Source organism: Micromonospora foliorum (genome assembly GCF_022229015.1).
Classification (GTDB): domain Bacteria; phylum Actinomycetota; class Actinomycetes; order Mycobacteriales; family Micromonosporaceae; genus Micromonospora; species Micromonospora foliorum.
This window is the reverse complement of record NZ_JAKKFF010000243.1, coordinates 57140-114810: the sequence shown is the minus strand read 5'-3', so window position 1 is coordinate 114810 and position 57671 is coordinate 57140. Positions and strand designations below refer to the sequence as shown.

General features: G+C 69.7%; 48 protein-coding genes (1 of these 48 cut by a window edge). 22 read left to right on the top strand and 26 right to left on the bottom strand.

Annotation, left to right across the window (positions count from 1 at the left end):
- The 4 genes in view from PSH25_RS18655 to PSH25_RS18640 are tightly spaced (each overlapping or abutting the next) and all read left to right on the top strand, a layout consistent with a single transcriptional unit that may run on beyond the window.
- Positions 1-2025, top strand: the end of a protein-coding gene (locus PSH25_RS18655; protein ID WP_238660302.1) for a type I polyketide synthase. The gene continues 3741 nt to the left of window position 1, outside the view; 2025 of the gene's 5766 nt are visible here — the last part of the coding sequence; the start codon falls outside the window, past its left edge; the stop codon is at positions 2023-2025.
- Entirely contained in the window at positions 2022-2462 is a 441-nt protein-coding gene (locus PSH25_RS18650) for an acyl-CoA thioesterase (RefSeq protein WP_238660301.1), read from the top strand. The genes PSH25_RS18655 and PSH25_RS18650 overlap by 4 nt, the downstream gene beginning before the upstream one ends.
- A complete protein-coding gene (locus PSH25_RS18645; RefSeq protein WP_238660300.1) occupies positions 2459-3010 on the top strand; it encodes a flavin reductase family protein in 552 nt (183 codons plus the stop codon). The genes PSH25_RS18650 and PSH25_RS18645 overlap by 4 nt, the downstream gene beginning before the upstream one ends.
- The gene (locus PSH25_RS18640; protein WP_238660299.1) at positions 3007-4356 is read left to right on the top strand and encodes a cytochrome P450; all 1350 of its coding nucleotides are present in this window, start codon (positions 3007-3009) and stop codon (positions 4354-4356) included. Before PSH25_RS18645 ends, PSH25_RS18640 begins: the two co-directional genes overlap by 4 nt.
- Before the next feature lie 95 nt (positions 4357-4451).
- Here PSH25_RS18640 and PSH25_RS18635 read toward each other — a convergent pair whose 3' ends face one another.
- The 8 genes from PSH25_RS18635 to PSH25_RS18600 form a co-directional block, all read right to left on the bottom strand.
- The gene (locus tag PSH25_RS18635; protein ID WP_238660298.1) at positions 4452-5705 is read right to left on the bottom strand and encodes an iron-containing alcohol dehydrogenase; all 1254 of its coding nucleotides are present in this window, start codon (positions 5703-5705) and stop codon (positions 4452-4454) included.
- Complete coding sequence (locus PSH25_RS18630; protein WP_238660297.1) at positions 5698-5856, bottom strand: hypothetical protein; 159 nt, start codon at positions 5854-5856, stop codon at positions 5698-5700. Before PSH25_RS18630 ends, PSH25_RS18635 begins: the two co-directional genes overlap by 8 nt.
- On the bottom strand, positions 5853-7313 hold the full coding sequence (locus tag PSH25_RS18625; protein ID WP_238660296.1) for an NAD-dependent succinate-semialdehyde dehydrogenase: 1461 nt from the start codon (positions 7311-7313) through the stop codon (positions 5853-5855). Before PSH25_RS18625 ends, PSH25_RS18630 begins: the two co-directional genes overlap by 4 nt.
- A gap of 246 nt (positions 7314-7559) precedes the next feature.
- Positions 7560-8636 (bottom strand): ABC transporter ATP-binding protein, encoded by a 1077-nt coding sequence (locus tag PSH25_RS18620; protein ID WP_238660295.1) that lies wholly within the window; start codon positions 8634-8636, stop codon positions 7560-7562.
- Entirely contained in the window at positions 8636-9703 is a 1068-nt protein-coding gene (locus tag PSH25_RS18615; protein ID WP_238660294.1) for an ABC transporter ATP-binding protein, read from the bottom strand. Before PSH25_RS18615 ends, PSH25_RS18620 begins: the two co-directional genes overlap by 1 nt.
- Positions 9703-10614: a carbohydrate ABC transporter permease gene (locus tag PSH25_RS18610; protein WP_238660293.1), complete on the bottom strand. Its 912-nt coding sequence runs from the start codon at positions 10612-10614 to the stop codon at positions 9703-9705. Before PSH25_RS18610 ends, PSH25_RS18615 begins: the two co-directional genes overlap by 1 nt.
- Positions 10614-11564 carry a carbohydrate ABC transporter permease gene (locus PSH25_RS18605; RefSeq protein WP_238660292.1) on the bottom strand — a complete coding sequence of 317 codons (951 nt, stop codon included), beginning with the start codon at positions 11562-11564 and terminating at the stop codon, positions 10614-10616. Before PSH25_RS18605 ends, PSH25_RS18610 begins: the two co-directional genes overlap by 1 nt.
- The gene (locus tag PSH25_RS18600; protein ID WP_238660291.1) at positions 11561-12946 is read right to left on the bottom strand and encodes an extracellular solute-binding protein; all 1386 of its coding nucleotides are present in this window, start codon (positions 12944-12946) and stop codon (positions 11561-11563) included. The genes PSH25_RS18605 and PSH25_RS18600 overlap by 4 nt, the downstream gene beginning before the upstream one ends.
- Before the next feature lie 437 nt (positions 12947-13383).
- On the opposite strand from PSH25_RS18600, the gene PSH25_RS18595 reads away from it, so the two are divergent.
- The 6 genes from PSH25_RS18595 (at position 13384) to PSH25_RS18570 (ending at position 18338) form a co-directional block, all read left to right on the top strand.
- Complete coding sequence (locus tag PSH25_RS18595) at positions 13384-14127, top strand: GntR family transcriptional regulator (RefSeq protein ID WP_238660290.1); 744 nt, start codon at positions 13384-13386, stop codon at positions 14125-14127.
- Positions 14128-14217: 90 nt separating this feature from the next.
- A complete protein-coding gene (locus PSH25_RS18590; RefSeq protein WP_238660289.1) occupies positions 14218-14787 on the top strand; it encodes a DJ-1/PfpI family protein in 570 nt (189 codons plus the stop codon).
- Positions 14788-14884: 97 nt separating this feature from the next.
- A complete protein-coding gene (locus PSH25_RS18585) occupies positions 14885-15628 on the top strand; it encodes an alpha/beta fold hydrolase (RefSeq protein WP_238660310.1) in 744 nt (247 codons plus the stop codon).
- A gap of 254 nt (positions 15629-15882) precedes the next feature.
- Entirely contained in the window at positions 15883-16656 is a 774-nt protein-coding gene (locus PSH25_RS18580) for a hypothetical protein (RefSeq protein WP_238660288.1), read from the top strand.
- A gap of 228 nt (positions 16657-16884) precedes the next feature.
- Complete coding sequence (locus PSH25_RS18575; RefSeq protein WP_238660287.1) at positions 16885-18114, top strand: cytochrome P450; 1230 nt, start codon at positions 16885-16887, stop codon at positions 18112-18114.
- Complete coding sequence (locus PSH25_RS18570) at positions 18111-18338, top strand: ferredoxin (protein ID WP_238660286.1); 228 nt, start codon at positions 18111-18113, stop codon at positions 18336-18338. The genes PSH25_RS18575 and PSH25_RS18570 overlap by 4 nt, the downstream gene beginning before the upstream one ends.
- 67 nt (positions 18339-18405) lie before the next feature.
- On the opposite strand, the gene PSH25_RS18565 is transcribed toward PSH25_RS18570, so the two are convergent.
- The 9 genes from PSH25_RS18565 to PSH25_RS18525 all read right to left on the bottom strand — a co-directional run bounded on the left by PSH25_RS18565 (position 18406) and on the right by PSH25_RS18525 (position 28754).
- Positions 18406-18753, bottom strand: a complete 348-nt coding sequence (locus tag PSH25_RS18565) for a YnfA family protein (protein WP_238660285.1) — start codon at positions 18751-18753, stop codon at positions 18406-18408.
- A 133-nt stretch (positions 18754-18886) separates the two neighbouring features.
- The gene (locus PSH25_RS18560) at positions 18887-20323 is read right to left on the bottom strand and encodes a rhamnulokinase (RefSeq protein WP_238660284.1); all 1437 of its coding nucleotides are present in this window, start codon (positions 20321-20323) and stop codon (positions 18887-18889) included.
- The gene (locus PSH25_RS18555) at positions 20323-22356 is read right to left on the bottom strand and encodes a bifunctional aldolase/short-chain dehydrogenase (RefSeq protein ID WP_238660283.1); all 2034 of its coding nucleotides are present in this window, start codon (positions 22354-22356) and stop codon (positions 20323-20325) included. The genes PSH25_RS18560 and PSH25_RS18555 overlap by 1 nt, the downstream gene beginning before the upstream one ends.
- Before the next feature lie 36 nt (positions 22357-22392).
- Positions 22393-23574 carry an L-rhamnose isomerase gene (gene rhaI / locus PSH25_RS18550; protein ID WP_238660282.1) on the bottom strand — a complete coding sequence of 394 codons (1182 nt, stop codon included), beginning with the start codon at positions 23572-23574 and terminating at the stop codon, positions 22393-22395.
- Positions 23571-23948, bottom strand: coding sequence for an L-rhamnose mutarotase (locus PSH25_RS18545; RefSeq protein ID WP_238660281.1), 378 nt, complete (start codon positions 23946-23948; stop codon positions 23571-23573). The genes rhaI and PSH25_RS18545 overlap by 4 nt, the downstream gene beginning before the upstream one ends.
- Positions 23949-24009: 61 nt before the next feature.
- Positions 24010-25092, bottom strand: coding sequence for a rhamnose ABC transporter substrate-binding protein (gene rhaS, locus PSH25_RS18540; RefSeq protein WP_238660280.1), 1083 nt, complete (start codon positions 25090-25092; stop codon positions 24010-24012).
- A 38-nt stretch (positions 25093-25130) separates the two neighbouring features.
- Entirely contained in the window at positions 25131-26186 is a 1056-nt protein-coding gene (locus tag PSH25_RS18535; protein WP_238660279.1) for an ABC transporter permease, read from the bottom strand.
- Complete coding sequence (locus PSH25_RS18530; RefSeq protein ID WP_238660278.1) at positions 26176-27237, bottom strand: ABC transporter permease; 1062 nt, start codon at positions 27235-27237, stop codon at positions 26176-26178. Before PSH25_RS18530 ends, PSH25_RS18535 begins: the two co-directional genes overlap by 11 nt.
- Positions 27234-28754, bottom strand: a complete 1521-nt coding sequence (locus tag PSH25_RS18525) for a sugar ABC transporter ATP-binding protein (RefSeq protein WP_238660277.1) — start codon at positions 28752-28754, stop codon at positions 27234-27236. The genes PSH25_RS18530 and PSH25_RS18525 overlap by 4 nt, the downstream gene beginning before the upstream one ends.
- 221 nt (positions 28755-28975) lie before the next feature.
- On the opposite strand from PSH25_RS18525, the gene PSH25_RS18520 reads away from it, so the two are divergent.
- On the top strand, positions 28976-30007 hold the full coding sequence (locus PSH25_RS18520) for a LacI family DNA-binding transcriptional regulator (RefSeq protein WP_238660276.1): 1032 nt from the start codon (positions 28976-28978) through the stop codon (positions 30005-30007).
- A 69-nt stretch (positions 30008-30076) separates the two neighbouring features.
- On the opposite strand, the gene PSH25_RS18515 is transcribed toward PSH25_RS18520, so the two are convergent.
- The 3 genes from PSH25_RS18515 to PSH25_RS18505 form a co-directional block, all read right to left on the bottom strand.
- Positions 30077-33742: a family 78 glycoside hydrolase catalytic domain gene (locus tag PSH25_RS18515; protein ID WP_238660275.1), complete on the bottom strand. Its 3666-nt coding sequence runs from the start codon at positions 33740-33742 to the stop codon at positions 30077-30079.
- Positions 33743-34086: 344 nt separating this feature from the next.
- Entirely contained in the window at positions 34087-35130 is a 1044-nt protein-coding gene (locus PSH25_RS18510; protein ID WP_238660309.1) for an NAD(P)-dependent alcohol dehydrogenase, read from the bottom strand.
- Between the two features lie 197 nt (positions 35131-35327).
- The gene (locus PSH25_RS18505; protein WP_238660274.1) at positions 35328-36590 is read right to left on the bottom strand and encodes a glycoside hydrolase domain-containing protein; all 1263 of its coding nucleotides are present in this window, start codon (positions 36588-36590) and stop codon (positions 35328-35330) included.
- Positions 36591-36815: 225 nt separating this feature from the next.
- Here PSH25_RS18505 and PSH25_RS18500 point away from each other — a divergent pair, with 225 nt between their 5' ends.
- Entirely contained in the window at positions 36816-37310 is a 495-nt protein-coding gene (locus PSH25_RS18500; RefSeq protein ID WP_238660273.1) for an LURP-one-related family protein, read from the top strand.
- 11 nt (positions 37311-37321) lie between these two features.
- Here the strand turns inward: PSH25_RS18500 and PSH25_RS18495 are convergent, their stop codons facing one another.
- Positions 37322-38674 (bottom strand): FAD-binding oxidoreductase, encoded by a 1353-nt coding sequence (locus tag PSH25_RS18495; RefSeq protein WP_238660272.1) that lies wholly within the window; start codon positions 38672-38674, stop codon positions 37322-37324.
- Positions 38675-38720: 46 nt separating this feature from the next.
- Here PSH25_RS18495 and pdxR point away from each other — a divergent pair, with 46 nt between their 5' ends.
- From pdxR to PSH25_RS18480, 3 genes are all read left to right on the top strand, one after another.
- Positions 38721-40148: a MocR-like pyridoxine biosynthesis transcription factor PdxR gene (gene pdxR, locus PSH25_RS18490; protein ID WP_238660271.1), complete on the top strand. Its 1428-nt coding sequence runs from the start codon at positions 38721-38723 to the stop codon at positions 40146-40148.
- A 111-nt stretch (positions 40149-40259) separates the two neighbouring features.
- Complete coding sequence (locus PSH25_RS18485) at positions 40260-41066, top strand: alpha/beta fold hydrolase (RefSeq protein ID WP_238660270.1); 807 nt, start codon at positions 40260-40262, stop codon at positions 41064-41066.
- Positions 41067-41149: 83 nt separating this feature from the next.
- Positions 41150-42316, top strand: a complete 1167-nt coding sequence (locus PSH25_RS18480) for a PP2C family protein-serine/threonine phosphatase (protein WP_238660269.1) — start codon at positions 41150-41152, stop codon at positions 42314-42316.
- Between the two features lie 72 nt (positions 42317-42388).
- On the opposite strand, the gene PSH25_RS18475 is transcribed toward PSH25_RS18480, so the two are convergent.
- On the bottom strand, positions 42389-43543 hold the full coding sequence (locus PSH25_RS18475; RefSeq protein ID WP_238660268.1) for a serpin family protein: 1155 nt from the start codon (positions 43541-43543) through the stop codon (positions 42389-42391).
- A 316-nt stretch (positions 43544-43859) separates the two neighbouring features.
- Here PSH25_RS18475 and PSH25_RS18470 point away from each other — a divergent pair, with 316 nt between their 5' ends.
- Both PSH25_RS18470 and PSH25_RS18465 read left to right on the top strand, forming a co-directional pair.
- On the top strand, positions 43860-44252 hold the full coding sequence (locus PSH25_RS18470; RefSeq protein ID WP_238660267.1) for a nuclear transport factor 2 family protein: 393 nt from the start codon (positions 43860-43862) through the stop codon (positions 44250-44252).
- Between the two features lie 341 nt (positions 44253-44593).
- Positions 44594-45460 (top strand): alpha/beta fold hydrolase, encoded by an 867-nt coding sequence (locus PSH25_RS18465; RefSeq protein WP_238660266.1) that lies wholly within the window; start codon positions 44594-44596, stop codon positions 45458-45460.
- A gap of 143 nt (positions 45461-45603) precedes the next feature.
- Here PSH25_RS18465 and PSH25_RS18460 read toward each other — a convergent pair whose 3' ends face one another.
- Positions 45604-46458, bottom strand: a complete 855-nt coding sequence (locus tag PSH25_RS18460; RefSeq protein ID WP_238660265.1) for an alpha/beta fold hydrolase — start codon at positions 46456-46458, stop codon at positions 45604-45606.
- An 11-nt stretch (positions 46459-46469) separates the two neighbouring features.
- Positions 46470-47423, bottom strand: a complete 954-nt coding sequence (locus PSH25_RS18455) for an alpha/beta fold hydrolase (RefSeq protein WP_308193690.1) — start codon at positions 47421-47423, stop codon at positions 46470-46472.
- A gap of 89 nt (positions 47424-47512) precedes the next feature.
- On the opposite strand from PSH25_RS18455, the gene PSH25_RS18450 reads away from it, so the two are divergent.
- The 5 genes from PSH25_RS18450 (at position 47513) to PSH25_RS18430 (ending at position 56112) form a co-directional block, all read left to right on the top strand.
- Positions 47513-50386, top strand: a complete 2874-nt coding sequence (locus tag PSH25_RS18450; RefSeq protein WP_238660264.1) for an AfsR/SARP family transcriptional regulator — start codon at positions 47513-47515, stop codon at positions 50384-50386.
- A 53-nt stretch (positions 50387-50439) separates the two neighbouring features.
- Complete coding sequence (locus PSH25_RS18445; RefSeq protein WP_238660263.1) at positions 50440-50943, top strand: response regulator transcription factor; 504 nt, start codon at positions 50440-50442, stop codon at positions 50941-50943.
- A 16-nt stretch (positions 50944-50959) separates the two neighbouring features.
- A complete protein-coding gene (locus PSH25_RS18440; RefSeq protein WP_238660262.1) occupies positions 50960-52207 on the top strand; it encodes an FAD-dependent oxidoreductase in 1248 nt (415 codons plus the stop codon).
- A gap of 8 nt (positions 52208-52215) precedes the next feature.
- Positions 52216-52704 carry a MarR family winged helix-turn-helix transcriptional regulator gene (locus tag PSH25_RS18435; RefSeq protein WP_238660261.1) on the top strand — a complete coding sequence of 163 codons (489 nt, stop codon included), beginning with the start codon at positions 52216-52218 and terminating at the stop codon, positions 52702-52704.
- A gap of 222 nt (positions 52705-52926) precedes the next feature.
- The gene (locus PSH25_RS18430) at positions 52927-56112 is read left to right on the top strand and encodes a penicillin acylase family protein (protein WP_238660260.1); all 3186 of its coding nucleotides are present in this window, start codon (positions 52927-52929) and stop codon (positions 56110-56112) included.
- A 62-nt stretch (positions 56113-56174) separates the two neighbouring features.
- On the opposite strand, the gene PSH25_RS18425 is transcribed toward PSH25_RS18430, so the two are convergent.
- Positions 56175-56831, bottom strand: coding sequence for a TetR/AcrR family transcriptional regulator (locus PSH25_RS18425; RefSeq protein WP_238660259.1), 657 nt, complete (start codon positions 56829-56831; stop codon positions 56175-56177).
- Positions 56832-56989: 158 nt separating this feature from the next.
- Positions 56990-57496 carry a peptide-methionine (S)-S-oxide reductase MsrA gene (gene msrA / locus PSH25_RS18420; RefSeq protein WP_238660258.1) on the bottom strand — a complete coding sequence of 169 codons (507 nt, stop codon included), beginning with the start codon at positions 57494-57496 and terminating at the stop codon, positions 56990-56992.
- Positions 57497-57671 lie beyond the last annotated feature (175 nt).

Here is a 57671-nt window from a genome sequence, read left to right as displayed (position 1 = left end):
CGCCTGCACTACGCCCGCGCCGACGTCACCGACCCGGCGCAGGTCAGGACCGCGGTCGACGGCGTACGCCAGAAGCTGGGCCCGGTGACGGCGGTCCTGCACGGTGCCGGCCGCAACGAGCCGGCGACGCTTGCCAACCTGGACGCGGCGGCCTTCCGGGCGACGTTCGCCCCGAAGATCGACGGGCTGCGCGCCGTCCTCGACGCCGTCGAGCCGGGCGCGCTGCGGATGCTCGTCACCTTTGGCAGCATCATCGGCCGGGCGGGCCTGCGCGGTGAGGCGCACTACGCGACCGCCAACGACTGGCTGGCCGAAATCACCGCGGACTTCGCGGCGGCGTACCCCGAATGCCGGACGCTCTGCCTGGAGTGGTCGGTCTGGTCCGGCGTCGGCATGGGCGAGCGGCTCTCGGTCGTGGAGGGTCTGCAGCGGGACGGGATCGTCCCGATCTCGCCCGACGAGGGCGTACGCCTGATGCGTCGCCTGATCGCCGACCCCGACGCCCCGCCGGTGGTGGTGATCAGTGGCCGCACCGAGGGCATCGACACCGTGCGTCGGGAGACGCCGACGCTGCCGCTGCTGCGGTTCGTCGGCACGCCGCTGGTGCACTACCACGGTGTGGAACTGGTGACCGAGGTCGAACTCAACGCCGGCACCGACCTGTATCTCGCCGACCACCTGCTCGACGGCAACCTGCTGTTTCCGGCCGTGTTCGGCATGGAGGCCATGGCGCAGACCGCCACCGCGCTCACCGGGCGAGCTGAGGTGCCGGCGATGGAGGACGTCGAGTTCCTCCGGCCGATCGTGGTACCTGTCGACGGCAGCGCCACGATCCGCATCGCGGCCGTGGTAACCGGCGACGGAGACGTCGACGTCGCCATCCGGGCCGCCGACACCGGCTTCGCGGTCGACCACTTCCGCGCGCGACTGCGCTTCGGCGACCGCGGAGAGCTCGACGGCCCACCGGACGAGACCGGCGCCGGCCTTCCGCTGGTGCCCCTCGACCCGGCCACGGACCTGTACGGGGGCATCCTCTTCCAGGGACAGCGGTTCCAGCGGCTCCGCGGCTACCACCGGGCGGCGGCACGGCACGTCGACGTGGACGTGTCAGCGGTCGCGACCGACGATTGGTTCGCCAGCTTCCTCGGCGGCGACCTGCTGCTCGGTGACCCCGGAATGCGGGACGCGCTCATGCACGGTCTGCAGGTCTGCGTACCGCACGCGACGCTCCTGCCGGCCGGCATCGAACGCGTACACGCCGCTGGCCCGGTCCTCGCCGACAAGGGCGAGGCCCGGTTCACGGCGACCGAGCGCAGCCGCGACGGCGACACCTACCTCTACGACATCGCGGTCCGCACGCCGGGCGGCGAGGTGGTGGAACGGTGGGAGGGCCTGCGCCTGCAGGCGGTGCGCAAGGGCGACGGGCGCGGCCCCTGGGCGGTGCCGCTGCTCGGCCCCTACCTCGAACGGTCGCTCGACGACCTGCTCGGTGCCCGGGTCGCGGTGGCGGTCGAGCCACACGGCTCGGACGACCCGCCCCGACGCGCCATGACCGGCCTCGCGGCCGGACGGGTGTTCGGCCGCCCGGTCGAGGTGCGCTACCGGCCCGACGGCCGGCCGGAGGTCGACGACGACCAGGTGGTCTCGGCGGCACACGGCGCCGGCGTGACCGTCTGCGTCGGCGGTCGGGGAGTGCTGAGCTGCGACATCGAGGCGGTCTCCGAGCGCGACGCGGAGACCTGGTCGACGTTGCTCGGCCCGCACGACGGCCTGGTCGGCCAGCTCACGAAGGACACCGACGAGGACGTCGACACCGCGAGCACCCGGGTCTGGACGGCGATCGAGTGCCTCCGCAAGGTGGGACTGCCGGTGCAGACGCCGATCACGCTCAGCGCGGTCGGGCCGCACGGCTGGCTCACCCTGGCCTCCGGCACCCTGCGGATCGCCGTTCTCGTGACCCGGCTGCGCGACCACGCCGACCCGGTCGTCGTCGCGGTGCTCACCGACGGGTGGTCGCTTCGATGAGCAAGTACTTCGAGTACCCGCACACGGTCGGCTTCGAGGAAACCAACCTCGTGGGCAACGTCTACTACGTCAACTACCTGCGCTGGCAGGGGCGGTGCCGGGAGATGTTCCTCAAGCAGCGGGCACCGGACGTGCTGGCCGACCTGCAGGACGACCTCAAGCTCTTCACCCTCAAGGTCGACTGCGAGTTCTACGCCGAGATCACGGCGTTCGACGAAGTCTCGATCCGGATGCGGCTCGTGGAACTGGCGCAGACCCAGATCGAGTTCGGCTTCGACTACGTGCGGCTCGACCCGGACGGCGGCGAGACGCTCGTCGCCCGAGGCCGGCAACGGGTCGCGTGCATGCGCGGCCCCAACACCCGGACACTGCCCGCGCGGGTGCCGGAGGCGTTGGCTCGCGCACTCGAGCCCTACGCGAACGGGGAGGCGAGATGAGCGGCGAACTGCTCAGTCCGAGCGAGGTGGCCGGATCAAAGCTGCTGCGGCGGGCGTTCGGGACCTTCGCGACAGGCGTCACCGTCGTGACGGTCGGCGGCGCCACACCACACGGCATGACGGCCAACTCGTTCGCGTCGGTCTCGCTGGACCCGCCGCTCGTGCTGGTCTGTGTCAGCCGCGACGCGATCATGCATCAGATCCTCACCGAGGCCGGCACCCTGGGCATCTCGGTGCTCGGGCAGCGGCAGGAAAAGGTGGCACGCCACTTCGCCGATCGGTGGCGGCCACTGGGGTTGGCGCAGTTCGGCTCGGTCGAGTGGACGCCGGGCAGCGTCACCGGCGCCCCGCTGATCGACGACGCGGTGGCTCACTTCGAGTGCCGGGTCTGGCGGACGTACGACGGCGGTGATCACACGATCTTCCTGAGCAGCGTGGTGTCGCTGCGGTGGGAGAGCACCGGTGACGTGTTGGTCTTCGTCAACGGGCAGTTCCGCGGCATGACCGAGCCGGCGCCGGTGCCCGAGCCGAGCGAGGCGGCGACATGACGCTTACCGCGTCGCGGCGGCGGCCGCCCGGACCACCGTTCTGGGCGGCGCCGAAGCTGCTGTGGAAGCTCGGCCGGGACCGGCTCGGGCTGATGTCGTCGGCAGCCGACGCCTTCGGTGACGCGGCCCGCATCGCGATCGGCCCGAAGGTTCTCTTCTTCTTCAACCACCCCAACCACGCCAAGCATGTGCTCGCCGACAACCCGGACAACTACCACAAGGGCGTCGGGCTGGCCCAGGCCAAACGGGCCCTCGGCGACGGGCTGCTCACCAGCGAGGGCGATCTGTGGCGCAAGCAGCGACGGGTCATCCAGCCGGTGTTCCAGCCCAAACGGATCGCCCGGCAGGCCGACGTGGTGGCCGAGGAGGCCGGTCGGTTCGTGGACCGGTTGCGTGGCCACATCGGGCGGGGTCCGGTCGACATCGCGGGCGCCGCCACCGGGCTCACCCTCGGTGTGCTCGGCCGTACCCTGCTCGACGCGGATCTCGGCGGGCTCGGCGACGTCGGCGGGTCCTTCGAGGCGATGCAGGACCAGGCGATGTTCGAGATGGTCACGATGAGCGCGGTGCCGATGTGGGTGCCGCTGCCGCACCAGGTGCGGTTCCGCCGCGCCCGTCGTCACCTGCAGACGGTTGTCAACGAGTTGGTCGATGCGCGTGGCGGCCGGCTCGACGGCGACGACGCCCTGAGCCGGCTGATCCAGTCGACGAACGCCGAGCCCGACGCCGCGGTCGGGCAGCGGCGGTTGCGCGATGAGTTGGTCACCCTCTGCCTGGCCGGTCACGAGACGACGGCCAGCACCCTGAGCTGGACGTTCCACCTGCTCGACGAGAACCCGGCCGTCTGGGAGCGGCTGCGGGCGGAGGCGCTGTCGGTGCTCGGGGAGCGACAGCCCACGTTCGACGACCTGCACCGCCTGCGTTACACGACGACGGTGATCGAGGAGGCGATGCGTCTGTACCCGCCGGTGTGGATGCTTTCCCGCATTCCGCAGAAGGCGGACACCATCGGCGGGTACGACGTGCCGGCCGGGGTCGACGTGCTGATCTGCCCGTACACCCTGCACCGCAACCCGGAGTTCTGGCCGGAGCCCGAACGGTTCCGCCCGGAGCGGTTCGACAAGGACGGCACGGCCTCGCGACCCCGGTACGCCTACATCCCGTTCGGCGCCGGCCCGCGGTTCTGCGTCGGCAACAACCTGGGGATGATGGAGGCGGCGTTCGTGGTCGCGATGGTCGCGAGGGAACTGCGGCTGGCCAAGGTGCCCGGATACCGGGTGGTGCCCGAGCCGATGCTGTCGCTGCGGGTTCGCGGCGGGTTGCCGATGACCGTGCACGAGGCATAGCGGGATCGGATCGGCCTGCGGCTCCGCGAGGGCGTCACTTCACCGTGGTGGTGGCCCTCGCGGAGCCGCACGAACAGACCCGGGCGCCGTCCACGTCAGGTGAAAGGCCGGTCACCATCTCTGCTCGGAGTCAGCAGGTGTCGGGTCCGGTCCCCGGTCCAGGCCGCTTCGAGGATCGCGGTCAGGCTGGCGGTGTCGGTCGGGCCTGGATGGTTCTGGATCAAGCGGGTGACGCCACTGGCCATCTGCGCGAAGCGCGGGAGGTCGGCGCGTGCCACGCCGATGTCCGCCAAGGTGGGAGGGATGCCGATGTCGGCAAGGAGCCCGTCGAGCCAGGTGAGGAACGTATCTGCGGCCTCGGCCTCCGAGGCGTCGGCCACGTCGAGCCCGCACACCCCGGCGAGGATGGCCAACCGGTCGCCGATGGCATCCCTGGCCGCGTCCAGCGCGTAGGGCAGTAGCAGCCCGACGCCCAGGCCGTGCGGCGTGTGCGTGGCTGCGCCGATGGGGTACTGGAGAGCGTGCGGGGCCGCGTTGCCCGCGTGGGAAAAGGCGAGCCCGGCGAGCATGGACCCATAGGACATGTCCGCGCGCGCGTCCGTGTCGCCTCCATCCCTGACCGCACGACGCAAGCTGCGGGCGATCCGCTCCGCGGCCCGGAGCGCGTAGTGGTCGGTGACCGGGTTGCGGCCGAGGAACACCTGCTCCACCGGGTCGCGCGGTCCGTGGGCCCGGGGTCGCGCGGTGTAGCTCTCCACCGCGTGACAGAACGCGTCGATGCCGGAGTGGGCGGTGACTGTCGCAGGGCAGGTGTAGGTGAGTTCGGGGTCGACGATGGCGAAGTCGGGCACGATGTGGACGCTGGAAACCCCCACCTTCAGCTCGCGGTCCGGGTCGGTCAGCACCGAGACGGGTGTGAGCTCGGAGCCGGTGCCTGACGTCGTCGGGACCGCGACGAGAGGAATCGTCGGCCCCGGCACCTTCGACTCGCCGTAGAAGTCGCGCGGCGTCCCACCGTGGCGCCGGATGACGCCGACGATTTTGGCGAGGTCGATCACCGTGCCACCCCCGATGGCGAGGATCACGTTGGCGTCCACCGCGGCGGCGACCGAGACGGCGAGGGCGACATCGGTGAGTGGCACGTCTGGAGTCGCGTCGGAAAACACCTCGACGACCTGGACCTTCTCCCGCACGGCGGCCACGATCTCGGCCACGCCCGGCTGCCGTAGAAGAACCTGGTCGGTCACGATGAGGACTCGCGAGCCACTCTCGGCCACCACTCGGGGGATGTTCTGCGCGACCCCTTCGCCCGCTATCAGCTGGCGTGGCCCGCGGACGGTCTCAAGCATGTCGGTGCCTCTCCGGAACGTCGGCGGCGATGTGCTGGGCGGACGTCCAGGTCACCTGCGAGACCGGGACGGCGTCGGCGAGGTTGGCCGCCCGGGTGGCGCGGGCGCGCGTGCCGGGCGCCCGGACTCGATCGAGCAGCAGGCCGGTCACGGTAGGTCGATCGCCACGTAGGTGAGGTCGAGGTACTCGAGGATGCCCTCGTGCGACCCCTCCCTGCCGATCCCGGACTGCTTCACCCCTCCGAACGGAGCTGACGGGTCCGATATCAGGCCCCGGTTGATGCCGAGCATCCCCGTATCCAGCCCCTCGGTGAACCGGAGCGCCCGCTGGAGGTCACGGGTGAAGACGTATCCGGCCAGGCCGTGCTCGGTGTCGTTGGCCTTCGCCATCACCTCGTCGTCGGACGTGAACGAGATGATCGGCGCCACCGGGCCGAAGATCTCCTCCTGCAGCATCCGCGCGTCCTCGGGCACGTCGACGAGGACCGTGGGCGGGTAGAAGTGGCCCGGCCCATCCGGACGCTCGCCGCCCACCACGACCCGGGCACCGCGATCGACCGCGTCGGTGACGAGCTCGTCGATCTTGGTGACCGAGGCCTCGTCGATCAACGCCCCGACGTTTACGCCGTCGTCGAGACCATGGCCCACCGACAGCGCGCCCATCCGCTCGGCGAAGCGCGCCGTGAACTCCTCGCGCACCGGCTCCTCGACGTAGATCCGGTTGGCCGCGATGCAGGACTCCCCGATGTTGCGCATCTTGGCCACCATGACACCGTCGAGCGCGACGTCCAGGTCAGCGTCGGCACACACGATCAAGGCCGCGTTGCCGCCCAGTTCCATGGACGTACGCAGCACGTTGTCCGCAGCCTGTCGCAGCAGCACGCGCCCGACCTCGGTCGACCCGGTGAACGACAGCTTGCGGGTCCGACCGTCGGCCAGCAGCGCGGAGACCACCTCGCCGGAACGCTTGGTGGTCACCACGTTGACGACGCCCGGGGGAACGCCGACCTCCTCCATGATGCGGGCCAGGAACAGCATGGTGAGTGGCGTCTGGCCTGCTGGCTTGGTGATCGTCGTGCAGCCCGCAGCCAGCGCAGGAGCGATCTTGCGGGCACCCATGGCCAACGGGAAGTTCCAGGGCGTCACGAAGACGCACGGTCCGACCGGCTTCGGCACGGTGAGGATGCGGTATCCACCTGCGGGAGCAATGCTGTAGCGCCCCTCGACGCGCACCGCCTCCTCGGCGAACCAACGGAAGAACTCGGCGCCGTAGGCCACCTCTCCCCGAGCCTCGGCGAGCGGCTTGCCCATCTCGAGCGTTATCAGCCGGGCGATCTCCTCGGCTCGCTCGGTCAGTGCCCGGTACGTCGCGGTCAACAACTCCGACCGTCTCCGCGGCGGGGTGCCCGCCCACTGCGCCATTGCCGTGCTCGCGGCGTCCAGAGCGGCGAGCCCGTCAACGACGCCGGCGTCCGCCACCTCGGCGATGGTCTTGCCGGTGGCCGGGTCCTCGACGGTGAAGGTGGCTCCGCTTGCGGCGTCGCGCCAGGCGTCGCCGATCCGGAGCCGCCGGTGCTCGGGGGCCAGGACGTTCATCGGGTCACTCATCGCGTCGCCTCCTGTGATCTTCTTGGTGATGTCCGGCGTGCCTCAGCGATCGCGCTGTGCGCGTGGACGGACGGGTCACCCGCCCTCGTCGGGGGCGAGGTCGCCGAGCGGTGGCCCTTACCCGCGCCACCGATGGCCTCTCCGGCCACGGCCGCCTCAGCGTCGTCAGGCCGTGCGCGCCGGTGACGGTTCGCCGAGGCTCGATTGCCACGTGCGGGCGCATGGTGCCGTCGCCGCCCGGCCCGGTTACCGCCCAGCCTCGGACAGGGACAGCCCGGTGCCCGCATCGAACAGGTGGGCACGGTCCAGGTCGACCGTGACAAGCAGCCGCTCGCCCGGCGTACCGGTGACGGTGGGTCGTGCCTTGACCTTGAGAATCTGCGTGCCCACTCGGACGTCGACCACCGTTCGGTCACCGAGCGGCTCAAGCCCGTAGAGCTCACCCGACAACGACGCGCTCCCACGCTGCTCGACGGAGAGATCCTCCGCGCGCAGGCCCAGCAGCAGCGCACGACCGTCCTCGGCCGTGGTCCAGCGGGGCCGTGGCAGTGTCCAGCCTTCCGCACCGACCAGACGATCCCCCTCGGCGTGGCAGGCGAGCAGGCTGATCGGGGGGCTCCCGACGAATCCCGCGACCCACTGGTTGGCGGGACGCTCGTACACCTCGGTCGGCGTTCCGACCTGTTGCACCTTCCCCTCCTTGAGGACCGCGACCTGGTCGGCCATGGACAGGGCCTCGACCTGGTCGTTGGTCACGTAGACGAAGGTTGCTCCGAGGCTCCGGTGGATGCGGGTGAGCTCGGTGCGCATCTCGACGCGGAGCTTGAGGTCGAGGTTCGTCAGCGGCTCGTCCATGAGAAACGCGCGCGGGCGACGGACCAGCGCCCGGGCCAGGGCGACACGCTGCATCTCACCGCCCGACAACTGCGCGGGACGGCGCTGCAGCAGACGTTCGATGTGCAGCAGGCTCGACATCTGCTCGACGGCGGCGGCAATCTCGCTCGAAGAACAGCGGCGTGCCCGCAGCGGCGAAGCGATGTTCTCGTACACGGTGTGTCGCGGGTAGAGGGCGTAGCTCTGGAAGACCATGGCCAGGTCGCGTGCGGCCGGGGTGTCACCGGTCGCGTCCCTGCCGTCCAGGTGCACCGACCCGGCGTCAAGCTTCTCCAGGCCGGCGATCGCGCGCAGGGTCGTCGTCTTGCCTGCCCCGGAGGGCCCGAGCACGACGAAGAACGAGCCGTCCGGCACGTCCAGCGTCACCCCGTCCAGGGCCTGGACCTTGCCGAAGGACTTGCACAGCCCCTGCACCGCCACGGTTCCCATCAGGCCACCAGCTCTTCCGTACGCACGTCGTAGACCGCCGGGGTCCCGCCGGTGTGCCGTAGCCCGACCGTCGCGTCAGCGGCGAATCGGACGGTCGGTGGCATCCGGACCCGTACGTCGCGCTGGCCGTTGTGGTCGACCACGTAGATGATTTCGTCGCCCAGCCACTCCGCCGAGACCACGCGGGCCGGGACCGACCGTTCCGCGCCTGGTGCGGTGACTTCCAGCGCCTCCGGCCGGACGCCTGCCACCAGGCGACGGTCACGCGGCAGGCCTGACGGTGGCGTGAGGACCAGTCCGCCCTGACCGCGCAGCTTCCCGTCGGCCACCTCCACCTCGATGAGGTTCATCGGCGGGGAGCCGATGAAGGCGGCGCAGAAGAGACTCGCCGGACGGTCGTAGACCTCCAGCGGCGTGCCGATCTGCTCGACGCGGCCCTTGTTGAGGATGGCGATTCGGTGACCGAGCGACATCGCCTCGACCTGGTCGTGGGTGACGTAGACCATCGTCGCCCCCAGTTCCCCCTGCAGGTGCTTGATCTCCGTGCGCATGTCCGCCCTCAGCTCCGCGTCCAGATTGGTGAGAGGTTCGTCCATGAGGAAGGCGCGCGGTCGTCGCACCAGGGCGCGAGCGAGCGCGACGCGCTGCTGCTCCCCGCCGGACAGCTGGCGCGGTCGCCGGTCCAGGAGCGGACCAAGCCGCATCAGCCGGGCGGCCTCGTCGACCCGCTTGTGCACCTCCGGCTTGGGCAGTCCCTCGGCCCGCAGTGGGAACGCCAGGTTGTCGCGGGTTCGCAGGTGTGGGTAGAGAGCGTAGAACTGGAACACCATGGCGATGTCGCGCTCGGCGGGCGGCAGGTCGTTGACAAGCGTGCCGCCGATGTGGATGTCGCCCGTGGTCTGTCTCTCCAGGCCGGCGATGGCCCGCAGCGTGGTCGTCTTGCCGCAACCCGAAGGGCCGAGCATCACGAACAGCTCGCCGTCGCCGATGGACAGGTCCACGTGATCAACCGCGACCGTCCCGTCCGGGTAGCGCTTGTGCAGGGCGGTCACCTCGATGCCGGCCATCAGCGTCGCACCGCCCCGAGCGTCACACCGGCGATGAGGTGTTTGCGCACCAGGTACGCGAAGACGAGCACCGGTAGGGCGAACACCACGGACGCGGCGGCCACGAGACCCCAGTCTGTGGTGGTGCCGCCGATGAGGCCGGCGATGGCGGGTGGGGCCGTCCGCACGCTGTCGCTGGAGGTGAGGAAGGTGGCGAACACGAACTCGTTCCACGAGAAGATGAGTGCGAAGACCGCCGTCGCGGCGATGCCGGGCACGAGCAGGGGCAGGGTGAATCGCCGGAACGCCTGCAGACGGGTGTAGCCGTCGAGCATGGCGGCATCCTCGTACTCCGCGGGCACCTCGTCGACGAACCCCTTCATCATCCAGATCGTGAACGGGACGTTGAACGCGGTGTAGATGAGGATCAGGCCGAGTTTGTTGTCGATGAGTCCGACCTGGCGGTACATGAGGAAGATCGGGACCACGACCACCACGGGCGGCATGAAGCGGGTGGACAGGATGAAGAACAGTTGGTCCTTCTTGGCCTTCACGGCGAAGCGTGAGTAGGCCCAGGCCGCCGGGACCCCCAGCACGGTGGCCAGCACCGTGGAAGCTCCGGCGACCACGACGGAGTTGAGGAACGAGACGGACAGGGCTGAGCGACCGCCGTCGGGGGCGACGAACACGTCCTTGTAATGGTCCAGAGTGACCTTGAAGTCGAAGAACTTGGCCGGGATGGCGTAGACGTCCCGGTTTTCCTTGATGGACGTCTCGATCATCCACAGCACCGGAAAGAGCATCACGACGGCCAGCACGGTCAGTAGCGCGACCTCCAGCACGGAGCGGCCCCGGCCGCCAAGGCGGCGCGCGGGTGGCGTGTGGTCCCGGGCAGGACCTGTGGACACGGCCTCGTCGACGGAGACGGCCATCAGCCCTCCTTGAGCTTGTTCAGGTAGCGCAGGTAGAGCTGCGTGAGGACGATGACGACGAGGACCATGAGGATCCCGTACGCCGAGGCGGTTCCGGTGTTGAAGCCCAGGAACGCGACCTTGTAGATGTGGAACGACAACGTCTCGGTGGAGACACCCGGACCCCCGTTGGTGAGGATGTAGACGAGGTCGAACAGCCGGAACGCCTCGATGGCCCGGAACAGCACGGCAATGAGAAGCAGCGGCCATACCAGCGGAAGAGTGATGGTGCGGAACCGGAACCACTCCGACGCCCGGTCGATCGAGGCCGCCTCGTAGAGGTACTTGGGAACCGCGGTGAGGCCCGCAAGCGCGATGAGCATGATGAACGGCGTCCATTGCCAGGTGTCGACCACGATCAGGGACAGCAGTGCTGTCCGCTGCCGGGTGAGCCACTCCACCTGCCCCAGGCCGAGCGAGCCGAGCATGCTGTTGACCACGCCGAACTGCGCGTCGAGCATGAATCGCCAGAACAGCCCGACCACGACCGGCGACAGCATCATCGGAACCAGGAACAGAGTGGTCAGCACTCCTCGCCCGTGCGTGCGCCGTGAGATCAGGTAGGCGATGCCGAATCCGAGCACGGTCTGCAGGCCGACCGCGCCGACCACGTAGATCAATGTCGTCAAGGCCCTCGTGTGGACCTGCGCCGACGTCAGGATGGCGGTGTAGTTCCCGAACCCGATGAAATTGGCGGGCCCCCCGCGGGTGGCCGAGTAGTCGGTGAAGGACAGGTACAACGCCCACAGCAACGGGAACACCGACATGGCCAGCAACAGCAGCATCGCGGGGGAGATGAAGGCGACGGCGAGCCCGCGGTCGCCCAGCCGGCGGGACCGACCCGGTGCAGGTGGCGTCGCGGACGCCACCTGCCCGGGGTGGTCGGTCGTCAGGGGGACAGGGTCACTCACAGTCCGCCGCCGCCCTTGCGGCCGCTGGAGTCGAGCACGCCCTGCTGCTCCTTGGCGATGTCGTCGAGCGCGTCCTTCGGCTTCTTCGCGCCGTTGAGAGCCGCGTTCACGTTGGTGTTCTCGATGTTGACGAGGCGCGCGTACTCGGGCACGTTCCACATGTCCCGCATCCGCGGAACCGAGTCGGTGTACACCTGGTTGAACGGCCCGGCATTGAGGAACTCGGGCGACTCCAGGGCATCCGTACGCGATGGCACGCCCCCGGCCGCGGCCCACTTCTTCTGGATGTCAGCGCGCTCGAACCACTTCATGAAGTTCAGGGCTTCCGTCTGGTTCGCCGTGGCGGAGTAGGCCGACACGTGCATCCCCATACCGCCGAGCGGGACCAGGTTCGTCTTCTGGCTCGGCAGGGTGGCAAAACCCAGCTTGTCGAGAATCTGCTCCCGCGTGGTGCCGAGCGTCGACTGCTTCGGATCGAGCAGGCCGCCGCTAGCGGCGATCCAGTTGAACGCGATGCATGCCTTGCCCTGGGCGACCGCCGCGTTCACCTCGTCGATGAACCAGTTGCCCGAGCCCTTGGCGGTCAGCGGCTTCATCTTGTTGACCAGGACGTCCATCGCCTCCTGGCCCGCGGCGTCGTTGATGACGCCATCGATCTTGCGCGTCTTGGAGTCCCAGAGGTTGCCGCCGTAGACGCCGTTGACCGTGTTGTAGGTGACGGCCGCCGCATCGGAGCCGTTGGCCTGGTGGAAAGCCAGCCCGCTGACGCCAGGGTTGTCCGCCTGGCACTTCTCGGCGGCTGAGATCATCTGGTCCCAGGTCTGCGGCGGCTTGTCGCCGATCAGGTCCTTGCGGTAGATCATCGTCCAGGTGTCGCCGAGCAGCGGCAGTCCGTACAGGCTGGCGTTCTCGTCGCGCTTGCCGGTCTCCGCCTGGGGGAACTGGCCGTAGGCCGCCAGGAGGTACGGGTTGTAGGCCGCGACGTCGATGTTGTTCTTGACGAAGTCGGTGAGATCGAGGATGTTGCCGTTCGTCACGGCCTCGCCGATGTGTTGCGAGTCCAGGATCGCGATGTCGAAGTCGGTCTTGCGCGCGGCGAACTGGGTGAACATCGCGTCGTGCCAGTTCGCGTTCGGCACGGTGTTGACCTTGATGGTCGCGTTCGACCGCTCCTTCTTGTACTCCGCGTTCGCGAAGGCTTCCAGTGCCTTGGCGGGCGGCCAGTCGAACCAGATGAAGCTGAGGGTCAGCGGGTCCTTGGTGAGCTCCGGGATGGTCGCCGGCGCCTTGGGGGCGCTCGCCTTCGCGTCGTCGTCCTTGCCATCGCCGCAAGCCGTTACGGTCGTGGCCACCAGCAGCATGGCCGCCGTCGCCAGCCGCACCTTTCGACCGGAAGCCGACACTCGTCCTATTCGCCGTGGATGCCGCATCTCTTGCCTGCTTTCTGAGGAGGGACTTCTAGAGCCTCGCTATGTGCCTCGCCGAGCAGTTGCTGGGTTGTTCAGGCGTGTTGCCGAGCTGTCGTGGGGGCCGCCCCACGGGCCGGCGTCACGAGTACGTCGCGATGTACTGGGTCTTCATGCCGTCGAGAAGGCCTTCGGTCCAGCTGCGGCCCGGTGGCGAACCGAGCGGGACGTCGAGCATGCTCGTGGGGGCTCCTAGTGATCGAAGTAGGGCGGTGGCGGGCGGTTCCGCGTCGGCGCAGATGGCGGGCGTCCGTCACTTTTCCTATACGATCGCGTGGGGGCGTCAGCATGTCGCAGCGTTGTGACTGGTGTCAATAGGTTCCCGAAGACGCAGGAGAGGACCTCACGTCACGATGGACGACGAAGCGATGACCGCGCGGGGCCGTAGGGCCGTGACGGGCGCGATGCCGCCGGGAAGATCTGGCGGCCGGCTTGCCGACGAGGTGTACGACACCCTGCTCGGACAGCTGATGTCGCTGCGGATCGAGCCTGGCTCCCGCGTCACGATCGACGTCCTGGCGCGCGAGCTGGGGGTCTCGCAGACGCCGATCCGAGACGCTCTGAACCGCATGGAGGCCGAGGGCCTGGTCGTGCGTGTGCCCCATGCTGGCTACCGCATTCCCCCCCAGATCACCCGGCACCGATTCGAGGACATGCTCGAGGCCCGCCTGCTCCTCGAACCGGCGGCGGCGCGCAGATCCGCCGAACGCGCATCCTCGGAGCAGGTGGCCGGCCTGCGACGAATGCTTGAGGAGATGGCGGAGTTGGAGGGGGGCAACGGGCCCATGGCCTATGGCGCCTTCGGGCTACGCGACGCCGCCTTCCACGACCTCGTCGCCCTGAGTGCGGAGAACCAGGTCATCCGTGAAGCGCTGGCTCGCCTGCACAGCCACGTGCACCTCTTCCGGCTGCACCACGACACCCAGGTCACGCACCTGGCCATGGCCGAGCACGAGGAAGTTGTGGCCGCGATCGCCGCGCGTGACCCCGACGCCGCCGCCTACGCGATGCGTCGGCACATCCTGCGGTCCGGCGAGCGTTTCCGGCGATTGTTCGACGAGGTCGAGGGCGCGGACGGAATGGCGGTAGAGGCTTGACGGGCGGACTGGGCCGAGGAATGCTGACCCCGATCGATCAGATCGGATTGGATCCACCTCACCCGCCCCCACCGATGCGAGGAGAAGCAGGTGCCCAGAGCGCTGCTCCTGACCGGCGACGCCGCCGAGGAGCTCGACACCATGTATCCCTACTATCGCGTGCAGGAGGGCGGCTGGGACGTTGACGTCTCGTCACGGACGATGCGTGACGTGCAACTGGTCATCCACGAGTTCGACCCGAACTCCGACGCCTACGTGGAGAAGAACGGCCGGAAGCTGCCGGTCGACGTGCCCTGGGCCGAGGTCGACGTCGAGCGCTATGACGCCCTCATCATCCCCGGGGGACGTGCCCCCGAGTGGATCCGGGTCGACGCCGACGTCAGGCGCATCACCGAGCACTTCTTCGCGCGCAACCTCCCCATCGCGCTGGTCTGCCACGGCGCGCAGGTGCCAGCGGTGTACGGGCTGCTGAAGGGTCGAAAGACGGCGTGCTTCCCGCCCATCACCGGTGACATGGAGAACGCGGGCGCGACGGTCATCGACGCTCCCGACGTCGTGGACGGCAATCTCGTCTCCTGTCGGGGGTGGCCCGACATGCCGCAATTCGGCAGGGCGATGATGGAGCTCTTCGCGAAGTCCGTCAGCCCCGCATCGGCGTGAGCACACCTGGCCTGCCACGGTGACGGCACATCGGACCGTCACGGTCGACGGCTCCCCAGTCCACGTCCTGGAGAGCGGCACCGGGCCCGCGGTGCTGATGCTGCACGGCTCCGGACCCGGCACGACCGGGTCCGGCGCCTGGGCAACGACGGCGCAGGCGCTGGGCACCTCCTGGCACCTGGTGGCTCCTGACCAGGCGGGGTTCGGCCGTACACCTGTCCCGGCGGGCTCCAGGGGTGGGCTCCGGCTGTGGACAGAGCAGGCCGCGGGCCTGATGGATGCACTCGGTGTGGAGCACTACGCCGTGGTGGGTCACTCCATGGGCGGTGCCGTGGCCCTGGCGTTGGCAGCCGCGCGCCCCCAGCAGGTCACCCATGTCGTGGCCGTCTCGACGATGGGTGCCCCCGGGGCGCCGCTGTCCGCCGAGCTCGACGCGGTCTGGGCCGCTCCCGCCGGCCCGCTCGGGGCACGAGACATGCTGAGTCGCCTCGTCCTCGACCAGGCGCTGGTGACCGATTCGGCCGTCGACGCCCGTGCGGCTGCGATGCGAGCGGGGGCGGCCGCATTCGCGTCGTTGTTCCCTCCACCCAGGGCACGATGGGTCGACGAGCTCACCCTCTCGGCGCAAACGCTGGCAGCGGTCCGCGCGCCCGTGCTGCTCGTTCACGGCGCCGAGGACCGAATCACCCCGCTCGGGACGGCAGCCCAGCCCCTGCTCGAACACCTGGCCGATGTCCGTCTGCACGTGCTCGGCCGATGCGGGCACGTGCCGGCGATCGAGCACCCGCACGAGTTCAGGCAACTGCTGTCGTGCTTCCTCCGCCACGACCGAGGTCACTGATTGCTGCAGCAGGTCCGCAGCCCGTGCTCAAGCAGATCAGCATGCGGCAGACATGATCCGCGCCGAAGGAATATAGTGATGTGCATCGATTCAACCCGAGCTGATGCCGTCGTGCCGTAACAGCTCGGATCGCCGCAGCGCGGAGGCAACCGCGTCGCAGCGGTGCGAGCGGTAGCACCTCAGCGTCGGATGGCCGAAAAGTTCCTGCTGGCCCCGCCCGTGTGGTGGGGAACCAGCCGTCTTGGAGGATGACGATGCGCAGTCTTCTCGCGGTGTTCAGCGCCGCCCTGATCCTCGGCGCCGCAGCCGGCACCATTCCGGCCGGCGCATCGGGGGCCTCCCCGCCCTCGTGCCCCCGCGGCCTGCTCTTCTGCGAGGACTTCGAGCGACTGCCCCCCGGGGGGCTCAGCACGTTGAACTGGGGCGTCGACACCCGCCACGGCACGCTCACCGTCGAACGTGCCCGTCGTGGCAACCAGGTGCTGCACGTCCACACGGTTGACAACGGACGCGCCTTCCTGCGCGTCGACGACTTCGCCGCGCCGGGCAACCGCTTCTACGGCCGGATGCGTCTGCGCGTCGATGCCTTCCCCACGGCCCCGGACTGGGCGCACTTCACGCTGGTGGAAGCGACCGGCACCGGCAGCGCGGAGGTCGTCCGTCCGGTCGGTGGCCAGTACGCGCCCACGGTCCCCGGAACCTTCTGGGGGGTCGGCGCCGACGGCGGTCCGACCGGCGACTGGACCAACTGGCGGGAGTCCGCCCCGGTCGCTGAGGACACCTGGCAGTGCTTCGAGTGGAAGATCGACGCGGCGGACAACCGCCTCGCGGTCTGGATCGACGGCGTGGCGAACCCGGAGCTGACAGCCTCCACGAGCGACCACGGTGGCAACGATGTTCCCTTCGTCCTGCCGACTGTCGACACGGTGAAGATCGGCTGGCAGCTTTACCAGGGCGGCACGACACCGGGCGAGTTTGACCTCTGGATTGACGACATCGCCCTGTCGAGTGAGCGGCTCGGCTGCTGACGGTCGTCGAGGACGAGGCCCCGCGGGCGGTTTGCCACAAGACGCTGTCGCGTACGGACGCGGACCAGCCTCCATGGCGATCATCGACGTCTCTCGCTACGATCCGATTTCGAAAGATTACTGAGCGTCAATGTGTGCTGTCCGCAAGCCCTGGACGCTGGCAACCCGGCGCCGCTACGAACGTGGTGCCGGCCTGAGGATCACGCCGTCTCGACGAAGGGAATCCGGATGACGGAGAGCGCGCCGACCACCGAGAGCCGAACCGTTCCGCCCGCGCGGCCGTACCCGTTCAGTGTGCCCGACCGCCTCGTCGTCGATCCGACCTATGGCGAGCTGCGCGAGAACGAGCCGATGACCCGGGTGAAGCTCCCCTACGGCGAGGAGGCGTGGCTCGCCACCCGGTACGAGGATGTCCGTACCGTCCTCGGCGACGTGCGGTTCGGTCGCGCTCCCGCCGTCGAGCGCGACGAGCCCAGGCTCACCCCGCGCCAGCAGTACAGCGGCATGCTGACCATGGACCCGCCCGATCACACCCGGCTGCGCCGGCTGGTGGCGAAGGCGTTCACGGCACGTCGGGTAGAGGCGCTGCGACCCCGAACCCAGGAGATCGCCGACGCACTGGTCGACAACATGGTCCGGGTCGGTCCTCCGGCCGACCTGGTGGAGCACGTCGCCACGCCGCTGCCGATCCAGGTGATCTGCGAGCTGCTCGGAGTCCCGTACGCCGACCGCGACCGCTTCCACATCTGGTCCGAGGCGATCGTCTCGACCACCTCCCTGCCCTTGGAAACGATCCAGGAGTACCTGAACAATCTCTGGGGCTACATGGGTGACCTGGTCGCCGAGCGCCGCCGCGAGCCGGGGATCGACGACCTGCTCGGCGCGTTGGTGCGGGCCCGCGACGAGAATCAGGACCGGCTCAGCGAGACCGAGCTGGTGGAGCTGGCCGGAGGGCTGCTCGCGGCCGGCCACGAGACCACCGTGACCCAGATCCCCAACTTCGTCTACGTCCTGCTGCACAACCCGGACCAGCTCGCTCGGCTGCGGGCCGACCCGTCGCTGGTGCCGGCCGCGGTCGAGGAACTGTTGCGGTACGTGCCGCTCGGCGTCGGCTCCTCCTTCGCCCGGTACGCCAAGGAGGACGTCGAGGTCGGCGGGGTGCTGGTCCGGGCCGGTGAGCCGGTTGTCGGCTCACTGTCGTCGGCGAATCGGGACGGTACCGTCTTCGCCGACCCGGACCGGCTGGATTTCGACCGCGAGCAGAACCCGCACCTGGGCTTCGGGCACGGCGTACACCACTGCGTCGGCGCGCAGCTGGCCCGCATGGAGTTGCAGGTCGCCGTCGCCACCCTGGTGACTCGCCTGCCCGGATTGCGGCTCGCCGTACCGGAAGCCGAGCTGAAGTGGAAGCGGGGCATGTTGGTGCGGGGCCTGCTCGGCATGCCGGTGGCCTGGTGAGCACCGCCTGGCGGATTGGGGTGGACTCGCGCCGCTGCATCGGCACGAGCATCTGCGCCGGTACCGCGCCCGAGCACTTCCACCTGGTCGGCGGACTGTCCGCGCCGCTGGCCGACGTCGTCGCCCCGGCCGAGGTCATCCTCGACGCCGCCGACTCGTGCCCGGTGGAGGCGATCACGGTCCACGACGCCACCGACGACCGGCTTATCGCGCCGCAGGAGTGACCCGACACCGAGCCCCGCCGTCTGCGCCCACGAGCCGGGCATCGATCGACCACGCGCCGACGCTCTGTCACCCACCGCCGCCCACGGACCGGGGCGCGTACATGATCAGAGCGACACCGATCAGGCAGATGCCCGCACCGATGACGTCCCACCGGTCGGGCCGGAACTTGTCGACGATCACGCCCCAGGCGAGGGATCCGGCGACGAACACGCCGCCGTAGGCGGCGAGGATGCGCCCAAAGTTCGGGTCGGGCTGGAAGGTGGCGACGAATCCGTACGCGCCGAGGGCGATGACGCCGGCGGCGATCCACCACAGGCCGCGATGTTCCCGCCAGCCCTGCCAGACCAGCCACGCCCCGCCGATCTCGAACAGGGCGGCGACGACGAACAGCAGGATGGAGCGGACGACGGTCATCGGTGGACCGTACCGGGCTGCCGGTGGTCCGCGTTCATGCTGGTGATCCGGCCGAGCATCGGCAGCCGCTTGTGCCGGGGCAGCCGTACGTGCGTCGGGCAACCTCCTCGGCCTGGGCTGCCCATTCGCATGGTCAGTCGTCCCATCCGAGGCGCCGGGCAGCCGCCCGCCACGCCGTCGCGTCGCCGCGTGGCTCGTACCGCACGATTTGTTGGGTCTGCCGCAGCACGGACCGCAGCGACGCCAGGTCACCGCCGATCACGCCGACGGCGCGGGCCTGCACCAGGGCGTTGCCCAGGGCGGTGGCCTCGACCGGCCCGGCCAGCACCGGCAGTTCGCAGGCGTCGGCGGTGAGCTGGCAGAGCAGGTCGTTGCGGGCGCCGCCGCCGACGACGTGCACGGCGTCGACGTGCCGGCCCGAGAGTCGTTGCGCCTGCTGGACGGCGCGCCGGTGCGCCAGGGCGAGGCTGTCCAGGATGCACCGGACCGTGGCCGCCGGGTTGTCCGGCACCGGCTCGCCGGTGCGCCGGCAGGCCTCCGCGATGCGGGCGGGCATGTCGCCGGGTGGCAGGAAGGTGGGATCGTCCGGGTCCACCACGCAGCGGAAGGCCGGCTCCTCGGCCGCCTGCCGGAGCAGGGCGGGCAGGTCCGTGGTGCCCCAGGTGCGCAGTGACTCCTGCAGTGGCCAGAGGCCCATCACGTTACGCAGGTAGCGGGTTGTGCCGTCGACGCCGGATTCGTTGCTGAAGTTGGCCCGCCGGCTCGGCTCGCTGAGCACCGGGGCGTCCAGCTCGACGCCGACCAGGGACCAGGTGCCGCAGGAGATGTAGGCGAAGTGTTCTCCCACCGCCGGCACGCCCACCACGGCCGAGGCGGTGTCGTGCGATCCCACCGCCACCACGTCGGGCGTTCCGGGTAGGTCGAGCGCGGGCAGGACCGGGCCGATCCGGGTGCCCGGCTCCCGCAGCGGCGCGAACAGCTCGCTGCGGATCCCCGCGTCGGCCATCAGGTCGGTCGCCCAGGCGCGGCGACGCAGGTCGTAGAGCTGGGTGGTGGAGGCGTTGGTGACCTCGGCGCCGACCTCGCCGGTGAGCCAGTACGCGATGAGGTCCGGCATCAGCAGCAGCGTGTGCGCGGCCTCCAGTTGGGGCGTACCGGCGGCGGCGGCGAGCTGGTAGAGGGTGTTGAACGGCAGGTGTTGCAGCCCGGTCGTGGCATAGAGCCGCTCCGGTCCGAGCTGCTTCGCCACCCGGTCGCTGACACCCTCGGTGCGCCCGTCGCGGTAGTGCACGGGGTTGCCGAGCAGAGCCCCGGTGGCGTCGAGCAGCCCGTAGTCCACCGCCCAGGTGTCGATGCCGATCCCGGCGACCGGGCCAGCGGCGCGCAATCCGTCCAGGACGCCCTGGTAGAGCGCCAGGACGTCCCAGTGCAGGGTGCCCGCCACCCGTACGGGTTCGTTGCGGAACCGGTGCGCCTCGGTGAGTTCCAGCGTCCCCGGCCCGACGCACGCGAGCATGACCCGGCCGCTGGACGCGCCCACGTCCACCGCGGCCAGTCGCACGGCGGTCATCAGCGGAGGAAGGCCGCGGCCACACCGGCGTCCACCGGGACGTGCAGTCCCGTGGTGTGCGACAGCTCGCCGCCGGTGAGCACGAAGACCGCGTTGGCGACGTGCTCGGGCAACACCTCGCGCTTGAGCAGGGTGCGCTGGGCGTAGAACTCGCCCAGCTTCTCCTCCGGGACTCCGTAGACGGCGGCCCGTTGGGCACCCCAGCCTCCGGCGAAGATCCCGGAGCCGCGGACCACCCCGTCCGGGTTGACACCGTTGACCCGGATGCCGTGCCCGCCGAGTTCGGCGGCGAGCAGCCGGACCTGGTGGGCCTGGTCGGCCTTCGCCGCGCCGTACGCCACGTTGTTCGGGCCGGCGAACAGGGAGTTCTTGCTGGAGATGTAGACGATGTCGCCGCCCATTCCCTGCGCCAGCAGCACCCGTGCGGCCTCCCGGGAGACGAGGAAGGAGCCCTTGGCCATCACGTCGTGCTGGATGTCCCAGTCCGCCTCGGTCGTCTCCAGCAACGACTTGGACAGCGACAGCCCGGCGTTGTTGACGATCAGGTCCACCCCGCCGAAGGCCAGCACCGCCTCGCGCAGGGCGGCGGCCACGGCGTCACCGTCGCTGACGTCGGCCGCCACGGCGACCACCACGTCGGCGCCGCCGATCTCGGCGGCGACGGCGGCGGCCGCCTGCGCGTCCCGGTCGGCGACCACGACACACGCGCCCTCCGCGGCGAGCCGGTGGGCGATCGCCCGCCCGATCCCGGAGCCACCTCCGGTGACGAACGCGACCCGGGTGGCGAGGGCCCTCGGCTTCGCCATCCGCTGAAGCTTCGCCTCCTCCAAAGCCCAGTACTCGATCCGGAACTTCTCGGCCTCGTCGATCGGCGCGTAGCGCGACACGGCCTCCGCGCCGCGCATCACGTTGATGGCGTTGACGTAGAACTCGCCGGCAACGCGGGCGGTCTGCTTGTTGGCGCCGAAGCTGAACATGCCCACACCGGGCACCAGGACCACGGCCGGGTCGGCGCCGCGCATCGGCGGGCTGTCCGGGGCGGCATGCCGCTCGTAGTAGGCGCGGTAGTCGTCGCGGTAGGCGGCGTGCAGCTCCCGAAGTCGGGCGATCACGTCCTCGACCGGCGCGGCGGGCGGCAGGTCGAGCACCATCGGACGGACCTTCGTACGCAGGAAGTGGTCCGGGCAGGAGGTGCCGAGGGCGGCGAGCGAGGGGTGCTTCTCCCGCGCCACGAAGTCGAGGACCACGTCGCTGTCGGTGAAGTGGCCGACCTGCGGCCGGTCGGTCGACGCCAGACCCCGCAGCACCGGGAACAACGCCGCCGCACGCCGCCGTCGCTCATCGGTCGGCAGCGGCTCGTAGCCGGCGATGACCGGCCCGAAGGGCTCGGCCCGGCCCCGCTCGTCGAGGTACGCCTGCGCGGACCGGATGACCTCCAGCGAGTTGCGCTCGCACTCGTCACTGGTCACGCCCCACGCGGTGATGCCGTGCCCACCGAGGATCACGCCGATCGCCTGCGGGTTGGCCCGCGCCACCGCGGCGATGTCCAAGCCGAGCTGGAAGCCGGGCCGCCGCCAGGGAACCCACAACACCCGGTCGCCGAAGATCTCCTTGGTCAGCTCCGGTCCGTCGGCGGCTGCGGCGATCGCGATACCGGCATCGGGGTGCAGGTGGTCGACGTGCGCCGCCTCCACGAGGCCGTGCATGGCGGTGTCGATGGACGGCGCCGCGCCGCCCCGGCCGTGCAGGCAGTAGTCGAACGCGGCGACCATCTCGTCCTCCCGCTCGATGCCGGGATAGACGTCGACGAGGGCGCGGAGCCGGTCCAACCGCAGAGCGGCCAACCCGGACGGGGTGAGGGTGCCGAGGTCACCGCCGGAGCCCTTCACCCAGAGCAGCTCGACCGGGCCACCGGTGACCGGGTCGGCGGCCGCACCCTTGGCGGAGGTGTTGCCCCCGGCGTAGTTCGTGGTGGTCGGGTCGGCACCGAGCCGGTTGCTGCGCGCGATCAGCGCCTGAACCTCGGATTGCATGTCCTCACGTCCCCAGTCTGCGGTTCTCAGTGGTGGTCAGGCGCCCCAGCCGGCCTGCTGGCCGCCGGCGCGTTCGGCGCGGATCGTGTCGAAGTAACCGGAGCGGGCGTACGCGGCCATCGGGTCCGGATCCACGCCCAGGTCCGTACGAAGCTCGGCGAGCAGCGGTCGGACGTCGGTGTTGTACGCGTCCATCAGCACGGCGTTGGCGGCGAGCACGTCACCGGCGCGCTGCGCGGCGGCCAGCGCGTCCGCGTCGACGAGCAGCGCCTTCGCGGTCGCCTCCTGCACGTTGAGCACCGAACGGATGATGGCCGGGATCTTCGCCTCGATGTTGTGGCACTGGTCGAGCATGAACGCGATGCCGGCCTCCGGTGCCAACGCGTCGCCCCGGACGATCTCGTACATGATCCGGAACAGCTGGAACGGGTCCGCCGAGCCGACCATCAGGTCGTCGTCGGCGTAGAAGCGCGAGTTGAAGTCGAACGCGCCGAGCTTCCCGACGCGCAGCAGGAACGCCACGATGAACTCGATGTTGGTGCCCGGGGCGTGGTGCCCGGTGTCGATGACCACCTGGGCCTTCGGGCCCAGCTCCAGGCAGTGCGCGTACGCGGTGCCCCAGTCCGGCACGTCGGTGGTGTAGAAGGCCGGCTCGAACAGCTTGTACTCCAGCAGCAGCCGTTGGTCGTCGCCGAGCCGGTCGTAGGTTTCGCGCAGCGCCGCCGCGAGCCGGTCCTGCCGGGCCCGGATGTCGTCCTGGCCGGGGTAGTTGGTGCCGTCGGAGAACCAGAGCTTCAGGTCGCGGGAGCCGGTGCGGTCCATGATGTTGACACACTCGAGCAGGTGGTCGACGGCCTTGCGGCGCACCCCCGGATCCGGGTTGGTGACACTGCCGAGCTTGTAGTCGTTGTCCTGGAAGACGTTGGCGTTGATCGCGCCCAGACCGACGCCCTGATCCCTGGCGAACGCGGCCAGATCGGCGTAGTCGTCGACCCGGTCCCAGGGGATGTGCAGCGCCACCGTCGGTGCGACGCCGGTGAGCCGGTGCACGACCGCCGCGTCGGCGATCTTCTCGTACGGGTTACGTGGCACCCCTTCCTGAGGGAAGACCTTGAAGCGGGTGCCGGAGTTGGCGTACGCCCAGGATGGCGTCTCGATGCGCTGGGACCGCAGGGCCAGCTTGACCCGTTCGAGGGTCCGCGCGTCGGGCTGCGTCATGATTTGTCTCCCGTCTCTACGGCGGACCGCGCCGCAGAATCTGCGGCAAGCTGCGCCTCAAGGTTGAAGACCTCGTCCAGTGGCCGGATGGCGCGGTCGGGTGCGCCCTGGTCGAGGTCGACGAAGTACGACGCCATCTCCGCCTGCCAGCGGGCGTTGACGTCGCTGGCCTGCATGGCGGCTTGGGCGGCGGCGAAGTCGTCGGTGACCAGACAGCCCACGAGCAGGCCGTCCTCGCGGAGGAAGAGGGAGTAGTCCCGCCAGCCGCTCTCGGCCAGCGCGGCGAGCATCTCCGGCCAGACCTGCTCGTGGCGGGTGCGGTATTCGGTGAGACGTTCGGGGTCTACCTGGAGGGTGAAGCAGACGCGGGGCACGGTTCTCCCGTCGGCTCCCCGGTCGGTGCACGACGTGTGCCGGCACCGACCGGGAGGGCGATCAGAACTGGAACTGGTCGATGTTGTTCTTGTCGAACACGGTGGGTGGGCCGAGGATGACCACCCCGTCCTTGCCGACGGTGAACTCGCCGAGCTTGCCGGCCTTGAACTTGTCGCCCTCGGCGCCGGTGATCTGGCCGGAGGCCAGTGCCGCGCCGGCGTACGCCGCCAGGTAACCGAGGTCGGCCGGGCTCCACAGGGCGAACGCGTCGACGGTGCCGTCCTTGACGTACTGGCGCATCTGGTTCGGCGTGCCCAGGCCGGTCAGCTTGACCTTGCCCTTGTACTGCGACCCGCTGAGGTACCGCCCGGCCGCCGCGACACCGACAGTGGTGGGGGAGATGATGCCCTTGAGGTTCGGGTACGACTGCAGCAGACCCTGGGTCTCCTGGAAGGACTTCTGGTCGTCGTCGTTGCCGTACGCCACGGTGACCAGCTTGATCTTGCTGTACTCGGGCTTCGTCAGCTCGGTCTTCATCAACGCGATCCAGGCGTTCTGGTTGGTCGCGTTGGCGGTGGCGGACAGGATGGCGATCTCGCCCTCGCCGCCGATCTGCTGCGAGATGAGCTTGACCTGGTTCTCGGCGATGCCCTCGGCGGTCACCTGGTTGACGAAGATCTGGCGGCACTCCGGCTTGGTGTCGGAGTCGAAGGTGACGATCTTCGCGCCGGCCGCCTTCGCCTGGTTGAGCGCCCCGCAGATGGCGTTCGGGTCGTTGGCCGAGGTGACGATCACGTCCATACCCTGCTGGGACAGGGTGTTGATGTAGCTGACCTGGGAGGAGGCGCTGGCCTCGGAGGGGCCGACCTCCTTGAACTCACCCTTGAACTCGGTGACCGCGTCCTTGCCGCCGTTGTCCGAGACGGTGAAGTAGGGGTTGTTCAGAGCCTTCGGCAGAAAGGCGATCTTCAGCCCCGCCTTGATGGCGGCGTCCGGATTCGCGGCGCCGCTCGCCTGGTTGCCGGCGCCGGGGTCGTCGGTGGAGTTGTCCCGGGTGGTGCCGCCACAGGCGGCGTTGAGCAGCAGTGCGGCGAGGGCGAGGCTGGTCGCCCCGACCCGGAGACCTCTGCGGTATGCGGACATCGTCATCCTTCCGGGGGTGGTGGGTGTGCGGGGGAGCGTCACGAAGCGACGGCGTGCCGCTGTCGTCGACGGTGCAGCCGGGCGCGGACGTCCGCGACGGCGTTGGGCAGGACGACGGATGCGATGAGCAGGCTGCCGGTGACGATGGTCAGCGCGTTGGCGTCGACGTCGGCGAGTTGCAGCGCGTTGCGCAGGACGCCGAGGAGCAGCACGCCGGCCACCACACCGAGCAGCGCACCCCGGCCGCCGAAGATCGACACACCGCCGAGCAGCACGGCGGTCACCACGGTCAACTCCAGCCCGGTGGCGTTGTCGCCGCGGGCGCTGGCGTACCGCAGCGTCCAGAAGATGCCGACCAGCCCGCACACCGCGCCGGAGACCACGAACAACCAGAACTTCGTCCGGGCCACCGACACGCCGGTGAACGTGGCGGCCTGGTCGTTGTTTCCCATGGCGTAGAGCGCCCGACCGGCGGCGGTGGCGTGCAGCACGACCCCGAAGACCACGGCGAGCAGCAGCAGCGGAACCACCACGACCGGGATCGACGTGCCGGGGATGGCGCGCACCACGGCGGCGGTCCAGTCGGCCGGGAAGTCCGCGACCGCCTGGTCGCCGAGCACCACGAAGGACATCCCCCGGTAGAGGGCGAGCGTGCCGATGGTCACCGCCAGCGACGGCAGACCGAAGCCGGTGACGAAGAGACCGTTCACCGCGCCGAGCACGGCGCCCAGCAGCACCACGAGGACGCAGATCAGCTCCAGGGACAGTCCGCTGGAGAGCCAGAGCTGCCCCATCAGCGTGCTGCACAGCCCGACCATGCTGGCCACCGAGAGGTCGATCTCACCGGTGATCACGATCAGGGTCATCGGCAGCGCGATGAGCGCCAGCGGCATCAGGTCGAGCAGCAGGAACTGGGCGTTGCGGCCGCTGGCGAAATTCTCCACGGTCAGGCTGGCGACCAGCACGACCACCACGAGGGCGGCGACGATCACCGCGTCCCAGGAGCCGACCAGCCCGCGCAGGCCGGCGAGGCGGCCCGCGCCGGGCTCGGCCTCGGCGGTGGTCGGTGCGGCGTACAGGCTGTCATGCGCCATGCGCGCTTCTCCCTCGGAGCCGGGCCGCCACCCGCAGGGCCAGGAGCCGGTCCAGCCCGATGGCGGCGAGGATGAGTGCGCCGACCACGGCCTGTTGCCAGAACGGGTCGATGCGCAGGACGGCGAGCGAGCTGCCGATCGTGGTCAGCAGCACGGCACCGAGCGCCGCGCCGTAGGCGCTGCCGCTGCCGCCGAAGATCGCCACCCCGCCGACCACGGCGGCAGCGACGACCTGGAGTTCCAGGCCGGTCCCGGCGGCCGCGTCGAGGGTGCCGAACCGGGCCGCGTACAGCACGCCGGCGAGCCCGGCGAGGGCGCCGCTGGCGACGAAGACGGCGAACACCCGCCGGCCCACCGGGATGCCGGAGAGTCGGGCGGCGGCCGGTTCGGAGCCGATCGCGTACAGCTCCCGGCCGCTGCGGTAGGAGCGCAGGTAGAAACCGACGACGGCGACGACGACCAGCGCGACGACGAACAGCACGGGTACGCCGAGCACCGTCTGGTTGCCCAGCCGCAGGAACGACGGAGGCATGTCGGCGGCGTTGATCTGCCGACCGGACGCCCAGTAGTAGTCGACGCCGCGGAACGCGTAGAGGGTGCCGAGTGTGATGACCAGGGCAGGCACCCGGGCCACCGCGATCAGGGCGCCGTTGACCGCCCCGCACAGCGCGCCCAGTGCGACACCCACGACGAGCGCCACGGGCCACGGCGTACCGGGCGCGGAGAGGAACAGCGAGCCGGTGGCGAAGGCGACCAGACCCAGGATCGAGCCGACGGAGAGGTCCACGTTGCGGGTGACGATGACCAGGGTCTGGCCGACCGCCAGGATCACCAGGATCGCGCAGCCCAGCAGCAGGTCCTTGATGCTCTGGCCGCTCAGGAACCGATCGTTGCGCAGGGTGGTCACCAGGACCAGCAGGCCGAGCGCGATCAACAGGCTCAGCTCGCGTACGGCGAGCAGCCGTTCGGTGCGGCTGCGGCGCTGCCGTCCGGGGTCGGTCGGGGCGTTGCCGGCGGTCCGTTCGGGTGCGCCGGCGTCGGTGAGGCTCATGCGGTCGCTCCTTGACCGGTGGCGGCGAACATGATGGAGGTCTCGTCCGCCTCGGCCCGGGGCAGCTCGCGGACGAGTCGCCCCTCGTGCATGACGAGAACCCGGTCGGCCATGCCGAGCACCTCGGGCAGCTCGCTGCTGATCATGAGGATGGCCAGGCCCTCGCCGGCCAGCTCGGAGAGCAGTCGGTGCACCTCGGACTTGGTGCCGACGTCGATGCCACGGGTGGGTTCGTCGATGATCAGGACCCGTGGTTCGGTGGCCAGCCACTTCGCGAGCACGACCTTCTGCTGGTTGCCGCCGGAGAGGGTCGCCACGGGTGCGCCGAGCCGGGAGGCCTTCACCTGCAACCGCCGCGTCCAGTGGCGGGCCTCGGCGCGCTCCGCGCCGCCGAGCAGGAGGCCCAACCGGCTCAGCGCCCGGCGGCGGGCCAGTGTGGCGTTGCGCTCCACCGACAGCTCCATGACCAGGCCCTGCTGCCGTCGGTCCTCGGGGACCAGCGCCATGCCGGCCGCGATCGCCCGGCCCGGCTTCCCCGCCGGGACGGCGCGACCGGCCACCAGCACCGCCCCGGTGTCGTAGCGGTCGACACCGAAGATGGCGCGGGCGACCTCGCTGCGCCCGGCGCCGACCAGCCCGGCGAGTGCGACGATCTCCCCGCCCCGGAGGGAGAACGACACGTCGGTGAAGACGCCGGCCCGGGTCAGCCCACGGACCTCGAGCAGGGTGTCCCGCAGCTCGGCGTCCTGCTTCGGGTAGAGCGAGGAGACGTCCCGGCCGACCATGCGCCGCACCACCTCGTCGACGGTCAGGTCGGCGGCGTCGTCGCTGGAGACCCAGGCGCCGTCGCGCAGCACGGTGACGCGGTGGCACAGGTCGAACACCTCGTTGAACCGGTGCGAGATGAACAGCACGGCCGCACCACCCAGGCAGAGCGACCGGGCGACCGCGAAGAGCCGTTCGACCTCCACTCCGGAGAGCGCGGCGGTGGGCTCGTCCATGACCAGGACGCGGGCGTCGAACGAGATCGCCTTGGCGATCTCGACGAGCTGCTGGTCGGCGATGGAGAGGCCGCGCGCGGGGCGGGTCGGGTCGATGCGCACACCCAGCCGCTGGAACAGCTTCTCGGCGTCGCGGTTCATCGCGGCGGTGTCGATGCGACGCAGACCGCGCAGCGGTTGCCGACCCATGAAGATGTTCTCCGCCACGGAGAGGTCCGGAAAGAGTGTCGGCTCCTGGTAGATGACCGCGATGCCGGCGGCCCGGGCGTCGGCGGGACCGCGCAGCCGCAGCGGTTGCCCGTCCAGGCTCATCGAGCCGGAGTCCGGTGCGTGTGCGCCGGCCAGAACCTTCACCAGAGTGGACTTGCCCGCCCCGTTCTCGCCGACCAGAGCGTGGGCCTCACCGGAGTGCAGCGCCAGGTGCACCCCGCGCAGCGCGGCGACGGCCCCGAAGGACTTCGTCACGCCGTCGAGGACCAGCAGCGGAGCCTGCGCGCCCGGTGCGTCGGCGGTCATCCGAGCCCTCCTGAATCGTTTCATGCGTCGTTGCATGGACGGTAGGGGTAGCCCTTCGAGAGCGTCAAGAGTTTCGATGCTATTTCTTGCTGTTGCTGACGGGGCTCCGGACCAGCTCGCGGCGCTGTTGCTGCGCTGCCTGAAACGATTTAGGCGCTATACACTGCCGAGCGACCCGGTCGACACGGGTCACGACCACGGTACGGAGCATCTGGGGAGTCATGGCGACGGCGAACATCAAGGAGGTCGCCCGGCATGCCGGCGTTTCCCTCGGCACCGTGAGCAACGTGCTCAACCGACCCGACACGGTCGCTCCCGCCACCCGGCAGCGGGTGCTCGACGCCATCACCACCCTCGGCTACGTCCGCAACGACTCCGCCCGTCAACTGCGCGCCGGGCGCAGCCGCACCGTCGCCATCGTCGTCCTGGACGTGGCCAACCCGTTCTTCACCGACGTGGTCCGAGGGGCCGAGCAGGTGATCGAGGCGGCTGGCGCCATGCTCGTCGTCTGCAACAGCGGCGAGGACGGCGCCCGGGAGCGCCGCCACCTGGAGCTGTTGGAGGAACAGAGGGTCCGTGGTGTGCTCATCACCCCGGTCGACCACGGCCCGCAGCCCGTTCTGGACAAGCTCATCGAGCGCGGCATCCCGGTGGTACTGGTGGACCGGGGAACGGGCCGGGCGAACCGTTGCTCGGTGGCGGTCGACGACGTGCTCGGCGGCCGACTCGCCATGGACCACCTGCTGGACCAGGGCCACCACCGCATCGCCTACCTCGGTGGCCCGCTCACCATCGCCCAGGTTGCCGACCGGCACGCCGGGGCCGCCGCGGCTGTGCAGGACCGCGGCAGCACCGCTGACCTGCGGGTGGCGGTGACCACCAACCTGACCGTCGCCGCGGGCCGACACGCCGCCGAGGAGCTGCTCGCGTTGCCGGTCCGCAAGCGCCCGACTGCCGTGTTCTGCGCCAACGACCTGATCGCGCTCGGTGTCCTTCAGGAGCTGACGGCGCGCGGGGTGCGGGTGCCGAGCGACGTGGCCATCGTCGGCTACGACGACATCGAGTTCGCCGGCGCCGCGGCGGTGCCACTGTCGTCGGTGCGCCAGCCGCGCGACCAGCTCGGCCGCGCCGCAGCCGAGCTGCTGCTCGAAGAGGCCGAGTCCGGTGACACCCACCGGCACCGGCACGTGGTGTTCCAGCCCGAGTTGGTCGTACGCCGATCCAGCGACCAACCCCGGCGTACCCGGCGCTGACCGGCCCTTCTTCGACGACGAAGGAGCCGGGCGGATGCCCGCCCGGCTCCTCCGCGACGCCCAGCCTGGTCAGGCCGCCGGAACGGGCATCGCCCAGACGTCGGCGATCGACGGGTCGTAGCCGGTGCCGGTGTCCTGGTAGCGCACCCGCACCACGCCGTCCCGCGTCGCATCCGGCAGGTCGACGACGAACTGGTAGCTGACCGTGCCGGGCCCACCCGCGGTGCGCTGCCACGAGCGGGTGTGCGCCACCACCCCGTCCACGAGCACCTGGTAGTCCTTGAGCTGCGGCCCGTCGTACGTCTCCACCGAGCGCAGCACGAACGGTTCACCCGCCCGGACCGCGAGGTCGAACTCGAACCAACCGCCGGGACGGGTGACGTCCGTGTACCGGCGGGTCAACCCAGCCTCCGTGCTGGTGTTCGAGTAGGTGGAGGCCGTCAGGCGGTGCGCCTGCTCGGACGCCGCGACGCCGAGGTCGACGTGGTCGTACGCGCCCGTCGGTGGGACGACCGCGAAGGAGTAGGAACCGGACCCGATCTCGTAGACGGCCACCGCGCCGTCCATCCGGACGAAGCGCACCCCGGCAGCCTGCTCCGCCGGCCGGCCGCCCTCGGTGACCGCCTCACGCCCGGGCGCCGGGAAGCGCACCGTCGCCGTGGTGTTGGGCGGCAGGGTGACCCGCAGCCGCACGTCGCCGCGCGCGTCGAGGTCCCAGTCACTGCCGATCGTCCCGTACGCCGAGCGGTACGACGCCTTGGCCGAGGTGAGGTTGCCGCCCGGCTGGGGGGCGAACGTGACGTGCGCGTACCCGGGGTTGGCGGCGTCGGGCTGGATGCCGGCGACCGTCCGGTACATCCAGTCGCCCACCGCGCCGTACGCGTAGTGGTTGAAGGAGTTCATCCCCACGTCGCCGAAGCTGCCGTCGGGTCTGATCGAGTCCCAGCGCTCCCAGATCGTGGTCGCGCCCTTGCCGATCTCGTAACCCCACGACGGGTAGGTGTCGTTGAGCAACAGCCGGTAGGCGACATCCAGGTGCCCGGTGGCGGTCAGCGCCGGAAGCAGGTCCGGGGTGCCGAGGAAGCCGGTGGAGAGGTGCCAGTCGTGCCGTTGCACATTGGCGACCAGTCGGTCGGCGGCCCTGGCCCGCAGCGGGTCGGTCAGCAGGCCCATGCCGATGGCCAGCACGTACCCGGTCTGGCTGTCGCCCTGCACGGTGCCGTCGGCCGCGACGTAGGTGTTGACGAACGCCTGGGCGATGGCCCTGGACAGCGCCGCGTAGCGGGTCGCGTCGGCGTCGCGCCCGATGGCGGCGGCCAACTCTCCCAGCAGCCGGATGCTGTACGCGTAGTAGGCGGTGCCGACCACCCCGGCCGGCGTCGGGTCCTCCAGGTTGAGCCAGTCGAGGTACGGGCCGGCGTTGGTCCGCAGGTTGCCCGAGCTGGTGCTCTCCAACCAGGACGCGTAGCGCACCATCGACGCGTAGTGCTCCTCGACGACCCGGGTGTCGCCGTAGCGCTGCCACAGCGCGTACGGAACGGTGATCCCGGCGTCGGCCCAGCCGGTCGCGCCGTCCCCGCAGCAGGCGCGCGGCGCGACGTCGGGGTACGCGCCGTTGGCCGACTGCGCGTCGCGCAGGTCCTGCAACCACTTGCTGAGGAACGTCAGGCTGTCCATGTTGAACGTCGCGGTGTTGGCGAAGACGTTGATGTCACCGGTCCAGCCCAGCCGCTCGTCGCGCGCCGGCGTGTCGGTCGGGATGGAGAGGAAGTTGCCGCGCTGCCCCCAGGTGATGTTGCGGTGCAGTTGGTTCACCATGGCGTTGGAGGTCTGGAACTCACCGGTGAGGTCGCCGTCGGTGTGCATCACCAGCCCGGTGACCGAGGACAGGTCCGGGGTGCCCGGATATCCGGTCAGCTCGACGTAGCGGAAGCCGTGGAAGGTGAACGTCGGCTGGTAGACCTCGGCCCCGCCACCCCGCAGCGTGTACTGGTCGGTGGCCCGCGCCGTGCGCAGATTGGCGGTGTAGGCGGTGCCGTTCGGGTTGAGCACCTCGGCGTGCCGGATGCGTACCGTCGTGCCGGCCGGGCCGTTGAGCTTCAGCCGCACCCTGCCGACCATGTTCTGGCCGAGGTCGAAGATCCAGGTGCCGGGGGTGGGCTGGGTCAGCGTCCGGGCCGGCAGCTCCTGGGTGACCCGCACTGGCGGGTCGACCTGGGCGACGATCGTGTCGGTGGCGTCGACGTCGTCGACGGTGGCCGGCTTCCAGCCGGCGTCGTTGAACCCGGGTCGGTCCCAGCCCGCCGGCAGCCGCCGCGCGTCGTAGGTCTCACCGTGGATCAGGTCGCTCTGCAGAAACGGCCCGGCCGTGACGCGCCACGAGCCGTCGGTGCCGATCGTCGCGCTACGCCCGTCGGTGTAGTCGATGACCAGTTGGGCGCTCAGATGCGGCCGGGAGCCGTAGTTGTCGGTGCCGAACCAGGCGATGCTGCCCGCGTACCACCCGTCGCCGAGCAGGGCACCGAGGGCGTTGTCGCCCGTCTGGAGCTGGCGGGTCACGTCGTACGTCTGGTACTGCACCCGCTTGTGGTAGTCGGTCCAGCCGGGTGCCAACTCGTGGTCGCCGACCCGCTGACCGTTGAGTGAGAGCTGGTAGACCCCGAGCGCGGTGGCGTAGATCCGGGCCCGTGCGACCGTACCGTCGACGCGGAAGCCCTTGCGCAGCAGCGGGTTCGCGTCCAGCGCGGTGAGCATGGCCTCGGTGTCGCCGCCGACCCGCAGGCCGGCCGCGGTGGCCGTGCCCGCCCCGAACGGGTTCACCCCGTCGGTGAGCGGGGCCGCGAAGAGCGTCTGGCCGCCGCTGGTCACCGAGAAGTTGGAGAAGACGCCGGACTCCAACCCGTTGGTACGCAGGCCGACCGAGCCGGCCTGGTGCGCGGTGCTGGTGGTGACGTCGACCTGGGTGCCGTCAACCCAGGTCGTGATGGTGTTTCCGGCCGCGGTGATGCGCAGGGTGTGCGGCGTGGTCAGCCTGTCGGCCGGGACGACTCCGCCGAGCGGCACCTCCTTGAGCACCGTCCAGGCGCCGTTGACCCGGGCGTGCGGGCGCAGTTTCGCGCTGCCGCCGGTGATGGAGAACTGCCACATGTACGCGTTCGCCGCACCCCGGGCACGGAGGTAGATCCCGGCCGCGTCGCGTTCCAGTCGTACCGTCGTCTGCACGGTGTAGTCGGTCCAGGACTCGGTCGCCGACGGCATGCCGATCCAGTCGGCCTGCCAGCCCGCGCCACCGTGTACGCCGGTCTCCCAGGACGCGGGCGCGCTCCAGCCGGAGGCGTTGCCGGCGGTGTCCCAGACCTGGACCTGCCAGGCGTACCGGGTGCGGGGTCGCAGTTGTGGGCCGGCGTACGCGACGAGGGTGCTCTGCCGCGACCGGACCCGGCCGCTGTCCCAGACGTCGGGGGCGGTGAGGCGCTCCGCGCTGGTGGCGACGCGCATCTGGTACGACTGCTGGAGCACGCCCCGGGCGGTGGCGTCGATCCGCCAGCCGAGTCGGGGCTGTGCCACGTCCAGGCCGATCGGTTCGGTGGCGCGTTCGGTGGTCAGGTCGGTCGCGGTCAGCGTGGCGGCGGCCGGCGCTGCGGCGGCCGGGCCGGGCACCACCAACGGCGTCAGGCCGAGCAGCAGCACGAGAAGCGCGGAGGGTGCGGCGCGACGCCGCGTGATGCGCATCATTCCAGGTCCTCATCCTTCTGGGCGGCGGTCTCCCGGCACGACGCAGGCGGTGGACGGCCCGGACCGGGAGGGGACGGTGGGCTGGATGAATCGTTTCAGAACTTGTTTCAGGAAGGCTACGCGCTTGTGTTGGTCAAGTGAAGACGTTCACGACGATGAATGTGTAACGGGTTCGGCGCACGTCCACGAGACTCGCGAGGACGTTCGCCGACCTGCTGCCGCGGCTGACGTCGAGAAGGAGAAGCCGCAGGCCTTCACCGCGCACCGTTAGCGGGCGGATCACCCCAGCCGGGGTGTGCGCCAAGGACCGCCGTTCGGCGGACCCTGGCGCACACCAGAGAAGATCAGCGCAGGGTGTCGATGTCGATGACGAACCGGTACCGCACGTCTGAGGCGAGCACCCGCTCGTACGCGTCGTTGACCGCCTCGGCGCCGATGACCTCGACCTCGGGAGCGATGCCGCGCTCGGCGCAGAAGTCCAACATCTCCTGCGTCTCGGCGATGCTGCCGATGCTGGAGCCGGCGAACGAACGTCGGTTGCCGAACAACGCGAAGACGGGCACCGGCAGCGGCTCCGGCGGGGCACCCACGCTGACAAGCGTGCCATCCAGACGCAGCAGACCGAGGTAGCTGGCCATGTCGATCGGTGCGCTGACCGTATTGATGATCAGATCAAAGCTGTTCTTGAGCGCCTCGAACGTCGCCGGGTCCTTGGTGGCGTAGTAGTGCTCGGCTCCGAAGCGCAGGCCGTCGTCCTTCTTGCCCAGCGTCTGTGACAGCACGGTCACCTCGGCGCCCATCGCCGCCGCGATCTTGACGGCCATGTGGCCCAGACCACCCAGGCCCACCACGGCGACCTTCTTGCCGGGACCGGCGTTCCAGTGCGCCAACGGGGAGTACGTGGTGATGCCCGCGCACAGCATCGGGGCCGCCGCCTCGTACGGGATGCTTTCCGGCACCCGCAGCACGAAGTCCTCGTTCACGACGACGTGGGTCGAGTATCCGCCCTGGGTCACGGTGCCGTCCCGGTCGACGCCCGCGTACGTCTGGGTGTTGCCCTTGAGACAGTACTGCTCGTTTCCGGTGCGGCAGTTCTCGCACTCACGACACGAGTTGACCATGCAGCCAACACCTGCACGGTCGCCGACGGCGTGGCGGGTGACGTCGGCTCCGACCTCGGTGATCCGGCCGACGATCTCGTGGCCAACGGTGAGCGGGTAGGGAACGCTGCCCCAGTCGCCGCGCACGGTGTGGATGTCGGAGTGGCAGATGCCGGCGTAGCGGATCTCGATGAGAACATCGTGCGGGCCCAGGTCCCGCCGCTCGATCGTGGTGCGCACGAGCGGTTCGGTGGCAGAAGGCGCGGCGATAGCGTTGACGGTGAAGATGATGTCCTCCGGTGACGTGATGCTGACCTACCTGCACCTCACCACAGGCGTGGCGGCGCTGCCAGCGGCGGCCCTCCACTCGCGGCGTGCGGGGCCGGCGCCCGGCCTGACGCAGAGGTACGGGACCCATCCCGACGGCCGCGTCAGTCAAGTGACGAGCCAACCGGAATCTAGGGGCCACCGACCAGTGAGCGAGCTCAGACCCGGGTGATCCGCACCGCGTCGGCGACGACGAATCCGGTGCCACTGGTCCAGCGGCTCACACCGACCTTGTTGCCCGTGCCCGCCGCCAGGGTGAATACGCCGATCGAAACCCACCGACCGCCGTTGACCCGCTGGTTGACGGACACGGATCTGTTTCCCGTGGTGGTCGCCACGAGATAGGGCGTCTGGTTGTTGTAGCCGGCGTCGGCGGGGTACCACACCGAGATCTCGTAGCTTCCGGTCGTTGGGATGGTCGACCGGTACCAGGCGACGTCACTGGACGTCACCGGACTGGCGAACCGGTAGTCGGTACCGAACCGTTGGGCCGAGTAGGCCGATGTGCCCCAGGCGCTGCTCGCCGTGAACCCTCCCGAGGTGCTGTTGTCGATGGTCGCGGCCCACTGCTGCGGCGGGGCCTGGGTGACTGTCACGTCGAGGTAGTTGCGGTCGATGTTCATCGTCACGCCACCCCACGTCTCGGTGACGTTGCCGGCGTACTGGTGCAGGCGCTGGTGGTTCGCGTAGTGACCGTCGGCGCAGTAACTTCCGGCGTCCGTGTCAGCCACGCCGTTCCACCAGGCGATCCAGATCTGGTCGAGTCGCGTGTAGCTCGGGTTGTCGTACGCGTCGCAGACGTCCCTGATGCCCGAGGTGCCGCTGGAGTACATGCCGGCGAGGTACCCGCGTACGTGCAGTTGCTCGGTCCAGCCGGACAGGAACGACAGCACGGCCGATCGGCACGACGTGTCAGACGGGTACTGCTCGATGTCGTTGTAGATGGTGCTCGCATTGCCGATGCCCAGTGCCTGGGCCGCGGTCGCGGCACTGTTCGCCGCAGCGACGCCTTGTGACCGGGCGGTTGTGGGATCGGCGGACATTCTTGGCGCGCGGGTACCGCACGGTGCCTGGTATCCCAGCTCGATGGGGAGTAGGCGCCATCCGTTACTCATCTGGTTGGCAACCCAGGTCGCGGTGAGATTGGGCTGGGCGCAGGAGCGGCTGTCCCCGCTGATGTAGATGCCGATCGCGCCGTAGGGCGAGCTGGCGCGCCACGCGTCCATCGCGGCCTGTGACGGGGCGGTGCAGGTGTCGAATCCTCGGCCGGTGAAGGTGCCGGGTTGCGGGCCGGCGGCCGACAGCGTCACAGCGGTCGGCGCTTGCGCGCGCGTCGCGGCCACCGCAATCGGGGCGGTCGGCGCTACGAGTCCTGCGGCAACGGTGAGACCCGCCAACCATCCGGCAATGGTTTTCGTCATCGCCACCTCCTGGAGAAGGAAACCTAGCTGAGGAGCGGACAGCACGAAAGATTTCTACCACGAATCGATGGGTCGCAATACCACCGGTCGACGATGCGGTGTGTCGGGTCTCGTGCTTCGGCGTGCGCCGCTACAGCCGTGTCCTTTCTGCGGAGCGGACCGATGAGGGCGGCGGCCGTGCCCCGCCGGCCGGCACTTCCGTGTGCGGTGGGGGAGAATCGGACCATGTTTGTCATCAGGGAGCGGTTCTTCTCGATCGGCGACGACTTCGACGTGCTCGACGAGCACGGCACCAAGGTCTTCCACGTCGACGGCAAGGTGCTCAGCGTCCGCAACAAGGTCGTCATCGAGGACGCCTCCGGCCAGGAGGTCGCCACGCTGCACCGGCACCTGGTGGCGTTGCGTCCCACGTACGAGATCCGGATCGGCGGGGAGAAGGCCGCAGAGGTCCGCAAGAATCTGCTCACGCCGTTCCGCGACAAGTTCACCATCGACGTGCCGGGGCCCGACGACCTGGAGATGAAGGGTGACCTGCTCGACCACGAGTACGTGATCGAACGCAACGGCACCGAGGTGGCCGCGGTCTCCAAGCGGTGGCTGACGATCCGGGACACCTACGCGGTCCAGGTCGCTGCCGGCGTCGACCCGCTGCTCATCATCGGCAGCGTCCTCGCACTCGACCTGGCCATGAACCGCGACAAGAAGAAGGACGAGGACTGACCCCGACTGCGCTACCGGCTGTGGGGCCGGATGTTGTGGTTGAGGTGGAACACGTTGTGCGGGTCCCAGATCGTCTTGAGTGCGGTGAGCCGGGTGAGCTTGGCGGCCGGGTACGCGCGGCGTACCCCGCGTTGCCCCTCGTCGGCGGCGAGCGAGTTGACGTAGACGCCGTCGGCGTACGGGTTGAGCGCGGCTCCGGCACTGCGAGCCGCTGCCATTCGAATGTCGTCATCGGATGGCTCGGTCCAGCGGGAGCCGGCGCTGAACTCGAACGCGGTGCCGCGGTGGCTGAACGCCGCGTCGGCATCCGCGACGTCGCCGATGGCGCCGCCGTGCGCCTGCAGGCCGACGCCGGCCAGGTGGGCGCCGGTGTGCAGGTCCGACGCGCCGCGCAGTAGGAACGCCTCGATCGCGGCGGTGGGGAACTGCCGCAGGTAGTGCGCACTGGAGTACCGGCGGTAAGCGTGGCCGCCGACGGTGTCGTCGCGTTGCTGCAGTTCCAGGTATGACGGGGTGGTGACCCGCTCGGCAACCGGGCGCCCGAGCGCGCGCATCGCCGGCAGCAACCGGTGACCCTGTGCCGGGTCGCCGACCCATACGAAGCCGACGGTGGCGATCGGGCCCGTGGCCGTGCTGTGGACATCGGCGGTGAAGGTCGCCTGCCGCGGCGCGACGGCGTTGAGGTCCCGCCAGCCGTCGAGCACCGGTACGGCGTCCTCGGCGCGGAAGTCGAACTCGGCGACCAGGGTCTGCGTTCCGGTGTGGTGCAGGTGGAACTCGAAGTCGGTGACGATGCCGAAGTTGCCGCCCCCGCCGCGCAGGCCCCAGTAGAGGTCGGGGTTCTCGGTTCGGCTCGCGGTCACCACCTGCCCGTTCGCGGTGACCATCGTGTAAGAGATGACGTTGTCGCAGGCCAACCCGTGTTGGCGGGCGAGCCAGCCCATGCCGCCGCCGAGGGTCAGGCCGCCGACCCCGGTGTGCGAGACGTTACCCGCGGTCGTGGCGAGGCCGTATGGCTGCGACGCCCGGTCGAGTGCGCCGAGCAGCGCGCCGCCCTGGACTCGGGCGCGTCGCCGGATCGGGTCGACCCGAACGCCGTTCAACGGGGTCAGGTCGATCATCAGGCCGTCCGCGGGGACGGCGAGGCCGGCCACGTTGTGCCCGCCGCAGCGCACCCCGATCTCCAGGTCGAGTTCGTGGGCCAGGCGCACCGCGGCCACCACGTCGTTGATGCTTGCGGCCTGCACGATCATCCGCGGGCGCCGGTCAATCATGGCGTTCCAGACGGCGCGGGCCGCGTCGTAACCCGGACTGCCGGGGGTGAGGAGGCGGCCGTCGAAGCGGGGACTGGTCGTTGTCGTCATAGTTCGAGCCTGACGGAAATCGGTACACCCGGTAAGGTCCGATTCCATGGGCCGAATCAGGACCAATTCGAGCACTGCCGAGGACCTGCTCATCCATGTCGACCGGTCCGCCGCCGAGCCGCTGCACCGGCAGATTGCCGCCTCGATCCGGGGCAGCATCCGGGCCGGCCGGTTACGGCTCGGGACGTCCCTGCCGCCCACCCGCACCATCGCAGCCGATCTGAAAGTCTCCCGCGGCGTCGTGGTCGAGGCCTACCAGCAACTCGTCGCCGAGGGCTACCTCACCAGTCGGGCGGGCGGCTACACCCGGGTCGCGGTCGAGCCGGTTGCGCCGTCGGCGGGTCGGCGCGGCGGGGATCCGCCGGCGGCCCGCATCGACTTCGGCTACGGCCGCACCGACGTGTCGTCATTCCCCCGGGCCGCCTGGCTGCGTTCGGTGCGAACGGTCCTCACCACCACGCCGAACGAACGCTTCGCCTACCTCGACGGACGTGGCGTACCCGAACTGCACGTAGCCCTGATCGACTACCTCAGCCGGGTCCGCGGCACATCGGCCCGCCCGGAGAACGTCGTGATCTGCAGTGGCTACGGTCAAGGCGTCGCGCTGATACTCCAGGTGCTCGCGGCGCGCGGCGCCCGCAGGGTGGCCGTCGAGGACCCATCCGCGGACGACGACGCCCGCCTCGTCGCGGCCGCCCTCGGCCTGGACGTGATCGGCGTCCCGGTCGGGCCGAACGGCCTTCTCGTCGACAAGCTCCAAGAGACCGACGCGGACGCCGTCGTGCTGACGCCCTCGCACCAGTGGCCCACCGGCGGCGTCCTGTCGGCCACCGCGCGGGCCCGGGTCATCGGCTGGGCGCAGCGTCGCGGCGCGGTGGTGATCGAGGACGACTACGACGCGGAGTACCGCTACGACCGCTCGCCCGTCGGCGCCATGCAGGGGCTGGCACCCGACACCGTCGTCTACTGCGGCACAGCGAGCAAGACCCTGGCACCAGGGCTGCGCCTCGGGTGGCTGCTTGCGCCGCCGCACCTGGTCGACGACATCACGGCAGCCAAGGTACGGGCCGACCGTGGCTCTCCCGTCATCGACCAACTGACCTTCGCCGACTTCCTGACCCGCGGCGAATTCGACAGGCACCTACGGCGCATGCGTCCGGTCTACCGCCGCCGCCGGGACGCACTCCTGGCCGCGCTGCGCGCACGGCTGCCCGAACTGGAACCGGTCGGCGTCGCGGCGGGCCAACACGTCGTAACCTGGCTCCCGCCGGACCTCGACGAGGCCGCGGTCGTGGCTGCCGCAGCCCGGCGCGGACTGGTCGTGCAAGGCGTCTCCCGGTACCGGCTGAGCCCCGCCGGACCCGGCGGGCTGATCTTCGGCTACGCCACCCTCACCGAACGCTCCCTCTCCGAGGGGGTGCAGGCCCTTGCCGACGCGGTCACGGAGGTCCGCGCAGATCTGCTGCGGACATGAACACCCCAACGGTGCAGGACATAACGGTAATACAGGTGTCCGTGCCACCGGACGATCGCCCAGGTGGGCTGACGGTTGGTCCCCGAGGTGCGGGTGGTGAAGGATAGGCGAATGCGTGTGTGGGACCGCAACAACGTGATGCTGGCCGGTCGTGAGGATGGCCCTACTGTTGTGCTCGCGCACGGCTTTGGTTGTGATCAGCACATGTGGCGCCACGTGGTCAGCGAAATCGGACAGTGGGCCCAGGTGGTGCTATTTGATCACGTCGGATCCGGCAAGGCTGATCCGGCGGCCTGGGACGCTGACCGGTACGCCTCCCTGGACGGCTACGCCGATGACGTGCTGAGCATTTGCCGCGACCTGGACCTCCAGCAGCCGATCTTCGTCGGGCATTCGGTCAGTTCGAGTATCGGGGTCCTTGCGGCGAACCGCGAACCGGATCGCTTCTCCGCGCTGGTCCTGGTCACGCCGTCACCGTGTTACATCGACGACGGAGACTACCGGGGCGGTTTCACTCGCGAGGACATCGACGACCTGCTCGAGTCACTCGACAGCAACTACCTTGGCTGGTCGTCGAGCATGGCACCCCTGATCATGGGCAATCCCGAGCGGCCGGAGCTGGGCGATGAGCTGACGGCGAGTTTCTGCCGGACGGATCCCGCGATGGCGCAGGTGTTCGCGCGTACCACGTTCCTGTCCGACAACCGTGCGGACCTCGCCGCGGTGAGCGTTCCGACCCTGGTCCTGCAATGTGCTCAGGACGCCATCGCGCCGCCCGAAGTCGGCGCGTTCGTACACGCGCAGATCGCCGGAAGTCAGCTCGTCACACTGGATGCGACCGGGCACTGCCCGCAGCTGAGCGCGCCGGAAGCGACGGCCGCAGCGATCACGTCGTTTGTCAGGGCCGCCTACCGATGACCGCCACTGGGGGGCGTGATCCGCACGGCCCAGGTCCCGGCGATGACGGAAGCGCCCGACCGAGCGCGGCCGGGTTCCCTGCCTTGCTGGAAGACGACCTCGAAGACCTGTACGAGAATGCGCCGTGCGGGAACCTGTCCACCCTCTTGGACGGGACCATCGCGAAGATCAACGGCACGCTGCTGGCCTGGCTCGGCTACCGCCGTGAGGAACTCGTCGGCCGGCGCCGTTTCAGCGACCTACTCACCGGTGGGGGTCGGATCTACCACGAGACCCACTTCGCGCCGATGCTGGCCATGCGGGGCGAGATCGGCGGTGTCGCCCTCGACCTCCGTACGAAGGACGGCGTTCGCATGCCGGTCCTCGTCACTTCCGTCGTCAAGGCTGGCAGCGAAGGTCAACCGCAGCTCATCCGGACGGCCATCTTCGACGCCGCGATGCGTCGCTCCTACGAACGAGAGCTCCTCAGCGCCCGCAAGGCCGCGGAACGCGAGGACGAACGGCTACGACAACTCGTCAGCAAACTGCAGCGCAGTCTCCTCCCCGCCGTGCTGCAAACCCCGCCGGGACTGGACAGCGCCGCGTACTACCGGGCGGCTTCCACCGACGAAGTCGGCGGTGACTTCTACGACCTGTTTCCCCTCGAGGACGGCCGCTGGGGCTTCTTCCTCGGCGATGTCAGCGGCAAAGGCGTGGAAGCGGCAGCCGTCACCGCCCTGGCCCGCTACACGTTGCGGGCCGCGACCGTCTACAACCCGGACCCTGCCGCCGCGCTGCAGAACCTCAACACCGTGCTCTGGCAGGAGTACCGCCAGGACGCGCGCTACTGCACCGTTGTGTCCGGCATCCTCACACCCACGCCGGCCGTCAACGCGTTCACCGCGGTCATCGCCAGCGGCGGGCACCCCGAACCACTGCTGCTGCGAGGCGATGGCTCCGTTCACTACCACCCCACGAAGGGCCGCATCGTCGGGGCATTCCCCAACTCCCGATACACCAACACAACTGTCGTGGCGAACCCGGGCGACACGTTACTTCTCTACAGCGACGGGCTCACCGAGGCCCGTCCCCCCAGCAGCGAAACTGCCGATGGCCGTTACGGAACCGCAGCCCTCGCTCGATTCGCCCACTCCCTCGCGCCGACCAACGCCACCACGGCCGTCGCCGCGGTCACCGAGTTGCTCCGCACCTTCGGCGCCGGGCTGAGCGACGACACCGCCATCCTGGCCATCAGCGCACCACCTGCCTGACCCCACTGCTCCAGAAGTGTCTGGGCGGCCTTGGCGGTGCGGACGCGCAGCTTGATCCTGGTCCCGGTCCGGTCAGGCGGGGCCGTTGACCAGCGGGTCGTGGACCCGGCCGAGGAACAGCGGTACGCCGGTGAGCCGGTCGTGGATGACGTACAGGAATGGTCGGTTGACGAAGAACTGCGGTCCTTGCGGGATCGACGGCGGCCGGACGATGACGGCCGACGCGGCCGCGGCCTCGGTACCCTTCTCGTCCACCGCGATGAACGTCTCGTGCACCACGTCGTCGATGCACAGGGCCGGCTCGGTGCTCATGCCGGTGAAATCGGCCTGTGACGTGAACGCCGTGGGCATGCCGAGACTGCCCAGCGCGGCACCCAGCTCGGCCGGCAGGCGGAACGTCCACCGGGGCAGGCGCAGTTGGACGTCGGTGATCTGGAACCCGCTCAGCAACGCGCCCAGCCAGGTCGCACCGAGGTTCGCCTCGACCGCGGCGAGATCGTCCCGGGTCGGCATGACGATGGCCATGGCAAGCCCGTCGCCCGCGTACGGCACGTCGACCGCGCGCCACCCGTCCCCCTCCAGGTAGCCCATCCTGTCGAACGGCCCGCGCATGACCGGGGCGTCGACGACGGTCCCGTCATCCCTGGTGAACGGTTCCACCGCCGTGGCCGTCACGGTGAACGGATACTTCCAGGCCGCCCTGAGGTAGATCGTGTTGGTCAGCATCAGGCTGGTGTCGGAGCCCACGGCGTCGGACTGCAACAGCTCCGGGATCTTCGCGTTGGTCCGATCGGACACCCAGGTGTTGATCTCCTGGCGGGCCACCTCCGGCGCGCCGCGGAAGTCGACCGGTTGCGGCGCGGCACCGTAGTAGCCGGCGAGGGCGTCCCGGAACCCGGGTCGCAGGACCAGGTCGAGTCGTGTCCACAGCGCGTTGGCCGTGGTCAGCCGAGGCTGCTTGATCCCGTCACCATCCTGGTACCGGCCGGCGAGCGCCTGGTCAACGGTGTTGAACCCGCTGTCGAGCGCGCCGGGGCGCGGATGCGGCGCGTGAAGCACCGCGTCCATCTCGTCCGCCGTGGTCGAGCCGGCGCCCGCCCTGGTCATCGCAAGCGCGAGCCCGACCGAGTACGGCGCGCACACCACATTGCCGCCTGCCCGGGTCGACGCCAGCGTGCGGTAGAGGTCGGCCGTGAAGCCGCGAACGGCGGTAGCGGCGGCCGGCATCGTGGCCGGGTCGGGTGGTACGCGGTCCGCATCCGTCGAGGCGGACCGCGGGCCGAGCCGGCGGGGATCACCTGGTGCGGCGGTAAGGGCAGCGGCCGCGAGCGGTACCGCCCGCAGAACCGATCGACGCGAGACCATGTATCGACGGTAGAGCAGTCCCATGATGGCCCACCAGAGACGAACCCAAATTCATCGAAGTTCAGCAATGCTTGCTACTCGTGCGTTGAAGTAGATCGCTGTCCGCTCATGTCTCTAAGTAGCCGCGATGAGTGCCCGGCGGACCAGTTGCGGCGACTGTGAGAGCTACGCTGCGGTGGTGATCGACTTTCGCGCGGCGGTTGAAGCACGGGATCCGGACGCTGTCGCGGCGGCCCTGGCCGACAACGTGGTGTTTCGCAGCCCGGTGGCGTTCAAGCCCTATTCGGGCAAGGCAATCACCGCGGCGATCCTGCGCGGCGTCCTGCGGGTCTTCGAGGACTTCCGGTACACCCGTGAGCTGAGCGGCGACAACGGTCGCGATCACGCGCTGGTGTTCGAGGCCCGGATGGGCGACGTCGCCATTGAGGGCTGCGACTTCCTGCACCTGGATGAGAGCGGCCTGATCGACGAGTTCACGGTCATGGTTCGTCCGCTGTCCGCCGCGCAGGCCCTGGCCGCCGCGATGGCCGCCCAATTCGAGCAGATCCAGCGTGAGGCCGCCGCCGGTTAGGTGGCAGCCGAAGCGCGACGTACTGCCGGCGCCGGAAGACCGAGTGGGCGCCATCCGCCAAGGCGCCTACCGATCGGTTGAGGTGAGCCCGTTTGGTGGTGTGTCCTCCAGCAAGGTGAAACCTGAGTGATTTTCCTCTTCTGTCCGACACTTCCGCTGGGCGTCAGTACGGTGAGGTTTGGGCGATCAGGCACGTCGTCGCGGCACCGGAGCCCGGCCGCTGTCGGTGCACGCGCTCGCACAGCGGTGCTTCCGACTGGTTGCGGCTCCGGCGAGGTCGCGTTGGCGCCATGCACATCTGCCCGCGCTCGGAAACCACTGACCAACGAGGGGGAAGAGACATGCTCGGTATCTCGCTACGTCGGCCGAAGACCATCGCCGCAACGCTCGTCGCCGCAACGCTGGTGACGGTGCTCGGCTCATCCGCCCCACACGTGTCCGCGGACGGCGGTGTGCGGCCAACCCCCGACGAGGGGCACCGCAACAAGCCGACAATCGTCCTGGTGCATGGCGCCTGGGCCGACGGCTCGAGCTGGAGTGGGGAGGTCCGCAGACTCCAGGCACGCGGTTTCGAGGTCCAGGTTGCGCCGCAACCCAGCCGGGGGCCGACGATCGACACCGGTTACCTGAAGGACTTTCTGTCCACCATCGAAGGGCCGATCGTGCTCGCGGCCCACTCGTACGGCGGCTTTGTGGCAAGCAACGCCGCGACCGGCAACAGCAACGTCAAGGCGCTCGTGTTCGTCGACGCCTTCGCCCCGGACAAGGGGGAGACCGTGGAAGAACTCACCGCCGGCTCCGGCTCGGTGCTTGAGCCGGCCTTGACCGACCCCACGAGCGTCTTCAAGCTCGTGCCGTTCCCGGGTGCCCCGGAAGGTGCGGTCGACGCGTACGTCCTGCCGAAGGTGTTCATCACCGGCTTCGCCAACGGTCTGCCTCGGCGGCAGGCGGAGGTGCTCGCCGTGACCCAGACCGCCCTGGCCACGAACGCCCTGGCGGAGCCGGCCACCGAGCCGGCGTGGAAGACCATCCCGGTATGGGCCGTGATCGGTACCGAGGACCGGGTCATCCCGCCGGCCCGCCAGGAGGAGATGATGAAGCGGGCGGGGGCCGACATCACCCGGATCGACGCCGGTCACCTGGGCCTGATCTCGAATCCCGGTGAGGTTACCGAGGTCATCCTGGAGGCGGCCCGGACGACCACCTGACGAGACGCCCTTCACCTCGGGGTCCGGTACCGGTAGAGGTTCTGCAGTTCCTGCATCGCCGTACCCCTGGTCGAACCGGAAAGAACGGGTCCGCCAAGAGGGCCGTGGCATCGCGATGAGCGATGCCACGGCCTGTTGTTGGGTCAGTCGGTCGCCTTGGCGGCGGCCTCGATCTGATCGGTGACCGCGCCCGCGTCGGTGACCATGGACAGGTGAGGGGCGTTGATCTCGGTGGTGTGTGCCTTGGCCCTCTTGGACATGGCGATCTGCTGAGCGGCAGGGATGACGGCGTCCTGCTTGCCGATCACCGACCACGAGGGAATGGTGCGCCAAGCCGGCTCGCCGGACTCCTCGACCAGGGCGTTGAAGGCCAGCGGACGCTGCCGGGCGGCCAGCACCGCCACGTCCTTGGCGGGAATGGTCTTGTCAGCGAACGCCTTGCCGAAGACCGACGGCTTCACGTAGAGGTTGACATTGTGCGGGTCGTCACCGGGGATCGCGACCTGGTCGAAGACGGTGGACGCCTCGGCCGCGAAGACCGAGCCCGGCACGGCCGAGGTCAGCGAGTACACGGTGTCGTGCTGGTCCGGGATGTACGCGTCGACGTACACCAGGGCCTTGACCTGCTTGTCGCCCAGAGCGGCGTTCGTGATGACCATGCCGCCGTACGAGTGCCCGACGAGGACGATCGGTCCGGTGATGGTGTCCAGGTACGCCCGGAGATTCGCGGCGTCGTTGCCCACGCCCGACAGCAGGTTCGGCGGCGTGACCACCCGGTAGCCGTCGTGCTGAAGCTCGGCCGTCACCTTGTCCCAGCTCGACCCATCCGCCCACGCGCCGTGCACGAGCACGACTGTCGGCTTGGCCGCCGCGGGGCGCGAATGGAGGAAGCCGTTACTCGTCGAGGCCTGGGCGCTGCCGATGCCGGCACCAGTCAGGGTGAGGGCACCGATGGCCACGCCTACGTAGATGAGGCGGCGCCGGAAGGACAATTTCACGGTGTTTCCTTTCACTTCTGCAAAAAGTCGAGCAGGGCGGCGTTGACCTGATCGCTGTGGGTCCAGGCAATGGCGTGCGGTCCGCCCTCGATGACGAGCAACCGCGTATCCCCGATGAAGGCGGGCAGCCGCTGACCGGTCACCCCGATGGGTAGGACTCGGTCCTGGTCGCCCTGGATCACGAGTACCGGCACGTCAATCTTGGCCAGGTCGTCACGGAAGTCGGTGAGCCAGGTCGGGATGCAGGCCACCGCGGCGACGGGAGATCCGGCCACGGCAACGGTCAAACTTGCCTGGAACGCCTCGTCGCTGACCCGTGAGCCGCCGTAGACGTCGAGGTTGTAGAAGTTCTCCAGGAACTGCTTGAGCCACCCGTTCCGGTCCGCCCGCGCCGCCTGGATGAACCCATCGAACAACGACTGCGGTGCGCCTTCGGGATTGTCGTCCGTTCGCAGGAGGAACGGCGGGATCGGCGACATCAGTACGGCTTTCGCGACCCGCCCGGTGCCGTAGCGGCCCAGGTAACGGGCAACGTCGCCGGTTCCCATCGAGTGACCCACGAGGATGGCGTCGCGTACGTCCAGTTCCGTGAGCAGCACGTCCACGTCGCTGGCGAACGTGTCGTAGTCGTACCCACTGGCGGGCTGGCTGGAATTGCCCCAACCCCGCCGGTCATACGTGATGACCCGGTAACCGGCTGCGAGTAGTGCGGAGACCTGCTTCTCCCAGGCCTGCCCGCTCAGCGGGTAGCCGTGACTGAGCACCACTGGCGTACCGGCGCCGTGATCCTCGTAATAGATCTCGATTGGGTTGGCTCCCTCTGAGCCAACGGTGACACGGGGCATGCGCACTCCTTGGGCTTGCGTTCCGCGCTGGGAACCTTGCCGAAGGTACTGATATGGCACCGTTTCTCGAATCACCCGAATCACGTAGTCCCTGTGTTTGGCGACCGACTCGACGGACAACGAGAGATGGGGGATGCGGGGGACCCGGGGAAAGCTGCAGGCTGGGCGAAAAGCGAAGCCGCTGCCCTTCCATCTCTAGGATGTCAATCGTGACGACGCCCGACCGCAGGCTCCCGGACGCGCCGCAGTCCCGCTGCGAGTTCAAGGTCTTCGGCGGTCTTGGCTGCCGGCGGGACGGCTCGGACGTCGATCTTGGCCCGGTACGCCAGCGGATCATCCTGGCCAAGCTCCTCGCCGCCGGCGGTGACGCGGTCAGCCTCGAGAACATCATCGACAGCCTGTGGGACGAACAACCGCCGGCCAGCGCCGCCAACCAGATCCACCGGCACGTCGGGAACCTCCGGCGGATTCTCGAACCGGACCTGGACGTCCGCGAAACCGGTCGATTCCTCCTACCGGCGGGTACGGGCTACCGGCTGCTCCTCGCGACCGAGGCCTCCGACCTGGCCATGTATCGCGAGTTGGTCCGGCGGGCCCGTGAGGCGCTCGCCGGCGGGGACGTCGTGGCCGGTGTACGGGCGTACCTGACCGCTCTGGAGCTTGGCCGCAGCCCTGCGTTCACCGACCTGCCAACCAGCGCGTTGAGTTCCCCGGAGTTCGTCGCCATCGAACGGGAGCGCGTCGCGGTGGCGCTCGCGGCCAGCGAGGCCGCGATCGCCCACGGCATGGCCGGCACCGCGTTGACCCCACTGCTGAGCGTTGCCGCCGCAGCTCCACTGGACGAGGCGCTACAGGCGTGCCTGATGCGCGCGTACGTCGCCACCGGTCACCGGGCGGAAGGGGTGCGGGTCTTCGAGCGGACCCGTCAACGTCTCGCCGAGGAACTGGGGGTGGACCCGGGGCAGGAACTGCGGGAGGCGTATCGGGAACTGCTGGCCAGTGGCTGGACCCTGCAGGAGGAACTGCATCCGCCGGAGGCTCCCCGGCCCGCACAGCTGCCGCCGCAGGTCGCGGGCTTTGTCCGCCGAAACGACGTGGCCGCCGTGCTCGACGACCAACTGTCCGACGCATTCAGCGATGCGGCCATCGTGATCACCGTGCTTGGCGGCATGGGTGGCATCGGCAAGACCGCGCTCGCCGTGCACTGGGCCCACCAGATCGCCAGCGAGTTTCCCGATGGCCAGTTGTTCCTGAACCTGAGGGGTCTCGATCCGGACGGACGCGTCATGTCATCGGAGGAGGCGCTCGCCACGTTGCTCGCGTCCCTGGGCGAGCCGGCGGTCTCGTCACCGCAGGAGAACGTCGACGCGCAGGCAGCTCGTTACCGCAGTCGCCTCTTCGGTCGTCGGCTCCTGATCCTCCTGGACAACGCGCGCGACTCCGAGCAGGTTCGCCCGCTTCTGCCAGCCTCCCGGGGCTGTCTGGTCATCGTGACGAGTCGCAACCGGATGACGAGCCTGGTCACCCGGGAGGGCGCACGTTATCTGCAAGTCGATCGGTTGACCGGCGCCGAGTCCCGCCAACTTCTGATCAACCGCCTCGGCGCCCGTCGCGCCACCACGAACCCGGACGCGTTGGACAAGGTCATCGCGCTCTGTGCCGGGCTGCCGCTCGCACTGGCGATCGTGGCGGCCCGCGTTGCCCTCAATCCGGCCCTGCCCTTGAGCGCCGTCCTCAGCGATGTCTCGGCGCCGTCGGCCAGACTCGACGCGTTGTCCAGCGCGGACTCGTCCGACGATGTCCGGTCGGTGTTCTCGTGGTCGTATCGCGCCCTCGATCCGTCGACGGCGCAGGTGTTTCGTGCCCTCGCCGTCCATCCGGGTCCGGGGATCTCGCTGGAGTCGGTGGCCAGTGTCGCCGGAGTCGGTCGCACACAGGCGCGCGTACTGCTCAGGGAATTGGTGACCGCGAATCTGCTCGACGAGTCGCAGTTAGGGCTTTACGGTCTGCACGACCTGTTGCGGGCCTACGCGGGCGAGCTCCTCGACGCGGATCAAGAACGACCGGGGTACGAGCGGCGTCTCGTCACGCATTACCTGCACTCGGCCCGCGCCGCCTACGCGAGGCACCACCGGCAGCCAGTCGGCACCGTCGGCGAACCGCCGTCGGGTGTGACGCCTGAATCGTTCGACAGCGTGCCCCAGGCTGCCGCCTGGTACGCACGGGAACGATCCGCGCTGTGGGCGACGATCGATCTGGCCCTCGCGCACGGCCTGGGGCGCGACGCGGCGGCTATGGTCCTCGCCGCCTCAGCACCGGGCAGCAACTCCATACCCGTGGGCCGGACACCGACCGTACTTGCGATCCTCGACATGGTCAGCGTGCTCGGCGAGCCGCTGACGGAGGCAGAACTTCTTCGTACCGTCGGTGAGGCCTCCGCCCCGCTCCCACAGGCCGACGAATATCTCCGTCGAGCCTTGTCCATCTTCGAGGGCGCCGAAGAACTCGCCGGACAAGCCGAGGTCCTGCGAAACCTCGCCGTGCTCTCGTTGTCGCGTGGCGACCACGACGCCGCCAACGCGTACGGCGAACGCGCGGTGGGTCTTGCCCGGCAGACGGGGCACCAGGAACTGCTCGCCGTTTCGCTGCTGACACTTACGAGAGCACTCCTGGGGTCCGACCAGTTCGAGGCTGGCACGCGGGTCGCGGACGAAGGGCTGGCCATCGCGGAGGCGAAGCACCTCGATCACCTGAAGATCTACTACGCCCAGCTCGTTGCGGAGTCCTCGTGGAAACTCGGCCGGCTCGAACGGGCGGCGACGGTGTCGGAGTGGGGGTTGACGGAAGGCGTCTGTGAGTCGAACGGGCCCCGGTGTGCCGTCGCGGCGATCCTCGCGCGGGCCGCATTCGATCTAGGCGAACTGGTGCCCGCGGAACGGGGGTGCCAGCAGTTCGAAAACCTGATCGCCGACAACGGCTTCCGGGAACTCATCGAGTTCTCCGGCATTGAGGAGGCCGAGGAATACAGGACCATGGTCGCGTATGTCCGGGCCCGGCTCAGCTTGATGAGGGGCGCGTCGTAAGCGGGTAGGGCGAGCACTCAGCCTGCACTCGTCGTGCACAACGGTGCGATCGGATGGTCGTCGAGACCCCGAACCCTCGCCCGAGGAGCACCATGCACTGCGTCGTAGCCGAGCCTGCCCGAGTCGTTCCCCGTGCGGCACTGACCCCACGACAGGAACAGATCGCCCTGCTGGTGGCGGCGGGCTCCACAAACGTCGAGGTCGCGACGAACCTGGTCATCAGCGCCCATACCGTCAAACATCACCTACGCGGAGTGTTCCACAAGCTGGGCGTCGCGTCTCGCCGCGAACTACGCAGCAGGCTGGCCTACCACGACACGACCAACCACTTCGCCCAGAACTGCTGCCTGACCAGCCAGGAGCGGGACATTGCGCAGCGGGTCTCGAACGGCGCGTCCAACCGCGAGGTGGCGGCACAACTGTTCATCAGCCCGAGCACGGTGGACTATCACCTACGCAAGATCTTCCGCAAGCTCGACATCACCTCACGCCGAGAACTGGCGAGACGAGACGCCCTTGCCGCGCCTCGACCGAAGGCCTTGCCCGAATCATCTTAGTCATTAAGATAACTGCATGCGCGTATCAACGGACTTCTCGGTGGCAATCGCCGGCGCCGGCCTCTCCGGCCTCTGCCTCGCCCAGTACCTGATGCGCGCCGGCATCGACGTGCACGTCTACGAGCGGGACCCGGGCCCCTTCGTCCGGCGGCAGGGCTACCGGATCATTCTCGACCGGTACGGCCTGGAGGCGCTGCGCGAGAGCCTGCCCCGCTCGCTGTACAACCTGGCGCTGACCACGGGAGACGAGCCCGGCGGGCACCTGCGCTTCACCGACAGCCGGCTGCGGGACGCATTCACCATCACCTTCAAGGACGAGCCGCACGCGACCCGCCAGGTCGACCGGCTGACCCTGCGGTCGATCCTGCAGTCCGGACTGGACGGGCGTATCCACTACGGCAAGGACGCCGTCGCGGTGGACAGCGACGACCCGGCACGGTTGCTGCTGCGGTTCTCCGACGGCGGGGCCGCCGCGGCAACCGTCGTCGTGGGCGCGGACGGCGTCGGCTCGGCGCTGCGCGCGCAGATCATGCCGGACGCCGACCCGGCGAACACCCCGATGGCGGGCATCTACGGCCGGTCGCCCCTTTGGCGTAACGGCGAGAGCATCATCCCGGACGCGCTGCGTACCAGCGGGGTCCTGGCCATCGCCGACCGGCCGGGCCGCGCCTTCTTCTTCACCTCCATGCGGTTCGGCGAGAGCCCGCCGGAGGCGTTCGCGCGCCTGGCCCCGGGCAGCTATGCGCCCACCGGCGACGACTACGTCATGTGGGGACTGCTGCTCCGGCAGGAGGAGGTGCCCATGGGCATCCGGGGCGACCTGCTGGCGCTGTGGAGACTGGCCTCCGGGATGAGCATGGACTTCCACCCGGTCATCCGGCGGCTGGTCGGCACGGCCGAGTTGGACGCCACGGTGCTCAACCTCTTCGCCACCGGCCAGCGCCCGCGCCGGTGGGCGGTGCCCCGGGCGACGATGATGGGCGACGCCGTGCACGTCATGCCGCCGTTCGGCGCTCACGGCGGCAACACCGCGCTGCGTGACGCCGCCGTGCTCGGCCACAAGCTGGTCGAGGCCCGGGCCAGCGGCACGTCGGTGGAGGAGGCGATCGCCAGCTACCAGGACGAGATGGTGCCCTATGCCTTCCGTGCGGTCGACACCGCCGCCAGGCTGATGCGCCGACTCACCGGGGGAGCTGCCGCACCCCACTGGGTGCTGACCCGCGTGTTACCTCGGCTGCACCGGGTCACCGTGCCGGAGGGATGATTGCGGGCATGTCCCACGAGCCGGCCCGTGCGTCCGCGATCGACGACCTCATGCGTGCCGGACGGGAGATGTCGCGGCTGTCCATGGTGTTCCGGTACGCCATCGCGGAGCGGCTGGGCCTCACCGTGAGCGACCTTGAGTGCCTGGACTACCTGGCGGACGTCGGATCCGCCACCGCGGGCCAGGTCGCCGAGCGGACCAACCTCACCACCGGGGCGGTGACCAGCATGCTCCGCCGGCTCCAGCAGGCGGGCTACGTGACGGCCGAGCGCGATCCGGCGGACCGGCGGCGGGTGATCGTCGCCCTGCGGCCGGAGCGGATCGCCGAGTTGGAGCGACCGTACGAGCGGTTCGCCGAGCGGGCGGAGCGGCTCGTCGAGGGCTACAGCGTCGAGGAGGTCATGCTGCTGGTCGGGCACTACGACCGCATGCAGGCGATGTACGTCGCCGAGTTGGACGCCCTCCGCAGCGGCGATACCGTCCGGCGGTCCGCCTGAGGCGGCTGGCGATTAGCGGTGGCGGAAGGCGGCGAAACGTCGGCATTGGCGCGTGGTGAACGACGGGTATCCCGGGCGGGGGTCCTGCGTCGATCATTGCCGGGAGATAGATGCGAGTCACTCTCACCTCCTGGCGGAACGCCCGGGCGCGGAGGGCGAGACGTCGGCACCGGAAGCCGGGCGTGACCGAACGGCCCGACTCCGCGTCCCCGGAGGATCGCCATGCCCCGTCCCGCTGCCCGTAACCGGCTCGCGGCGTTCACCGCCGCCGTCCTGACCGCGAGCGTCCTGACGGTGACCCCGCCGTCACCGGCGCTGGCCGCCACAACGTTCGCCGCCAACGACTACTGCCTCGGCCAGTGTGCCGACATCCTGCCCCCTGGGCAGAACGGCAACGCCACCCTGGTCGCCATCCTGGCGCACCAGGCACTCGGCACCCGCCCGGCGCACTCCAGCGACCAGCTCGACGAGTACGCGAACCTGGTCTACAACTACGCCGGGCTGACCGACGAGCAGATCGCCCACTTCTACAACGACGCCTCGTTCGGCGTCCCGGCCGCGCAGGTCGAGAGCACCGTCTCGCCGCGCGCGGACGTCACCATCGTGCGGGACAAGGCCACCGGCGTCCCGCACGTCACCGGCACCACCCGCGCCGGCACCATGTTCGGCGCCGGCTACGCCGGGGCCCAGGACCGGCTCTGGGTGATGGACCTGCTGCGGCACGCCGGTCGCGGCACGCTCACCTCGTTCGCCGGCGGCGCGCCCGGCAACCGGGAGCTGGAGCAGAGCATCTGGGCCAACTCGCCCTACTCCGAGGCGGACCTGCAGGCCCAGGTGGACGCGCTGCGCCTCAAGGGCGCCCGGGGCCAGCAGCTCTACACCGACGTGGTCGACTACATCGCCGGCATCAACGCCTACATCGACAAGTCGATCGCCGAGGACAACTACCCGGGCGAGTACGTGCTCGCCGGCGCCGGCAAGCCGACGCACTTCACCATGACCGACCTCATCGCCACCGCCGGCGTCGTCGGCGGGCTCTTCGGCGGGGGCGGCGGTAGCGAGATCCAGTCCGCGCTGGTCCGGGTGGCCGCCCGGGCCAAGTACGGTGCCGCCGAGGGCGACCGGGTGTGGGCGGCGTTCCGCTCGCAGAACGACCCGGAGACCGTGCTCACCCTGCACGACGGGCAGAGCTTCCCGTACGGGGCGACGCCACCCGGCGCGACCAGCGCGGTGCTCCCCGACGCCGGCTCGGTGGTCGCCGAACCTCTCGCCTACGACGCCACCGGCGGGGCCGCCGCCCGCACCGGCGCCAGCACCGCCACCCCGGGGCTGCTCGGCGGCCTGGCCAACCTGCGCGCGCACGGCATGTCCAACGCGGTCGTGGTCTCCGGACGGCACACCACCACCGGCAACCCGGTGGCCGTGTTCGGGCCGCAGACCGGCTACTTCGCGCCGCAGTTGCTGATGCTCCAGGAGTTGCAGGGGCCGGGCATCAGCGCCCGCGGCGCCGCGTTCGCTGGGCTCAACCTCTACGTGCTGCTCGGCCGCGGCCAGGACTACGCGTGGAGCGCGACCTCCGCCTCCCAGGACCTCACCGACACGTACGCGGTGCCGCTGTGCACCACCGACGGCAGCGCCCCGACGCTGCGCACCAACCGCTACCTCTACCACGGGCAGTGCCTCGCCATGGAGGCGCTGGAGCAGCGCAACTCCTGGTCCCCGACGCTGGCCGACTCCACCCCGGCCGGCTCGTACACGCTGCGCGCGCTGCGCACCAGGTACGGGTTGGTGGCCCACCGGGGCCTGGTCAACGGCCATCCGACCGCGTTCACCAAACTGCGCTCGACCTACCGGCACGAGGCTGACTCGGCGATCGGCTTCCAGGCATACAACGACCCGTCGGCGATGGGCAGCGCGGCGGCCTTCCAGGCGTCCGCGGCCACCGTCGGGTACGCGTTCAACTGGTTCTACGTCAACTCGACCGAGGCGGCGTACTTCAACTCCGGCTCGAACCCGGTCCGTCCGGCCACGGCCGACCCGAACCTGCCCACCAAGGCCGAACCGGCGTACGAGTGGGCCGGCTGGAACCCGGACACCAACGACGCCACATACGCCCCGGCGTCGGCGCATCCGCAGTCGGTCAACCAGGACTACTACGTCAGCTGGAACAACAAGCAGGCGCGGGACTTCGGGGCCGCGGACGGCAACTTCAGCTTCGGCTCCGTACACCGGGGTCAGCTGCTCGACGGCCCGGTGCGTGCGGCGATCGCCCAGCGCAAGCTCGGCCGCGCCGACGTCGTCAAGATCATGGCGGATGCGGCGGTGATCGACCTGCGCGGCCAGCAGGTTCTCGGCGACCTGCTGCGGGTGCTGGACAGCACGCCGGTCACGGATCCGGCGCTGGCCGACGCGGTGGGCAAGCTGCGCGCGTGGCAGCAGGCCGGGGCCCGCCGGGTGGAGACGTCCCCCGGCTCCAAGGTCTACCAGCACGCCGACGCCATCCGGATCTTCGACGCCTGGTGGCCGCTGCTGGCCTCGGCGCAGTTCCGCCCCGGCCTCGGGCCGGACCTCTACGCGGCGCTGGTCGACGCCATCGAGGTGAACGAGGCGCCGTCAGGCGGCCAGAACGGCGGGCGCGACGGCGCCGCGAGCTGGGCGTTGCAGGGTCAGGCGCACAAGGGCTCGTCGTTCCAGTACGGCTGGTGGGGCTACGTCGACAAGGACCTGCGCACCGTGCTCGGCGACCCGGTGGCCGGTGGGCTGGGCCGCGCGTACTGCGGCAACGGCAACCTCGGCGCGTGCCGGCAGGCCCTGCTCGACACGCTCGGCCAGGCCGCCGCGGTGCCGGCCACCACGGTCTACCCGGGCGACAAGTCCTGCGGGGCCGGCGACCAGTGGTGCGCCGACTCGATCGCCCAGTCCGGGCTCGGCGGCATCACCCACCCGCTGATCGCCTGGCAGAACCGCCCCACCTACCAGCAGGTCGTCTCGTTCCCGGCGCGCCGTGGTGACGACGTCACCAACCTGGCGCAGGGCCGTCCGACCACCGCGTCGAGCACCCAGTTCCTGACCAGCCACACCCCGGACAAGGCGGTCGACGGCAGCCTGAGCAGCCGGTGGGCCAGCAGTTACAACGACAACCAGTGGCTGCGGGTGGACCTCGGCGCGGCCCGCAGCGTCAGCCGGGCCGTGCTGCGCTGGGAAGCCGCGCACGGCACCTCGTACCGGATCGAGGTCTCCGGCGACGGCACCTCCTGGACGCCGGTGTTCGCCACCACCACCGGCGACGGCGGCGTCGACAACGCCACCTTCGCCCCGGTCACCGCCCGCTACGTGCGGGTGTACGGGGTCAAGCGGGCCACCTCGTACGGGTTCTCGCTCTACGAATTCGAGCTGTACGGAAAGTGACAGTGCCTGGAGGGGCCGGTGGGAATCACTCGCCAGCCCCTCCGGTGCACAGCGGGGGCCAGTTAACGGGTCGGCTCCCCGGACGGCTGCACGAGGAACGATTTGATGTGTTCCAGCGCCATGTCCAATGCGACCTCCATGGGTGCGACATCGTGCGCGGCGTTCGCCAGCAGGTAGCCCCCTTGCAAAGCGGCCATCAGTCCCGTGGCCAGCTTCTCCGGGTCGGCATCCTGGCGCAGTAGACCGCTGTCCCGCATCCGGTGCAGACCATCACTGATCAGCCTTTCCCATGCCGCGAACGTCTCCGACAGGGACGATCGAGCCTGCTCATCCTGATCGGACAGCTCAAGCGTCATCGACCCGAGGCCGCACCCGTATTTGCCGTTGTTCAGGGAATTGGCCTGGACCAGCGCGTTACGCCACCGGACCAGTCCTGAGAACGATCTCAATCGTTCGAGCCCTGCGCGTTCACGCTGAAGCACGAGCGCGCCTCGATATTTGACCAAGGCGCGCACGAGTTCCTGCTTGTCGGCGAAGTGGTGGTAGAGCTGAGACTTGCTCGTCTGGCTTGCCTCGCGGATGTCGTCAAGGGTCGTCGCGTTCACTCCGCGCACGAGCATCAGCCGGTTCGCTGCCTCGAGGATCCGCTCTCGCGTCGCGACGCCCCGTTGACTGATCCTCCGCCTGTCCGTCGGCGCAGCCACCCGCTCGTCGCCCATCTGTCAAGTCTATCCAGCGGCGAGATGATCTAGGGAAAACGGACCTCGGAGTCCATTCGGCGCTGTGGCGCATGCACCTGATGGTGACCGGCGGACGTACGTGCCGTCGGCTCGGCCCGGACTCGGCGCGCGGACCCGGGGTCCGCGCGCCGGAGGTGTCAGGCCGTCGCCCGCTTCGGAAGCTTCCACCCCGGGCGGGGGAAGTGGCAGGTGTATCCGTCGGGGTAGGTCTGCAGGTAGTTCTGGTGCTCAGGCTCGGCTTCCCAGAAGTCGCCTGCCGCGGTGACCTCGGTGACGACCTTGCCGGGCCACAGACCCGAGGCGTCGACGTCGGCGATGGTGTCCTCGGCGACCCGCTTCTGCTCGTCGCCGGTGTAGAAGATCGCCGAGCGGTAGCTGATGCCGACGTCGTTACCTTGGCGGTTCTTCGTCGACGGGTCGTGGATCTGGAAGAAGAACTCGAGCAGCGCGCGGAAGTCGGTCTTGTCGGTGTCGTAGACGACCTCGATGGACTCCGCGTGGGTGCCGTGGTTGCGGTAGGTGGCGTTCGGCACGTCACCGCCGCTGTAGCCGACGCGCGTGGACACGACGCCGGGCTGGCGGCGGAACAACTCCTCCATGCCCCAGAAGCAGCCGCCGGCGAGGATTGCCTTTTCGGTGTTCACGTCGTCCCCTTGCCTGTCGTCGTGCCAGCCCACCTGGACACGCGAGTACAGACACTCTCCGGGTCGGCTATATTCCCGCATCCTCTGCCTTTCCTGGACTCTAAAGTCCAGAAAGAATGCTCAGTCGAGGCCAGGCAATCTGCCCTGGTGACGGAGTGATCTGGCACTTCCCGTG

What these genes read in the sequence shown, in the direction of transcription:
- PSH25_RS18650 (WP_238660301.1), top strand. Translation starts at nt 2,022, where the DNA reads ATGAGCAAGTACTTCGAGTACCCGCACACGGTCGGCTTCGAGGAAACC.
- PSH25_RS18645 (WP_238660300.1), top strand. Translation starts at nt 2,459, where the DNA reads ATGAGCGGCGAACTGCTCAGTCCGAGCGAGGTGGCCGGATCAAAGCTG.
- PSH25_RS18640 (WP_238660299.1), top strand. Translation starts at nt 3,007, where the DNA reads ATGACGCTTACCGCGTCGCGGCGGCGGCCGCCCGGACCACCGTTCTGG.
- PSH25_RS18635 (WP_238660298.1), bottom strand. Translation starts at nt 5,705, where the DNA reads ATGCTTGAGACCGTCCGCGGGCCACGCCAGCTGATAGCGGGCGAAGGG.
- PSH25_RS18625 (WP_238660296.1), bottom strand. Translation starts at nt 7,313, where the DNA reads ATGAGTGACCCGATGAACGTCCTGGCCCCCGAGCACCGGCGGCTCCGG.
- PSH25_RS18620 (WP_238660295.1), bottom strand. Translation starts at nt 8,636, where the DNA reads ATGGGAACCGTGGCGGTGCAGGGGCTGTGCAAGTCCTTCGGCAAGGTC.
- PSH25_RS18615 (WP_238660294.1), bottom strand. Translation starts at nt 9,703, where the DNA reads ATGGCCGGCATCGAGGTGACCGCCCTGCACAAGCGCTACCCGGACGGG.
- PSH25_RS18610 (WP_238660293.1), bottom strand. Translation starts at nt 10,614, where the DNA reads ATGGCCGTCTCCGTCGACGAGGCCGTGTCCACAGGTCCTGCCCGGGAC.
- PSH25_RS18595 (WP_238660290.1), top strand. Translation starts at nt 13,384, where the DNA reads ATGGACGACGAAGCGATGACCGCGCGGGGCCGTAGGGCCGTGACGGGC.
- PSH25_RS18585 (WP_238660310.1), top strand. Translation starts at nt 14,885, where the DNA reads ATGCTGCACGGCTCCGGACCCGGCACGACCGGGTCCGGCGCCTGGGCA.
- PSH25_RS18580 (WP_238660288.1), top strand. Translation starts at nt 15,883, where the DNA reads ATGCGCAGTCTTCTCGCGGTGTTCAGCGCCGCCCTGATCCTCGGCGCC.
- PSH25_RS18575 (WP_238660287.1), top strand. Translation starts at nt 16,885, where the DNA reads ATGACGGAGAGCGCGCCGACCACCGAGAGCCGAACCGTTCCGCCCGCG.
- PSH25_RS18565 (WP_238660285.1), bottom strand. Translation starts at nt 18,753, where the DNA reads ATGACCGTCGTCCGCTCCATCCTGCTGTTCGTCGTCGCCGCCCTGTTC.
- PSH25_RS18560 (WP_238660284.1), bottom strand. Translation starts at nt 20,323, where the DNA reads ATGACCGCCGTGCGACTGGCCGCGGTGGACGTGGGCGCGTCCAGCGGC.
- PSH25_RS18555 (WP_238660283.1), bottom strand. Translation starts at nt 22,356, where the DNA reads ATGCAATCCGAGGTTCAGGCGCTGATCGCGCGCAGCAACCGGCTCGGT.
- rhaI (WP_238660282.1), bottom strand. Translation starts at nt 23,574, where the DNA reads ATGACGCAGCCCGACGCGCGGACCCTCGAACGGGTCAAGCTGGCCCTG.
- rhaS (WP_238660280.1), bottom strand. Translation starts at nt 25,092, where the DNA reads ATGTCCGCATACCGCAGAGGTCTCCGGGTCGGGGCGACCAGCCTCGCC.
- PSH25_RS18535 (WP_238660279.1), bottom strand. Translation starts at nt 26,186, where the DNA reads ATGGCGCATGACAGCCTGTACGCCGCACCGACCACCGCCGAGGCCGAG.
- PSH25_RS18530 (WP_238660278.1), bottom strand. Translation starts at nt 27,237, where the DNA reads ATGAGCCTCACCGACGCCGGCGCACCCGAACGGACCGCCGGCAACGCC.
- PSH25_RS18525 (WP_238660277.1), bottom strand. Translation starts at nt 28,754, where the DNA reads ATGACCGCCGACGCACCGGGCGCGCAGGCTCCGCTGCTGGTCCTCGAC.
- PSH25_RS18520 (WP_238660276.1), top strand. Translation starts at nt 28,976, where the DNA reads ATGGCGACGGCGAACATCAAGGAGGTCGCCCGGCATGCCGGCGTTTCC.
- PSH25_RS18515 (WP_238660275.1), bottom strand. Translation starts at nt 33,742, where the DNA reads ATGATGCGCATCACGCGGCGTCGCGCCGCACCCTCCGCGCTTCTCGTG.
- PSH25_RS18505 (WP_238660274.1), bottom strand. Translation starts at nt 36,590, where the DNA reads ATGACGAAAACCATTGCCGGATGGTTGGCGGGTCTCACCGTTGCCGCA.
- PSH25_RS18500 (WP_238660273.1), top strand. Translation starts at nt 36,816, where the DNA reads ATGTTTGTCATCAGGGAGCGGTTCTTCTCGATCGGCGACGACTTCGAC.
- PSH25_RS18495 (WP_238660272.1), bottom strand. Translation starts at nt 38,674, where the DNA reads ATGACGACAACGACCAGTCCCCGCTTCGACGGCCGCCTCCTCACCCCC.
- pdxR (WP_238660271.1), top strand. Translation starts at nt 38,721, where the DNA reads ATGGGCCGAATCAGGACCAATTCGAGCACTGCCGAGGACCTGCTCATC.
- PSH25_RS18485 (WP_238660270.1), top strand. Translation starts at nt 40,260, where the DNA reads ATGCGTGTGTGGGACCGCAACAACGTGATGCTGGCCGGTCGTGAGGAT.
- PSH25_RS18475 (WP_238660268.1), bottom strand. Translation starts at nt 43,543, where the DNA reads ATGCCGGCCGCCGCTACCGCCGTTCGCGGCTTCACGGCCGACCTCTAC.
- PSH25_RS18465 (WP_238660266.1), top strand. Translation starts at nt 44,594, where the DNA reads ATGCTCGGTATCTCGCTACGTCGGCCGAAGACCATCGCCGCAACGCTC.
- PSH25_RS18445 (WP_238660263.1), top strand. Translation starts at nt 50,440, where the DNA reads ATGGTCGTCGAGACCCCGAACCCTCGCCCGAGGAGCACCATGCACTGC.
- PSH25_RS18440 (WP_238660262.1), top strand. Translation starts at nt 50,960, where the DNA reads ATGCGCGTATCAACGGACTTCTCGGTGGCAATCGCCGGCGCCGGCCTC.
- PSH25_RS18435 (WP_238660261.1), top strand. Translation starts at nt 52,216, where the DNA reads ATGTCCCACGAGCCGGCCCGTGCGTCCGCGATCGACGACCTCATGCGT.
- PSH25_RS18430 (WP_238660260.1), top strand. Translation starts at nt 52,927, where the DNA reads ATGCCCCGTCCCGCTGCCCGTAACCGGCTCGCGGCGTTCACCGCCGCC.
- PSH25_RS18425 (WP_238660259.1), bottom strand. Translation starts at nt 56,831, where the DNA reads ATGGGCGACGAGCGGGTGGCTGCGCCGACGGACAGGCGGAGGATCAGT.